Annotated in this window: 56 protein-coding genes and 4 tRNA genes (2 of these 60 cut by a window edge); 34 read left to right on the top strand and 26 right to left on the bottom strand. The window is 49.7% G+C overall.

The features are described from left to right. Nucleotides 1–949, bottom strand: the 5' portion of a protein-coding gene (gene hutI / locus LGV68_RS04890; RefSeq protein ID WP_047458915.1) for an imidazolonepropionase. It extends 254 nt beyond the left edge of the window; the window shows 949 of its 1,203 coding nt (coding positions 1–949); it begins with the start codon at nt 947–949; the stop codon falls past the left edge of the window. 156 nt (nt 950–1,105) lie between these two features. Beyond that, complete coding sequence (gene hutC / locus LGV68_RS04885; RefSeq protein ID WP_222751764.1) at nt 1,106–1,825, bottom strand: histidine utilization repressor; 720 nt, start codon at nt 1,823–1,825, stop codon at nt 1,106–1,108. 318 nt (nt 1,826–2,143) lie between these two features. Between hutC and yqfB the strand changes: the two genes are divergently transcribed. Beyond that, entirely contained in the window at nt 2,144–2,458 is a 315-nt protein-coding gene (gene yqfB / locus LGV68_RS04880) for a N(4)-acetylcytidine aminohydrolase (protein WP_024374212.1), read from the top strand. A gap of 66 nt (nt 2,459–2,524) precedes the next feature. Here yqfB and LGV68_RS04875 read toward each other — a convergent pair whose 3' ends face one another. Next, nucleotides 2,525–2,845: an HI1450 family dsDNA-mimic protein gene (locus LGV68_RS04875; protein WP_222763711.1), complete on the bottom strand. Its 321-nt coding sequence runs from the start codon at nt 2,843–2,845 to the stop codon at nt 2,525–2,527. A gap of 4 nt (nt 2,846–2,849) precedes the next feature. After that, nucleotides 2,850–3,416 (bottom strand): elongation factor P-like protein YeiP, encoded by a 567-nt coding sequence (gene yeiP / locus LGV68_RS04870; protein ID WP_020327612.1) that lies wholly within the window; start codon nt 3,414–3,416, stop codon nt 2,850–2,852. A 200-nt stretch (nt 3,417–3,616) separates the two neighbouring features. Here yeiP and LGV68_RS04865 point away from each other — a divergent pair, with 200 nt between their 5' ends. Both LGV68_RS04865 and LGV68_RS04860 read left to right on the top strand, forming a co-directional pair. Next, nucleotides 3,617–4,384, top strand: coding sequence for a nucleotidyltransferase domain-containing protein (locus tag LGV68_RS04865; RefSeq protein WP_024374213.1), 768 nt, complete (start codon nt 3,617–3,619; stop codon nt 4,382–4,384). A 106-nt stretch (nt 4,385–4,490) separates the two neighbouring features. Beyond that, nucleotides 4,491–6,587, top strand: a complete 2,097-nt coding sequence (locus LGV68_RS04860) for an EAL domain-containing protein (protein WP_252536348.1) — start codon at nt 4,491–4,493, stop codon at nt 6,585–6,587. On the opposite strand, the gene LGV68_RS04855 is transcribed toward LGV68_RS04860, so the two are convergent. Beyond that, nucleotides 6,569–8,932 (bottom strand): DNA polymerase II, encoded by a 2,364-nt coding sequence (locus tag LGV68_RS04855; RefSeq protein WP_252536347.1) that lies wholly within the window; start codon nt 8,930–8,932, stop codon nt 6,569–6,571. The genes LGV68_RS04860 and LGV68_RS04855 overlap by 19 nt on opposite strands. Before the next feature lie 445 nt (nt 8,933–9,377). On the opposite strand from LGV68_RS04855, the gene uvrY reads away from it, so the two are divergent. The 7 genes from uvrY to LGV68_RS04820 all read left to right on the top strand — a co-directional run bounded on the left by uvrY (nt 9,378) and on the right by LGV68_RS04820 (nt 13,163). Continuing rightward, nucleotides 9,378–10,022, top strand: a complete 645-nt coding sequence (uvrY, locus tag LGV68_RS04850; protein WP_024374216.1) for a UvrY/SirA/GacA family response regulator transcription factor — start codon at nt 9,378–9,380, stop codon at nt 10,020–10,022. Continuing rightward, nucleotides 10,019–11,851 carry an excinuclease ABC subunit UvrC gene (gene uvrC, locus LGV68_RS04845; RefSeq protein ID WP_252536739.1) on the top strand — a complete coding sequence of 611 codons (1,833 nt, stop codon included), beginning with the start codon at nt 10,019–10,021 and terminating at the stop codon, nt 11,849–11,851. Before uvrY ends, uvrC begins: the two co-directional genes overlap by 4 nt. A 46-nt stretch (nt 11,852–11,897) precedes the next feature. Next, a complete protein-coding gene (gene pgsA / locus LGV68_RS04840; protein ID WP_020327606.1) occupies nt 11,898–12,455 on the top strand; it encodes a CDP-diacylglycerol--glycerol-3-phosphate 3-phosphatidyltransferase in 558 nt (185 codons plus the stop codon). Between the two features lie 273 nt (nt 12,456–12,728). Further along, nucleotides 12,729–12,802, top strand: a tRNA-Cys gene (locus LGV68_RS04835). Nucleotides 12,803–12,805: 3 nt separating this feature from the next. Continuing rightward, nucleotides 12,806–12,881 (top strand) — tRNA-Gly (locus LGV68_RS04830). A gap of 96 nt (nt 12,882–12,977) precedes the next feature. Beyond that, nucleotides 12,978–13,064, top strand: a tRNA-Leu gene (locus tag LGV68_RS04825). Between the two features lie 23 nt (nt 13,065–13,087). Further along, nucleotides 13,088–13,163 (top strand) — tRNA-Gly (locus tag LGV68_RS04820). A 188-nt stretch (nt 13,164–13,351) separates the two neighbouring features. On the opposite strand, the gene LGV68_RS04815 is transcribed toward LGV68_RS04820, so the two are convergent. Then, nucleotides 13,352–14,416 (bottom strand): PQQ-dependent sugar dehydrogenase, encoded by a 1,065-nt coding sequence (locus LGV68_RS04815; protein ID WP_238855747.1) that lies wholly within the window; start codon nt 14,414–14,416, stop codon nt 13,352–13,354. A 352-nt stretch (nt 14,417–14,768) separates the two neighbouring features. Between LGV68_RS04815 and LGV68_RS04810 the strand changes: the two genes are divergently transcribed. After that, nucleotides 14,769–15,917 (top strand): GGDEF domain-containing protein, encoded by a 1,149-nt coding sequence (locus tag LGV68_RS04810; RefSeq protein WP_024374219.1) that lies wholly within the window; start codon nt 14,769–14,771, stop codon nt 15,915–15,917. Here the strand turns inward: LGV68_RS04810 and LGV68_RS04805 are convergent. Both LGV68_RS04805 and LGV68_RS04800 read right to left on the bottom strand, forming a co-directional pair. Further along, on the bottom strand, nt 15,869–16,804 hold the full coding sequence (locus LGV68_RS04805) for a LysR family transcriptional regulator (RefSeq protein ID WP_222803566.1): 936 nt from the start codon (nt 16,802–16,804) through the stop codon (nt 15,869–15,871). The genes LGV68_RS04810 and LGV68_RS04805 overlap by 49 nt on opposite strands. A 7-nt stretch (nt 16,805–16,811) precedes the next feature. Further along, complete coding sequence (locus tag LGV68_RS04800) at nt 16,812–17,294, bottom strand: GNAT family N-acetyltransferase (protein ID WP_024374221.1); 483 nt, start codon at nt 17,292–17,294, stop codon at nt 16,812–16,814. Between the two features lie 350 nt (nt 17,295–17,644). Here LGV68_RS04800 and pheS point away from each other — a divergent pair, with 350 nt between their 5' ends. The 3 genes from pheS (at nt 17,645) to ihfA (ending at nt 21,773) form a co-directional block, all read left to right on the top strand. Next, on the top strand, nt 17,645–18,628 hold the full coding sequence (gene pheS, locus LGV68_RS04795; protein ID WP_004726210.1) for a phenylalanine--tRNA ligase subunit alpha: 984 nt from the start codon (nt 17,645–17,647) through the stop codon (nt 18,626–18,628). Nucleotides 18,629–18,646: 18 nt separating this feature from the next. Beyond that, entirely contained in the window at nt 18,647–21,034 is a 2,388-nt protein-coding gene (gene pheT / locus LGV68_RS04790) for a phenylalanine--tRNA ligase subunit beta (RefSeq protein ID WP_061056594.1), read from the top strand. Nucleotides 21,035–21,479: 445 nt separating this feature from the next. After that, nucleotides 21,480–21,773, top strand: coding sequence for an integration host factor subunit alpha (gene ihfA / locus LGV68_RS04785; protein WP_004726208.1), 294 nt, complete (start codon nt 21,480–21,482; stop codon nt 21,771–21,773). A 49-nt stretch (nt 21,774–21,822) separates the two neighbouring features. On the opposite strand, the gene LGV68_RS04780 is transcribed toward ihfA, so the two are convergent. Then, nucleotides 21,823–22,599 (bottom strand): hypothetical protein, encoded by a 777-nt coding sequence (locus tag LGV68_RS04780; RefSeq protein ID WP_020327598.1) that lies wholly within the window; start codon nt 22,597–22,599, stop codon nt 21,823–21,825. Between the two features lie 322 nt (nt 22,600–22,921). Between LGV68_RS04780 and LGV68_RS04775 the strand changes: the two genes are divergently transcribed. Together LGV68_RS04775 and LGV68_RS04770 are read left to right on the top strand one after the other, a co-directional pair. Continuing rightward, nucleotides 22,922–23,569, top strand: a complete 648-nt coding sequence (locus LGV68_RS04775; RefSeq protein ID WP_154184508.1) for a thiopurine S-methyltransferase — start codon at nt 22,922–22,924, stop codon at nt 23,567–23,569. A gap of 235 nt (nt 23,570–23,804) precedes the next feature. Continuing rightward, on the top strand, nt 23,805–25,058 hold the full coding sequence (locus LGV68_RS04770; RefSeq protein ID WP_222763838.1) for a PAS domain-containing methyl-accepting chemotaxis protein: 1,254 nt from the start codon (nt 23,805–23,807) through the stop codon (nt 25,056–25,058). Between the two features lie 47 nt (nt 25,059–25,105). Here the strand turns inward: LGV68_RS04770 and purT are convergent, their stop codons facing one another. The 3 genes from purT to LGV68_RS04755 form a co-directional block, all read right to left on the bottom strand. Further along, the gene (gene purT / locus LGV68_RS04765) at nt 25,106–26,281 is read right to left on the bottom strand and encodes a formate-dependent phosphoribosylglycinamide formyltransferase (RefSeq protein WP_222763702.1); all 1,176 of its coding nucleotides are present in this window, start codon (nt 26,279–26,281) and stop codon (nt 25,106–25,108) included. Between the two features lie 139 nt (nt 26,282–26,420). Further along, nucleotides 26,421–27,734 carry a ferric reductase-like transmembrane domain-containing protein gene (locus LGV68_RS04760; RefSeq protein ID WP_252536346.1) on the bottom strand — a complete coding sequence of 438 codons (1,314 nt, stop codon included), beginning with the start codon at nt 27,732–27,734 and terminating at the stop codon, nt 26,421–26,423. 95 nt (nt 27,735–27,829) lie between these two features. Continuing rightward, entirely contained in the window at nt 27,830–28,720 is an 891-nt protein-coding gene (locus tag LGV68_RS04755) for an AEC family transporter (protein WP_020327593.1), read from the bottom strand. 225 nt (nt 28,721–28,945) lie between these two features. Between LGV68_RS04755 and LGV68_RS04750 the strand changes: the two genes are divergently transcribed. After that, nucleotides 28,946–29,470: an outer membrane beta-barrel protein gene (locus LGV68_RS04750; protein ID WP_047458869.1), complete on the top strand. Its 525-nt coding sequence runs from the start codon at nt 28,946–28,948 to the stop codon at nt 29,468–29,470. Nucleotides 29,471–29,664: 194 nt separating this feature from the next. Further along, complete coding sequence (locus LGV68_RS04745) at nt 29,665–32,373, top strand: EAL domain-containing protein (RefSeq protein WP_238853359.1); 2,709 nt, start codon at nt 29,665–29,667, stop codon at nt 32,371–32,373. Between the two features lie 46 nt (nt 32,374–32,419). On the opposite strand, the gene cdd is transcribed toward LGV68_RS04745, so the two are convergent. From cdd to sbcB, 4 genes are all read right to left on the bottom strand, one after another. Next, nucleotides 32,420–33,307 carry a cytidine deaminase gene (cdd, locus tag LGV68_RS04740; protein ID WP_020432570.1) on the bottom strand — a complete coding sequence of 296 codons (888 nt, stop codon included), beginning with the start codon at nt 33,305–33,307 and terminating at the stop codon, nt 32,420–32,422. A 201-nt stretch (nt 33,308–33,508) separates the two neighbouring features. After that, nucleotides 33,509–34,189, bottom strand: coding sequence for an LrgB family protein (locus LGV68_RS04735; protein WP_020327589.1), 681 nt, complete (start codon nt 34,187–34,189; stop codon nt 33,509–33,511). Then, entirely contained in the window at nt 34,180–34,554 is a 375-nt protein-coding gene (locus LGV68_RS04730; RefSeq protein WP_020327588.1) for a CidA/LrgA family protein, read from the bottom strand. The genes LGV68_RS04735 and LGV68_RS04730 overlap by 10 nt, the downstream gene beginning before the upstream one ends. Nucleotides 34,555–34,594: 40 nt before the next feature. Further along, nucleotides 34,595–36,019, bottom strand: coding sequence for an exodeoxyribonuclease I (sbcB, locus tag LGV68_RS04725; protein WP_024374162.1), 1,425 nt, complete (start codon nt 36,017–36,019; stop codon nt 34,595–34,597). A gap of 237 nt (nt 36,020–36,256) precedes the next feature. On the opposite strand from sbcB, the gene LGV68_RS04720 reads away from it, so the two are divergent. Next, a complete protein-coding gene (locus tag LGV68_RS04720) occupies nt 36,257–36,469 on the top strand; it encodes a hypothetical protein (RefSeq protein WP_172570435.1) in 213 nt (70 codons plus the stop codon). Between the two features lie 79 nt (nt 36,470–36,548). Here the strand turns inward: LGV68_RS04720 and LGV68_RS04715 are convergent, their stop codons facing one another. Further along, a complete protein-coding gene (locus tag LGV68_RS04715) occupies nt 36,549–37,928 on the bottom strand; it encodes an L-cystine transporter (RefSeq protein ID WP_020327525.1) in 1,380 nt (459 codons plus the stop codon). A 200-nt stretch (nt 37,929–38,128) separates the two neighbouring features. Then, a complete protein-coding gene (locus LGV68_RS04710; protein WP_222743036.1) occupies nt 38,129–38,812 on the bottom strand; it encodes an NAD(P)H-binding protein in 684 nt (227 codons plus the stop codon). Between the two features lie 384 nt (nt 38,813–39,196). Between LGV68_RS04710 and LGV68_RS04705 the strand changes: the two genes are divergently transcribed. The 8 genes from LGV68_RS04705 to btuD all read left to right on the top strand — a co-directional run bounded on the left by LGV68_RS04705 (nt 39,197) and on the right by btuD (nt 45,896). Then, the gene (locus LGV68_RS04705) at nt 39,197–39,808 is read left to right on the top strand and encodes a flavin reductase family protein (RefSeq protein WP_154184500.1); all 612 of its coding nucleotides are present in this window, start codon (nt 39,197–39,199) and stop codon (nt 39,806–39,808) included. 13 nt (nt 39,809–39,821) lie between these two features. Next, the gene (cobT, locus tag LGV68_RS04700) at nt 39,822–40,850 is read left to right on the top strand and encodes a nicotinate-nucleotide--dimethylbenzimidazole phosphoribosyltransferase (RefSeq protein ID WP_020327523.1); all 1,029 of its coding nucleotides are present in this window, start codon (nt 39,822–39,824) and stop codon (nt 40,848–40,850) included. Further along, nucleotides 40,850–41,650: an adenosylcobinamide-GDP ribazoletransferase gene (locus tag LGV68_RS04695; RefSeq protein ID WP_252536345.1), complete on the top strand. Its 801-nt coding sequence runs from the start codon at nt 40,850–40,852 to the stop codon at nt 41,648–41,650. Before cobT ends, LGV68_RS04695 begins: the two co-directional genes overlap by 1 nt. Then, entirely contained in the window at nt 41,647–42,189 is a 543-nt protein-coding gene (cobU, locus tag LGV68_RS04690; protein ID WP_020432556.1) for a bifunctional adenosylcobinamide kinase/adenosylcobinamide-phosphate guanylyltransferase, read from the top strand. Before LGV68_RS04695 ends, cobU begins: the two co-directional genes overlap by 4 nt. Beyond that, complete coding sequence (locus LGV68_RS04685; RefSeq protein WP_222737850.1) at nt 42,186–42,800, top strand: histidine phosphatase family protein; 615 nt, start codon at nt 42,186–42,188, stop codon at nt 42,798–42,800. The genes cobU and LGV68_RS04685 overlap by 4 nt, the downstream gene beginning before the upstream one ends. Nucleotides 42,801–43,018: 218 nt before the next feature. Then, the gene (locus tag LGV68_RS04680; RefSeq protein WP_047458842.1) at nt 43,019–44,047 is read left to right on the top strand and encodes a succinylglutamate desuccinylase; all 1,029 of its coding nucleotides are present in this window, start codon (nt 43,019–43,021) and stop codon (nt 44,045–44,047) included. 111 nt (nt 44,048–44,158) lie between these two features. Further along, on the top strand, nt 44,159–45,154 hold the full coding sequence (gene btuC, locus LGV68_RS04675) for a vitamin B12 ABC transporter permease BtuC (RefSeq protein ID WP_252536344.1): 996 nt from the start codon (nt 44,159–44,161) through the stop codon (nt 45,152–45,154). Further along, on the top strand, nt 45,141–45,896 hold the full coding sequence (gene btuD, locus LGV68_RS04670) for a vitamin B12 ABC transporter ATP-binding protein BtuD (RefSeq protein WP_233959592.1): 756 nt from the start codon (nt 45,141–45,143) through the stop codon (nt 45,894–45,896). Before btuC ends, btuD begins: the two co-directional genes overlap by 14 nt. A 345-nt stretch (nt 45,897–46,241) precedes the next feature. On the opposite strand, the gene LGV68_RS04665 is transcribed toward btuD, so the two are convergent. Then, nucleotides 46,242–46,472 (bottom strand): PAS factor family protein, encoded by a 231-nt coding sequence (locus LGV68_RS04665; RefSeq protein ID WP_020327515.1) that lies wholly within the window; start codon nt 46,470–46,472, stop codon nt 46,242–46,244. Between the two features lie 209 nt (nt 46,473–46,681). Between LGV68_RS04665 and LGV68_RS04660 the strand changes: the two genes are divergently transcribed. Beyond that, nucleotides 46,682–47,164 carry a GNAT family N-acetyltransferase gene (locus LGV68_RS04660; RefSeq protein ID WP_061056583.1) on the top strand — a complete coding sequence of 161 codons (483 nt, stop codon included), beginning with the start codon at nt 46,682–46,684 and terminating at the stop codon, nt 47,162–47,164. Between the two features lie 52 nt (nt 47,165–47,216). Here the strand turns inward: LGV68_RS04660 and LGV68_RS04655 are convergent, their stop codons facing one another. Beyond that, nucleotides 47,217–48,374: an MFS transporter gene (locus LGV68_RS04655; protein WP_222744733.1), complete on the bottom strand. Its 1,158-nt coding sequence runs from the start codon at nt 48,372–48,374 to the stop codon at nt 47,217–47,219. A 302-nt stretch (nt 48,375–48,676) separates the two neighbouring features. Here LGV68_RS04655 and LGV68_RS04650 point away from each other — a divergent pair, with 302 nt between their 5' ends. After that, complete coding sequence (locus LGV68_RS04650) at nt 48,677–49,129, top strand: GyrI-like domain-containing protein (protein WP_238848268.1); 453 nt, start codon at nt 48,677–48,679, stop codon at nt 49,127–49,129. Nucleotides 49,130–49,161: 32 nt separating this feature from the next. Further along, complete coding sequence (locus LGV68_RS04645) at nt 49,162–49,395, top strand: hypothetical protein (RefSeq protein WP_061057225.1); 234 nt, start codon at nt 49,162–49,164, stop codon at nt 49,393–49,395. Nucleotides 49,396–49,454: 59 nt separating this feature from the next. On the opposite strand, the gene LGV68_RS04640 is transcribed toward LGV68_RS04645, so the two are convergent. The 4 genes from LGV68_RS04640 to LGV68_RS04625 form a co-directional block, all read right to left on the bottom strand. Then, the gene (locus LGV68_RS04640; protein WP_020432543.1) at nt 49,455–50,030 is read right to left on the bottom strand and encodes a nucleoside triphosphate pyrophosphohydrolase family protein; all 576 of its coding nucleotides are present in this window, start codon (nt 50,028–50,030) and stop codon (nt 49,455–49,457) included. 126 nt (nt 50,031–50,156) lie between these two features. After that, on the bottom strand, nt 50,157–50,507 hold the full coding sequence (locus tag LGV68_RS04635) for a DUF2750 domain-containing protein (protein ID WP_020432542.1): 351 nt from the start codon (nt 50,505–50,507) through the stop codon (nt 50,157–50,159). Nucleotides 50,508–50,616: 109 nt separating this feature from the next. Next, complete coding sequence (locus LGV68_RS04630; protein ID WP_020432541.1) at nt 50,617–51,177, bottom strand: DUF1415 domain-containing protein; 561 nt, start codon at nt 51,175–51,177, stop codon at nt 50,617–50,619. A 46-nt stretch (nt 51,178–51,223) separates the two neighbouring features. Then, complete coding sequence (locus LGV68_RS04625) at nt 51,224–52,444, bottom strand: MFS transporter (protein ID WP_024374149.1); 1,221 nt, start codon at nt 52,442–52,444, stop codon at nt 51,224–51,226. A gap of 153 nt (nt 52,445–52,597) precedes the next feature. On the opposite strand from LGV68_RS04625, the gene LGV68_RS04620 reads away from it, so the two are divergent. Continuing rightward, a complete protein-coding gene (locus tag LGV68_RS04620) occupies nt 52,598–53,467 on the top strand; it encodes a LysR family transcriptional regulator (RefSeq protein WP_047458826.1) in 870 nt (289 codons plus the stop codon). Between the two features lie 3 nt (nt 53,468–53,470). Here LGV68_RS04620 and LGV68_RS04615 read toward each other — a convergent pair whose 3' ends face one another. Beyond that, nucleotides 53,471–53,701 (bottom strand): glutaredoxin family protein, encoded by a 231-nt coding sequence (locus tag LGV68_RS04615; protein ID WP_020432537.1) that lies wholly within the window; start codon nt 53,699–53,701, stop codon nt 53,471–53,473. 136 nt (nt 53,702–53,837) lie between these two features. Here LGV68_RS04615 and LGV68_RS04610 point away from each other — a divergent pair, with 136 nt between their 5' ends. The 3 genes from LGV68_RS04610 (at nt 53,838) to LGV68_RS04600 (ending at nt 55,710) form a co-directional block, all read left to right on the top strand. Beyond that, a complete protein-coding gene (locus LGV68_RS04610; protein WP_024374147.1) occupies nt 53,838–54,353 on the top strand; it encodes a M48 family metallopeptidase in 516 nt (171 codons plus the stop codon). An 88-nt stretch (nt 54,354–54,441) separates the two neighbouring features. Further along, complete coding sequence (gene rlmF, locus LGV68_RS04605; protein ID WP_233952850.1) at nt 54,442–55,443, top strand: 23S rRNA (adenine(1618)-N(6))-methyltransferase RlmF; 1,002 nt, start codon at nt 54,442–54,444, stop codon at nt 55,441–55,443. A 36-nt stretch (nt 55,444–55,479) separates the two neighbouring features. Further along, on the top strand, nt 55,480–55,710 hold the full coding sequence (locus LGV68_RS04600; protein ID WP_020327489.1) for a hypothetical protein: 231 nt from the start codon (nt 55,480–55,482) through the stop codon (nt 55,708–55,710). On the opposite strand, the gene pilW is transcribed toward LGV68_RS04600, so the two are convergent. Then, nucleotides 55,711–56,320 carry the 3' portion of a type IV pilus biogenesis/stability protein PilW gene (gene pilW / locus LGV68_RS04595; RefSeq protein WP_252536343.1) on the bottom strand. Its footprint extends 110 nt past the window's final position, so 610 of the gene's 720 nt are visible here — the last part of the coding sequence; its start codon lies beyond the right edge, outside the window; its stop codon occupies nt 55,711–55,713.

The raw sequence follows: 56,320 nt of genomic DNA, 5'->3' as shown, positions 1-56,320 counted from the left end.
GCGATGTGCCCGGGTTAATGTCGGTCGCCAGTGCCATCGGCACCTGATACTCGCGCAATGTCGCAACCGGTGGCTTTTGCGTTTCACGCAGGAAATAAAACGCACCCGGTAGCAGAGTGGCGACGGTTCCGGACTCCGCCAGCGCTTTGACGCCGTCTTCGTCGAGGTATTCAATATGATCCGCTGACAAGCCTTGATAACGGGCGGTTAAGGCCGTGCCACCCAGATTAGACAGTTGCTCGGTATGGCCTTTGATCTGCAAACCATGTTCTTTGGCGCACTGAAAGACACGCTCAGTTTGCGCGAGATTAAACCCAACCGATTCGCAGAATACGTCCACACTGGTGGCCAGTTTTTCTTCCGCAACTTGTGGAATGATGGTTTGACAGACATGCTCGATGTAGTCGTCCGCGCGGCCGATGTATTCCGGTGGCAGAGCATGGGCGGCCAGCAGCGTCGTGGTGATTTTTACCCGGCGGTGATTTTCCAGCGCTTTGGCTGCGCGCAGCATTTTCACTTCATCGTTGAGCGTCAGGCCGTAACCGGATTTAACTTCGACCGATGTCACGCCGCTTTTAAGCAGGCCATCGAGACGCGGCAAGGCCAATTCAACCAGTTCATCCAAGCTGGCACCACGCGTCGCTTTTACCGTAGAGATAATGCCGCCCCCTTGCGCCGCGATGGTTTGATACGGTACGCCTTGCAAGCGCATTTCAAACTCATTTGCACGGTTACCGGCATAAATCAGATGGGTGTGGCAATCAATCAGTCCAGGCGTGACCAGTTTGCCACTGCAATCAATGCGCTGAGCATCGGCGTCGATGACCTTTGCGCTGATGGCAGTAATTTGACCGTTTTGGATCAACACGTTCATCGGCTCGCTTGGCTGGTAGCCAGCGCTTCCGTTTTGCATGCTGACAATTCGTGCGTTGGTCAGAATCAGTTCCATGTTTCCCTCGGTAAGTCATGCGTCGGTCATGACCAAATGAGCACTTCGGAGTGAAGTTTATTTGTATGTTTAAATGTATATACAATTAATAGTGGAAACGAAGGAAGTCGGCAAGACTGATGTTGCAAAAATGTGATCAAGTTTCAGTCTTAAGGTTTAATTTTCAGTTAGCAACACTTTCGAGGTGAGCTTGTATTTGGACCCCGGGTGATAGAGCAGGGCAGAGCTGACCAGCTTGTCGCCGCTCCAGGTGCGGCGGTTGAGCAACAGGCAAGGCTCGCTTGGGTTGAGCGACAACGTGGTTTTGATGTGGCTATCCGGCACGATGGCTTCAACAGTGTGTTCAATCGCGCTCAGCGGGCAGTTTTCTGAGAGATATTGGTTGGGCGTAATGCGCGAGAAATCTTGCTGGAGATAGTTAGGCGCATAACGGGCATTGACCCAGCGTACTTCCAGTTGCAGCGGTGCGTCGTTGGCGTAATGAAGGATTTCGCTGTAAAACACCGGCGTGCCGAGCATTACCCCCAACTTGGTTGCGACGCTTTCATCGGCAATAATCTGTTGCTGCTGAATCACTTTGCTGTGGTAGCGCTTACCCCTGCTGACCACTTCATCGGCGATGTTACGAATATCGAGCAGCGGTGACTCGGCTTTCTCTTCCGGCGCGCAAACGAAAGTACCCAAACGAGGGCGGCGCTGCAGTTTGCCTTCAGTCACCAGATCGCGAATCGCTTTATTGACCGTCATTCGGCTGACATTGAACTGTTTCGTCAGCTCCATTTCCGTCGCGATGCGATGGCCGACAGGCCAGCGACCGGATTCGATGTTATCCAGAATGAAGTGTTTGATCTGTAAATAAAGGGGTGACTCTGACATAGCGCTACGAATAATTTAATTGAATATACAAATAATCTATAACTGCAAGACAAATTGCAATTGATGGCGGGGGTTTTTGCTTCAGGGTGTTAGCAAGGTCTGATTTTTGGGGGCGCAGTTCCGTCAAAGTGCGATGAAATGATCATGCCGACGGGATAAATCAGGCACGATCGTGAAATATCACCGTTTAATCTGGTGATTTTCCCCTTGCGATCTCGCATAATCGCCGCGGTATCCGATGCTTGCTCCTGCGCAAATTCAGGGGGCAACGCTGTGGCGGCCACAGTGTGTGATTGATTTGAATAAAAAAGGTTTGTTATGACAGCTCCTACTACCATGACGTTTTTCGCCCGATTTGAGAGCGACATTCTGGCGGGCAAGAAAGTGATCACGATTCGTGACGCCAGCGAAAAAGATTATCAGCCGGGTACGGTTGTGGATGTCAGTACGTTGGAAGAGGGGCGCTGGTTCTGCCGCCTGCATATTGAGAGTGTGGAACCGGTTCAGTTCTCGGCGTTGACGGAATATCACGCTGATCAAGAGAACATGACGCTGGATGAACTGAAACACGTGATCAGCGATATTTATCCGGGCATCGAAGAGTTGTATGTGATTACGTACCAGTTGGTGTAATAGCCTTGGTTCAGTGACCTACCGAAAATGAAAACGCCAGCGAAAGGCTGGCGTTTTTGAAGCTGATTAATCGCGCTTCCATATCATATGGCAAGCTTTCTGATCCGGATCGCGGCTGATGAGCATTCGTGCGAACACGTCATCCAGTACATCGTTCTCTTCATTGACAAGGCCGATACGTACTTCCGTGAACACTTCCTTATCGACTTCGAAACCAACCTGTTCATCCCAGTCATCACCAACTTCAACGATTTCTGCTGCGCCGCGGTCATCAAATTGCGCGGTGAACAGAATCACGTCTGCCGGCTCCAGGTTGTCGGGTGCCATTTCGAGGAAAATATCGTATGCGGCTTCGATTGCGTCGTCGTAAGAAATTAAATCAGACATGCAATTACGCTCGGCTCATGAATTTGCGTTCAGCCGTATTCACGATTACGCGTTCGCCAGTTGCGATGTATTCAGGAACCTGAACAACAAGGCCAGTTGCGAAACGAGCTGGTTTAGAACGCGCAGACGCTGAAGCGCCTTTAATTGATGGGTCAGTTTCTTCGATAACCATTTCAACTGAAGATGGTAGTTCGATAGCAACCGCTTTGCCGTCAACCAGAACGATCTGCATGCCCTGAATTTCTTCAGTGATGAACAGTAGTTCGTCTTCGATATCGTCTTTCTTGAATACGAATTGTGAGTAGTCTTCGTTATCCATGAAGATGTACTCATCACCGTCTACGTAAGAGAACGAGATGTTGCGTTTGTTCATGTCTACGGTATCTAGGAAATCGTCAGACTTGTAGCGCTCATCAACGCGTGCACCTGTTGTCAGGTCAGTACAACGCAGTTTGTAGATTTTTGAGCCGCCGCGGCCACCCGGAGTGGTCACTTCGATATCTTTGATCAGTAGCGTTTTGCCGTTAGAAACGATCGCAAAACCTTTTTTCAGTTCACTTGCCTTTGGCATGGAATAAGTTCCTTGGTTCTTAAATTCGGCGCATTATAACTAAAGCAGTGGGGGAAAAGGAATATCTGAGATGCGACTTAACCCGATGTTCGTGACTCCAATGTGTATTTCTTCAGCAACGGATTCGGCAAGGTATTGATTCAACGGTAGCCTTGGGCGAACATAACGCCAACCCATATCCACGGAAACTGCCTTCAACTATGACACTGCCGGTTATCGATCCTAAACAGCCTTTTCAGCCAGAATACCAGCCCGCCGTTGCGGATTTGGTGAAATTTCTGCGCGCCGGGCTTGGCGAGCGCCTGCACAGCATTTATCTGTACGGCAGTGTGGCGCGCAAAACCGCCAAACCGGGTGAGTCAAATCTGGATGTGGTGGTAGTAACCAAGCAGCCTTTTGAGGACACGAAGGCGACGTTGCTCAATACTATCCGCTGGCGCTTTCAAAAAAGTTTTCCGCTGATTACTGATGTCTCGGTCAAAACGGCATTGGTGAGTGACGTTGCGACGCTCGACAGCATTTTTTCATGGGGATTTATGCTGCGTCACTGCTGCGTGTGTGTGTATGGCGACGATCTGGCTGAGTGTTTTGGCCATTATGAACCGAGCTGGGAAATCGCCAAGCACTGGAATCAGGATGTTGGCGACTGGCTGACCTTCTATCGTGACAAAATTGCCAAAGCGGGCAGTGCCGCCGAGCAGAGCGCTGCGCAAAAGACCATTGCGAAAAAACTGCTGCGCGCCAGTTATTCGTTGATCATGTATCGCGATAAACAGTGGCTGGAAGACCCACTGGAATGTGGCACCCAATTTTTACGTTACCACCCTGAAAAACAGCTCGATATTGATCGGCTGGCTATCCTGCTCAGCGGGCGCGTGATTCCTAAACGGTCGGTGATTGGGCTGCTCGACAGCTTTGGCCCATGGCTGGTGAAACAGTACGAAAAAACTGAATTTCGTATTGGCTGATTGACGCTCGACTTTATCCACAAAATCACGAGAAAGTGTAGTTATTTAATAGACTTATCAATAGATGTGCTAAGGTTAGTAGTATCTCTGCAAACGGAATTGCGCCATGCCTGCATTGTCAAAGCACTTTACGATTCGGTGGGAGCGGGTGCTGGATACCAGCTCTCGTTACGTGCTCAGCTCAATGCATGCCATTCGGGAAAGCATGGTGTGGCTCATTCCGTGTTTAATGCTCTCTTCGTTTGCGCTTTTGCTCGCCAGTATGGGCGAGTTGTTGCTAGGTAATCGACCGACTTGGGTTCAAGTCCTCTATCAAACCAACCAAGTGGTCGCGGACTTTTTCCCTTACTTGATGACGGCGACGATTGCGTATGTGCTGGCGATGCAGTGGCGTTTGCCGCGTCCGCCGATGGCGTTGCTGGCGATCGTTTATCTGGTGATGGCGTCCGCTATGACCCATTCTGGCACCACCCTGATCACCTTCCATATTATTCTGGCTATTATTACTCCGCTCTATATCACCCCGTTGATGGCGAAACTGATGGCAATCAATGCCTTGAAAATGACTTCATCCGACAGCGCTGGTTCGATTGTCCGTGAATCACTGAATATGGTGATTCCTGCCATTGTGGTGGCATTCGTGGTCATGGCGTTTAACAGTCTGTTCCTTACGGCGGTATCGGATATCTCGTTGGACAAGCTGATGCTGATGGATTATGCCAATGATCCTTATGTCTTCGGGCTGACGTTCGCTTCGCTCAATTCTCTACTGTGGTTTTTCGGCATCCATGGTTATTACGCCTTGTTGCCGATGGTCGACATGTTGCAGGAAGCGAGCAATCTCAGCTACTCCACTATGATGGCAGGCGGGATTGCACCTTATCCGATGAACCTGTCGTTTATGGGGTCGTTTGTGTTTATTGGCGGTAGTGGTTCGACACTGTCACTAGTGTTGGCGTTGCTGCTGTTTGCTAAACAGCGCACCTTGCGTCTGATTGCAATGGCGAGCGTACCGATTGCTCTGATCAACGTGAATGAGATTCTGCTGTTTGGCCTGCCGATCATTTACAACCCGCGTCTGCTGCTGCCATTTGTCCTCACTCCATTGGTCAATGTATTGCTGGGACTCGGAGCCGTGCAGATGGGGTGGGTGACTGCGCCGAGTGTCTCCGTGCCGTTTAACAGTCCAATTTTGTTTAATGCCTGGGTTGCTACTGATGGTGACTGGAATGCGGTGCTGCTCCAGTTGTTCAATGTGCTGGTGGGCTGCTCAATTTATTTTCCGGCCGTGCGGCGCATGAACCAGATTTACAGCGCGAGCGAAATCAAAATCTCTTCACTCAACACCACGTATATGCGTCGTCAGGAAGAGGCGCAGGTTCTCAAAGACGATCCGATTCTGATGGCGCAGCAAAAGGAGCGTGAACTGGAAACCGTCGAACAGCAACTGCTGGGTATCAGTAGCCAAGAGTTTTGTCTGGAATACCAGCCGCAGGTCGAGCCGATATCCGGGCGAGTGACGGGCTGCGAAGCGCTGATTCGTGCGATGGATGAAAGTGGCCAGATGCAGTATCCCGGCGCCTTTTTACCCTGGCTAGAAAAGGCTGGGCTGATGAAAGAGATGGACCTGTGGGTGTTTCGCCGGGCAGCAAGAGACATAGAACGTTGGAATCGTTTAGGTGTGATGGTGCCAGTGAGCATCAATATTACGCCGGAAACCTTGATGGATGAGGCGTGTATGGAAACCATCGCTTCACTCATCGAGCCTCTGAGCGGTCAAATCGATATCGAGATCACCGAGGCGTCACTGCTGGCGGACGAGCAGTCGCTGATGATGGCGTTTAACCAACTGCATCAGCTCGGGGTGAAAATCCATATCGACGATTTCGGCACCGGCTATTCGTCATTGAGCTATCTTAACCGCTTCGACATTGACACCATCAAGATTGACCGTTCATTTGTGCTGGCTTTAGACAATCCCAAAGGGCGCAAGGTGTTTGCCAGTTTGCAGTCGGTCGCGCATGCACTCGATCTGGCGGTTATCGTTGAAGGGGTGGAAACCAGGCAGCAGTTGGATGCGATTAAGGCCAACGGCGCACTCTCTATTCAGGGGTGGTACTACGCCAAGTCATTGCCTGCCGAGCGTTTTATTGATTTCATCAACGTCAGTCCGGTGAAATCCAGTCAGAACAAGCCGAGCTGAGGGGCGCTGATCTGTTCAAACTGTCGGCCAATGAACGGCAAAATCGCATCGGCGACCGGTTTAAGCTGTTTATCGATATAGTGCTGATAATCGATCGGGCTTTTCATGTACTCTTTCGGCTCTGGGCCGTTGACGGTAATACAGTACTCAATTAGGCCGCGGTTCTGGTATTGCAGCGGACGGCCAAGACGGGCATTCATATCGTCCGCCATGCGTGCCGCGCGCACCTGTGGTGGTACATTTTTCTGGTATTCGTGGAGTTTGCGGCGCAGGCGCTTCTGATACACCAACTCGCTATCGTATTCCCCAGTCAGCGTGGCTTCCACCGTGGTACGAATGTAGTCGTCCGGATTCTCGCCGTGGAAAATCATCCAGTACAACTGATGTTGAAAACGTTGCGCGAGTGGTGTCCAGTCTGTCCGGGCGCTTTCCAATCCTTTGAACACCATGCGCTCTTTGTCGCCTTCTCCGATCAAACCTGCGTAGCGCTTTTTCGAACCGGTTTCCGCGCCGCGAATGGTCGGCATCAGAAACTTGCGATAGTGGGTCTCGTACTCGAGCTCCAGAATGGAGGTCAGCGCGTATTGCTGCTGGAGATGATCGGTCCACCACTGGTTGATATACTGAACCAGCGCGCGCCCTATCGTGTCAGCATCTTGCTGGGAATGTTCGCGTCCGAGCGAAACAAATGTCGAGTCGGTATCGCCGTATATGACTTGATAGCCCTGCGCTTCAATCAGTTGTTTGGTTTGTTTCATGATCTCATGCCCGCGCATGGTAATACTCGAAGCCAAACGGGTATCAAAGAAGCGACACCCCGATGAACCGAGCACACCATAAAACGAGTTCATGATGATTTTGATCGCTTGAGAAAAGGCTTTCTCATTGTTCTTTTTCGCTACATCGCGCGCCGCCCACAAGGTTTCGATCATCTGAGGCAGGAAATGTCTGCTGCGGTGGAACTGACCGCCGCGAAAACCCGGCACAGCTTGGTCGGGCGCGTTGCCAATCGGGATCTGCAAACCTTCAATCAACCCCATTGGGTCAATCAGAAATGAGCGGATAATCGATGGATACAGGCTTTTGAAATCGAGCACCAGTACGGAATCATATAAGCCGGGAACGGAATCCATCACATAGCCGCCGGGGCTGGCGAGCCAATCTTCCGAATGCAGATTCGGCGCGATGTAACCTGCGCGATGCAGCTGCGGCAGGTAAAGGTTCGTGAAAGCCGCCACCGAGCCTCCGACGCGATCCAGTTCAACGCCAGTCAGGCGCGAACGTTCAATGGCGAAATCCAACAGATGCGTGTGAGTGAAAATCTTATTCACCAGCACACAGTCCTGCAGGTTGTATTTCGCCAGTGACGGTTTATCGTGACGGTACATGCGGTTGATTTCGTCCATCCGGTCATGCGCGTTGTGAATCTCTTTGCCTTCACCCAATAGTTCACGAGATACAGACTCCAGCGACCAGGAGCGAAAATGGTAGGTCGCCGTTTTGAGCGTATCGATGCCATCGAGCACCACACGACCTGGAATGGTGATGAATCCCTGCTGAGTCTGACTGGCACTGCGGAAAAAACTTGGTTGTTTTCCTCGCCCGAGCATGAGCTTCATCTTGTGCCATTCAGCGCGTTTGTGCAGCAGGCGGAAGTCAAAATCGATGACGTTCCAACCGATAATTACATCGGGATCGAAACGTTCAAACCAGTCAACCATAGCATTGAGCAGCGCATACTCATCTTCCACCCATTGCATTGGGGTGTCGGCTTGCTGCGGATCGCCAATCATGATCACGCGGCTGTCCATCGGGCTGTCTAAGCCGATGGAGTAGAGAATGCCTTTTTCCGAACACTCGAGATCCAGCGATACCACTTTCAGTGACGGCAGATAATCCCCCTGACGGCATTTAGCCTGACGCACCTGGCGATAGTCCGTGTGAGTGGTGACCTGACCAGTAAATTCGACGCTGCCTTTGACAAAACGCTCCATCAGGTAGCGATCAGCGAGACGAATATCCGCTTCCAGCGTCAGCAGTTGCGCTTGTTCCAAATGGCCAGCCAATGCTTGTGCATGTTGAATCAGCGTGCAGTAACAGGCCGCCAGCGGTTCCTGATCGAAAGACTTTAGCTCTAGCGGGCGAATGTCAACGTTCAACTGATGTTGCTTGGCGATGGATTGCGCGGCTTCGATATCCTGCTGAAGAATAAAGAACACGGGGTGCTCGCCGCGAACGATCAGCTGCGCCGGGCCTTCATCCGTGGCTAACCAGAGTTCAATCTGTGTCTGCCCCTGGATATCCCGAGCTTGTCTGGTTAATAAAAAGCCTTGCTGAATACTCAAATCGCCGATCCGTTACTGATATTTAAAACACACTGTTGTGCTGAGCGCAGACTATATCAAAATTCTGAAACTCAGTTGATTAAAGCGGGGAATATCTGTTGTACATGCATGATTATTAGTCATGTTGCTCGCTTATTATTCACTGGTGAATTTTACCAATTCATTGAAATTAATATAATTTCTATTCAGTATCTGATCCCGTTCAAAATAATGGCAGCTTGAGATAAACCACTCGAAAAGGGTTTGATATAATTCTTAACCTGTTGATTTATTAATCGATTCTCAATGCGTGACAGCAAGCGAAAATAAGTGCTTGCTAAAGTTTCCGTTTGAGCACATATTCAGGATAAGAAATTATTCTGAATTTTAGTTAGACTAGGCAGCCATGCTGCTATCCACTACCTCGGTGGGTGCAGAGCCAATAAATAAGTGTGGAGATACAAGTTTGATAAGTGTTTTCCTTGTAGATGATCACGAGCTGGTTCGCACAGGGATACGACGTATTATTGAAGACGTCCGTGGAATGAACGTAGCAGGGGAAGCTGATAGCGGTGAAGAAGCAGTAAAATGGTGTCGCAACCATCATGCTGACGTCGTACTGATGGATATGAACATGCCGGGCATTGGTGGCCTGGAAGCAACGAAGAAGATTCTTCGTTTCAATCCTGACGTGAAAATCATCGTGTTAACCGTTCATACAGAGAACCCGTTCCCGACCAAAGTTATGCAGGCCGGAGCGGCAGGCTATTTGACCAAAGGTGCCGCGCCAGATGAAATGGTGAACGCCATTCGTGTCGTGCACAGTGGTCAACGCTATATTTCTCCGGAAATTGCCCAGCAAATGGCGTTAAGCCAATTTTCACCAGCCTCAGAAAATCCATTTGCTGACTTGTCCGAGCGTGAGCTTCAGATCATGCTGATGATCACCAAAGGACAGAAAGTAACCGATATTTCAGAGCAATTGAATTTGAGTCCTAAAACGGTCAACAGTTACCGTTATCGACTGTTTGCTAAGCTAGACATCAGTGGTGATGTGGAACTGACGCATCTGGCGATTCGACACGGGATGCTCGACACTGAGAAGTTATAGTGTCCTCGTTTGATTCAATCTCCTTTCTGAAAACAGTAACCAATCAGCCCGGTGTGTACCGCATGTACAATACCGAGGCTGAGGTTATTTATGTCGGTAAAGCCAAAGATCTCAAGAAGCGCCTCTCCAGTTATTTTCGTAAGAAGATAGATAGCGAGAAGACACGCGCTTTGGTCAGTCACATTGATAAGATCGATGTGACGGTCACGCACACCGAAACTGAAGCACTGATCCTTGAGCACAACTACATCAAGCAGTATTTGCCGAAATACAACGTGCTGCTGCGTGATGACAAATCCTATCCGTACATTTTCATCAGTGGACATCGCCATCCAAGATTGTCTATGCATCGAGGGGCGAAGAAACGCAAAGGCGAATATTTTGGCCCGTATCCGGACTCCGGGGCGGTGCGTGAAACGCTGCATCTGATTCAGAAAAGTTTTCCGGTTCGTCAATGTGAAGATACGGTATACAGTAACCGGACTCGTCCGTGCCTGATGTATCAGATTGGTCGCTGTGCAGGCCCTTGCGTCAGTACCATCATTTCCGATGACGATTACGCTGAGTTGGTGAATTATGTGCGCCTGTTCTTACAGGGCAAAGATAAGCAAGTGCTGGAAATTCTCATCGAAAAGATGGAAAAAGCCAGTATGACGCTGCGATTTGAAGATGCGGCGAAGTTCCGTGATCAGATTCAGGCCATTCGCCGCGTTCAGGAGCAGCAGTTCGTTTCTGAAGACAGCATGGACGACATGGATGTGTTAGGTTTCGCGCAGGAAAAGGGCATCGCTTGTATCCACATCCTGATGATTCGTCAGGGCAAAGTGCTCGGCAGTCGCAGCCATTTTCCTAAAATTCCGCAAAACACTTCTCAGGAGGAAGTGTTTGAGAGTTTCCTCAGCCAGTATTATCTCAGCCACAATGAAGCGCGCACGATTCCAAGCCGCATTATTTTGAATGAAGGTTTGCTGGTGGATGCGAAACCGATGCAGGATGCGCTGGCTCAGCTGACAGGCAGAAAAGTCACCTTCCATGTCAATCCGACGGGTACGCGCGGACGTTATCTCAAACTGTCGAATACCAACGCTTTGACTGCCATCACAACTAAGATTAATCATAAGATGACCATCAACCAACGTTTCAAAGCGTTGCAGGATGAGTTGAGTATTGAAAACATCCTGCGTATGGAGTGTTTCGATATTTCGCACACCATGGGTGAGAGTACGATCGCATCCTGTGTGGTGTTTAATCAAGAAGGCCCGGTCAAACAAGAATATCGCCGTTATAACATTACGGGGATTACTGGTGGTGATGACTATGCAGCGATGGGGCAGGTGTTGGAAAGACGTTACGGTAAACAGCTTGATGTCGACAAAATTCCGGACATTATCTTCATCGATGGCGGTAAAGGTCAGCTCAATCGTGCCCATGAAATCATGACACAATGTTGGCAGGATTGGCCAAAACGCCCACGATTAATTGGTATTGCCAAAGGGGTGACACGTAAGCCTGGTCTGGAAACACTGATCACCACTGACGGAGATGAGTTCCATTTGCCAAGTGATGCGCCTGCACTGCACCTGATTCAGCATATTCGTGATGAAAGTCATAACCATGCTATTGCTGGCCACCGAGCAAAACGCGGTAAAACGCGTCGTACCAGCGCGTTGGAAGGTATTGAAGGGGTCGGGCCAAAACGTCGTCAGGCGTTACTCAAATACATGGGTGGTTTGCAAGAACTCAAGCGGGCGACTGTAGAAGAAATCGCCAAAGTGCCGGGCATCAGTCATTCTTTGGCAGAAATCATTTATCAAACATTGAAACAATAAGAAAAATACCGCACCATAAACGCGCAGTCGATAAGAGCCTAAAAATATGCGTTTTAACATTCCCAATATTCTGTCTTTACTACGACTTTTCCTGATTCCGGTCTTTGTCGTATGTTTCTATCTACCATACAACTGGGCTCCGTTCGCAGCAGCGATGGTGTTCTGGGTAGCTGGCTTTACTGACTGGCTGGATGGGATGTTAGCTCGCAAGCTTGGTCAAACATCGCGTTTTGGTGCGTTTATCGATCCGGTTGCAGATAAAGTGCTGGTTGCCACCGCGCTGATTCTGATCACCGAGTACTACCACAACATCTGGATCACCATTCCGGCGGTGACCATGATTGCGCGCGAAATTATTATCTCAGCGCTGCGTGAGTGGATGGCCGAAATTGGTAAACGAGCCAGTGTAGCCGTGTCCTGGATTGGCAAAGTAAAAACGCTGACGCAGATGTTCGCTCTGTGGGTGCTGATTTGGCGCTACGATGATTGGATGATTTGGCTTGGCTACGCTTCGATTTATGTTGCGACGATCCTGACTTACTGGTCGATGGTGCAATATCTGGCGGCGGCGAAAGACGACTTACTCAGCGAAGAACATCAATGAAGAAACGGGCGACAGCCCGTTTTTTTATGTTGGTCGACAGAGTGATAAAGTGAGACGGAGCAGGAATGGTAAACTCGCTGTCTGACTTTAGTTATCTTGCGGAAAACATGAGCTTTTTTGCGACTAAATTGACCAAAGCAAAGCTTTTTGAATGTAAAATAGACAAACGATTTAAAATCAAAAAAATTGTGTTGACTCATTTTGCCGATTCCGTAGAATGCATCCCGTACTCAAGAGGAATGCGCAGTTAGTGCAGTCCAAATGAGTGTCAGAGGCGCGTTGGCAGAGTGGCCATGCAGCGGATTGCAAATCCGTGGACCTCGGTTCGACTCCGGGACGCGCCTCCATTTGCGACACTAGCTCAGTTGGTAGAGCGCAACCTTGCCAAGGTTGAGGTCACGAGTTCGAACCTCGTGTGTCGCTCCAAATTAAAGTGATGTGGCCAGAGTTGGTCGTGTTACTAAAAATTCAAGTATCCGATATCGATGCTTAGATGGTAAAACCATCGCAACAAATTAGCGTGCCCTGGTGGTGAAATCGGTAGACACAAGGGATTTAAAATCCCTCGACTTTCGAGTCGTGCCGGTTCAAGTCCGGCCCGGGGCACCATATATCTACTCTGTGTAGAACATGCGACACTAGCTCAGTTGGTAGAGCGCAACCTTGCCAAGGTTGAGGTCACGAGTTCGAACCTCGTGTGTCGCTCCAAATAAGAAAAACCCGATCAAATATGGTCGGGTTTTTTGCTATCTGGCACATGCGAAGAGGGCGAACCTCGTGCCCAAGCTGGTCGCGTCGCTCCAAATAAAAGAAGCCCGATCAGAAATGGTCGGGCTTTTTGCTACCAAAAATTTGTCATCTGACGTTTGTCATAGGGTTTTCTACTCACGGCAACCTTACGGCTTTAGGCGATAAATATTGCCGCTGTCGGTGGAGAAGTAGATCCAGTCATCGGGTGAACGGCGAATATCGCGAATGCGTTCTCCCAAGGACTCCAGTAAGCGGGTTTCATCACTGGCGCTCTGATTATCATCTAAGGTAATCACATTAATGTGCGTGAGTTTGAGTGCACCAGTCAGTAACTTACCGTTGAGCTCGGGATAACGCTTGCCTCGATAGAGCAACAACCCGCTTGGTGCAATTGAGGGAATGTAGACTTTCCTTGGCGATTCTATCCCATCCGCCTCTTCACTATCGCCAACGGACACGGGGCCCCAATACTCCTTGCCATAAGATGTATTTGGCCAGCCGTAGTTGGCCCCTTTTCGAATCAGGTTAATTTCATCTCCGCCTCGCGGGCCATGTTCGATTTCCCACAACGTTTTGGTTGGCGTGTCGTAGAACAACCCTTGTGGGTTACGGTGACCAAAACTCCAGATTTGCGCCTGTGCGTTGGCTCTTCCCGCAAACGGGTTATCGTCTGGAGTCGTGCCGTCGAGATTTAAACGTAACACGCTACCGGCGTGGGTTTGGAGACTCTGCCCGTTTGGTCGTATTCCGCGATCGCCGACAGTGAAATAAAGATGCGTCGCATCAAATGCTATTCGGCTGCCAAAGTGACGGGTGGTGTTGGAGTTCGACACGGTGACCAGCAGATCTTGCCATTTGGTGACGACTTTTCCATCCCAGTGAGCCATGGCAAGCGTGGTATCTGTTTCTGCGCCATTTCTCTTACTGTAGGTAAAGTAAAATACAGTGGGGTCGACAGGGGAGAGCGCGATATCGAGCAGACCGCCTTGCCCGTTGGCCGAAACAGAATCGACTTTCAATACGGACTGTTTAGACTGTGTGCTCAAGTCGACCAGCACGATATCACCGTTGCGCTCTGTGACGAGCAGTTGAGTGGTGGAAACAAAGGTCATTCCCCAGGGAACGAGTAAACCACTCATGACTTTTTCTGCCTCATATGAAGCGGCGTTAAAACTGAAAAGCCACAACAGGCAAAACAATAAGCGGGTCATGATGGCATCCTTACTTACTCACTGAATAATAAAGACAGTTTAGCAGTGTTTATAAAATCGTCAGTTTGAACGATGGGGTACTCGATACCTGTCCTTACACTTTGGTCTAGTTACTGTATTTTTTGGAATAAAGATCTCTAATTACGATGCTAATGTATCTTCATGTTTTGCAAGAAAAATTAGCTGATTTTATGTCTATTCTCACGATATCTGGCTGCCAATGCGTCAAGTTGAGCTTGATAAACTCTGCTTTGGTTCACAACCTATTGATCTTGTGTATGTCATAGTCCATGTATTTAGTGTGGTTTATGCACATAGAACATCAGAATATTCAGCGTGGACTTTTCTCGATATGAAATCATTCCTATGGGATCGCTATTTTGAAACGGGCATCGACGATGTTGATGAGCAGCACCAGTATTTGGTGGGGTTTATCAACAAGTACGGTGAGCTGCTGGCAGAAAACAGCATGTCATTGCAGGATGTGCGCTTGGCGCTGTTTGAATTGTCACGCTATGCGGAATTTCATTTCAAGGAAGAAGAGCAACTGATGCGCAATGCGGGTATCGCAGAAGCGCACTTGAGCGAACACATCAAAGTCCATCGTACATTCATGGCGGAAATTTTCAGCATGCAAGCTTTTCTCAGTGATACTGATGACAGACCGGCGGTGCAATTACTGGAATTCCTGATCCATTGGCTTGCATACCATATTCTCGGCATTGATCAGAATATGGCCCGTCAGGTCAAAGCGATTGAAAACGGTCTGTCTCCTCAGCAGGCCTATGAGCGCGAGGAGCGCGAACGCGACAGTGCTACAGAACCATTACTGAATGCGCTGAATGGATTGTTTGAACAAGTCTCTGAGCGTAACCGTGAACTGGTCAAGCTTAATCAGTCGCTGGAAGAGAAAGTCCATGAACGTACCCAACAGTTAATGAAGGCCAATCAGAAGCTGGAAGCATTATCGATGACCGATAGCCTGACCGCCTTACCAAACCGGCGTAAAGCTTTGTGTCAGCTTGAAGCATATTGGAAAGAGTCAATGCAGTTAGGGGCACCATTGGTATGTATCATGATCGATGCAGACTATTTCAAGCAAGTTAACGACAGTTGCGGGCATGATGCGGGCGATAGAGTGCTGGTGGAACTGGCGCATACGCTACAACATGCGTTTCGCAGCGACGATTTGGTGTGCCGCCTCGGCGGTGACGAATTTCTGGTGATTTGTCCCAATACAGATTTGGAAGGTGGGTTGCACATTGCAGAGCTCACCCGTCAGCAGGTCAATAATCTGTTAGTCCCGACAGGCATGGAACCTTGGCGCGGTAGCATCAGTGTGGGGGTCGCGGAATCTCACGGTTTTATGAATGACCACCATGAGCTGATCAAACTGGCCGACACTGCGGTTTATCGCGCCAAAAAAGCAGGCAAAAACCGCGTTTGTATCGCTCAGTTTGATGAGGAAATCAGCGCGGAACCTAACGCCAACTTAGCCTGAAAATCCCGTTGAAGATGAGTAAAGCAGAGTTCGCGAAACCAGCGATGCTCATCGTCATTCTGAAATTTGGCATGCCACAGCAGGTAGTAATTATGGGTTGCGAGCTCAAATGGCGCGCTTAGTACCGCTAGCGGGTAATGTTTGGCGTATTGTGCCGCGATATGCAGCGGTACCGTCACCAGACATTCCGTACCAATCACCGTTTCTAATGCCAGACGCAGCGACGGCAAGGTGGCGAAAACGCGCCTTTGTTTTTTGTGCTGGCGGAACAGATTATCCACCTGGCGGCTCTCTTCATGTAATCCGCTGACCAGAATGTGTCTGGCCGCAAAGTAATGCTCCAGTGAAACCCCCTTAATCGCGATATCGTTTTGCTCACAGCAGCAGATCACGTAGTGATCACTGGCGAGTTTTTTTCCATACAGGTTTTCCGGTACGTTCACGGCCAGTGTGCCCAGCAGATCGACGTCGGTTTCTCCCAATTCACTCAGGGATGCGTTCTGCCACAACGAGGTCTGAATACCTGCCTGAGGTGCCTTCTCATACAGTTCTGAGCAGAGCGCAGGCAGAATATCCATTGAGACAAAGCTATTGAAAGCAAGACGAAATGACCGTTCGCAGTGCTGAATGTTTACCTGCGGAGGTAGGTAGAGTTGGTCAAGTTGAAACAACAATGCTGGCAGACGTTCTTTCAACTGCTCGCCACGTTGTGTCAGGGTAAACTGCTGACCATCGCGGATCAAAATGGGATCCTGGAACTCTTCGCGTATCAGGCGCAGTGCTTTACTCATTGCGGGCTGAGTCACGTTCAGCCTGCGCGCGGCATCCGTCAGGTTACGGGTTTCGAGCAGCGCCATGAGCGCAGGCAGCAGTTTGTAATTGTTCATCGATTCCTCAGAGCTGTTTGAGCATCCACACATCACAGCCGTTGTGCTCGGTACCCGGCATGGGCGCAGGTAAATGTTCAAAGCCCAGGTTTTCATACAAGCGCACCGCAGTGCTCATGTTGGACAGCGTATCGAGGTAACACTGAGCAAAACCTTGTTGCTTGGCAAAGGCGAGACACTGTTGCGCCAGCGCTTTACCGAGGCCGTGTCCGCGACTTTCAGGCAGCAGAAACAGCTTCTTCAGTTCACACACTGAATCGCTGCCATTGAATGGTGCGATGCCACCGCCACCGACGACTTTGCCATTCAATGTCGCCAGCCAATAACCACTGCGATCTTGTGGTAGGTAATGCTCGCTCATCGCCAGTACTTCAGCGTCCGACGGGCCAAAGCCGTCACCAATTGCGCCAAATTCGGCGCCCACTTTTTTAATGATATCGCAGATGGTTTGGTCATATTCCGCGCTGATGGGCAGGATGTGGGGTTGCATGTCGACCTCGATAAATGGTTGAGAATGAGTCTTTACCATACGTGGTGATAAGTATAAACAGAAATCAAAATTATCACTAACAGGCATAACCAAAAGTGATGATCAATGAAAATAGTTCTCAGCAATAAATCTGGCTGTTTAACAATTAAACGAAAGCGCATTTTCCTCGTGCTGAAAGTGTGATTCAGACCGATTTCAATTTGGCTTTGACAGCAGCTTTAGTTACTATGTACAGCTATTTGAAAAACCCCAAGAATCCCTTACGGTCAGCCTTATCGGCCCCCAAAAGGGCACCAAGGTAACCCTTTCGGGCTCCTTAAGGAAACTGCTCATCAGCAGACGAGGAAACGATGCAACATCTACAAGAGATTATTGCTAACGCGACCGCAGCCATCAACGCTGCAGAGTCGTTAGTCGCACTGGATGAAGTGCGTGTTCAGTACCTGGGCAAAAAAGGTGAGCTGACCGCTCAACTACAAAGCCTGGGCAAGCTTCCACCAGAAGAGCGCCGTACCGCTGGTCAGGAAATTAACGTCGCAAAAGAAACGGTTCAAAAAGCCATTGCTGCGCGTAAGGACAGCCTACAACGTGCAGAGCTGGAAGCGAAGCTGGCGGCAGAAACTATCGACGTGACCCTACCTGGTCGTCGTATCGAGAACGGTGGTCTGCACCCAGTAACCCGCACAATCGAGCGTATTGAAAGCTTCTTTGGTGAACTGGGCTTTACCGTTGAGTCTGGTCCTGAAATCGAAGACGATTTCCATAACTTCGATGCTCTGAACATCGCAGATGATCACCCAGCGCGTACTGACCACGATACCTTCTTCTTTAATCCAAAGTTGATGCTGCGTACTCACACGTCTGGCGTACAGATTCGTACCATGGAAGAGAACCAGCCACCGCTGCGTTTCATCGCTCCTGGCCGTGTTTATCGTAACGACTACGACCAAACGCACACGCCAATGTTCCATCAGGTGGAAGGCATGCTGGTTGACGAAAACGTGAACTTTGCGCAGCTGAAAGGCATTCTGCACGACTTCCTGTGCAACTTCTTTGAAGAAGATCTGGAAGTGCGTTTCCGTCCGTCTTACTTCCCATTCACTGAGCCTTCAGCCGAAGTGGACGTGAAAGGTAAGAATGGTAAATGGCTGGAAGTACTGGGCTGCGGTATGGTGCATCCAAATGTGCTGCGCAGTGTTGGTATCGACCCTGAAAAATACTCTGGTTTCGCATTCGGTATGGGCGTAGAGCGTCTTACCATGCTTCGTTACGGTGTGAACGACCTGCGTGCGTTCTTCGAAAACGATCTTCGTTTCCTAAAACAGTTCAAGTAATCCAGAGGTTTAATCACAATGAAATTCAGCGAATCTTGGCTTCGTGAGTGGGTTAACCCAGCGGTTACCACTGGCGAGCTTACTCACCAAATTACTATGGCCGGCTTGGAAGTTGACGATGTCCTTCCTGTAGCGGGTACTTTTACTGGCGTTAAAGTTGGTCACGTTGTGGAATGTGGTCAGCACCCAGATGCAGACAAACTGCGTGTGACAAAAGTGGATGTGGGCGAAGAAGAACTGCTCGACATCGTGTGTGGCGCGCCAAACTGCCGTCAGGGCCTGAAAGTCGCGGTTGCGACGGTTGGCGCTGTTTTGCCAGGCGATTTCAAAATCAAGAAAGCGAAGCTACGTGGCCAGCCTTCTCACGGCATGCTGTGTTCATTCTCTGAACTGGGTATTGATGTCGAATCAAGCGGCATCATGGAGCTGGCGGAAGATGCCGTTATCGGTACGGATTTCCGTGAATTCCTGGCTCTGGATGACGTCACTATTGATGTAGACCTGACGTCAAACCGCGCGGACTGTTTCAGCCTGCGTGGTATGGCTCGTGAAGTGGGCGTACTTAACCGTGCCGATGTGGCTGAGCCTTCGGTTGCACCAGTTGCACCGGCAATCGATGCCACCCTTTCTATTGAAGTCAAAGCGCCAGCGGCGTGTCCTCGCTACTTGGGTCGTATTGTTAAGAACGTGAACGTTCAGGCACAAACTCCACTTTGGATGCAAGAGAAGCTGCGTCGCTGTGGTATTCGTTCTATCGACCCGGTTGTCGACATCACGAACTATGTGATGCTGGAACAAGGCCAACCAATGCACGCGTTTGATCTGGCGAAGATCGACGGTGGTATTGTGGTGCGCCTGGCAGAGCAGGGCGAGAAATTGACCCTGTTGGATGGCAGCGAAGCAGAACTGAACGCCGACACACTGATCATTGCAGACCACAACAAAGCGCTGGCGATTGCGGGTATCTTTGGTGGCGAGCACTCGGGCGTGAGCACTGAAACCAAAGATGTGCTGCTAGAATGTGCATTCTTCGCTCCGGATCATATCCGTGGCCGCGCACGCAGCTACGGTCTGCACACCGATTCTTCAATGCGTTTTGAACGTGGTGTGGACTACGCACTGCAATTTGCTGCGATGGAACGTGCAACTCAGCTTCTGATCGACATCTGTGGTGGTGAAGTTGCGCCAGTGGTTGCGGCTGAATCTGATGCCGATCTGCCAAAACCGAACACCGTGGCTTTGCGCCGCACTAAACTGGACAACCTGCTGGGTCACCACATCGCGGATGCGGACGTGGTTGAAATCCTGCAACGTCTGGGTATGACCGTTGAAACTACTGCGGAAGGCTGGACAGCGACAGCGCCAACCTGGCGTTTTGACATCGCAATCGAGCAGGATCTGGTGGAAGAAGTGGGCCGCATCTACGGTTACGACAACATTCCAAACCAGGCGCCAGCGGCTGCGCTGAATATGAACCTGCACAAAGAAGCGAACCTGCCTCTGAAACGCGTTCGTGATCTGCTGGTTGACCGTGGTTACCACGAAGCGATCACATACAGCTTCGTTGAGCCAGAGCAGCAAAAACTGATCGTGCCAGATGTTGAGCCTTTGATTCTGCCAAACCCAATCTCTGCAGATATGTCTGCTATGCGTTTGAGCCTGATTCAAGGTCTGCTGAACACGGTGGTTCATAACCAAAAACGTCAGCAACCACGTGTTCGTCTGTTCGAACAAGGTCTGCGTTTCATTCCGGATCAAGCGGCTGAAAACGGCATGCGTCAAGAGCCAATTCTGGCGGGTGTGATTTCGGGTACTCGCGGTGAAGAGCACTGGAACCTGGAAACAGCAACGGTGGATTTCTTCGACCTGAAAGGTGATGTCGAAGCGATTCTGGAACTGACGGCCAACGGCAAAGCGTACAGCTTCGCGGCGGCAAAACATCCAGCGCTACACCCTGGCCAGTCAGCAGCGATTGTTCTGGACGGCAAAGAGATCGGTGTGATCGGTACGGTTCACCCTGAGCTTGAACGTAAATTTGGTCTGAACGGTCGTACTATCGTGTTTGAAATCGAATGGTCGGCAATCAATACCAAAGTGATTCCTGAAGCGGTCGCACTGTCTAAGTTCCCTTCAAACCGTCGTGATATCGCGGTTGTGGTAGACGATGCAGTGGCGTCTGGTGACATCGTTAACGCGTGTCTGGAGCAGGGCGGCGAGTTCCTGAAAGACGCTAAACTGTTCGACGTTTACGTTGGCAAAGGCGTTGAAGATGGTAAGAAGAGCCTGGCAATTGCCCTGACTCTGCAATCCGCAGAACGCACGCTGGAAGATGCCGATATCGCCGGTGCGGTTGAAGCGATTGTTGCTCACGTATCAGCGAAATTTGGCGCAACACTGCGCGACTGATTGTTGTCATTGAGTGTGAAAAAGCAGGCTTGAGAGCCTGCTTTTTTTACGCCTGCAATTTTGCTATGAAGTGACAAGTTTGGCATGTATCCTGAGCAACCGCCTGATTTACAGATAAATTTAAAAAATTTTTTTGGCGTAACGAAAAATTTTTCCTACGCTGTAATTAGAGAGAACCTCTGAGTATTTTAAAGAAAGTGGTATAAGTAACTAAAATGTCAGTAGTTTTTCTTTTAATATGAAGACAAATTTTGCTTCTAAGCGCGGGATATGCGCCTCTTTTTACCGTTAGACTTTGTTTAGTCTCAATAAAAAAGTTGGCGAAAATCATAAGCTTGGCATACACTTTTCAGGTAAAGCCGATATGTCGTTGATTGGCTAAGCAAAAATTGCTTTGGTGCTGTCACTGCGCAGCAAGGTTTAACATAGCTTTGAGGGAAGTTTTATGGCGCTCACAAAGGCCGATTTGGCTGAGAACCTGTTTGAAAAACTAGGGTTTAGTAAACGGGATGCCAAGGAAACGGTTGAAGTGTTTTTTGAAGAAATTCGTAAAGCACTCGAAGGTGGCGAACAGGTAAAACTCTCCGGTTTTGGTAATTTTGATCTGCGAGACAAAAACGAGCGTCCGGGTCGAAATCCAAAAACGGGTGAAGATATTCCTATCACCGCTCGACGTGTCGTAACGTTCCGCCCAGGGCAAAAACTAAAAGCCCGAGTCGAGAACATTAAAAAGTCGTAAAAAGACCGAGCATTAGACCACGCTTTCGCGTGGTCTTTTCATATTTGGCTTATGCTGCCTGGATGTGTGTGGTGATGTAAGGCTGCCAAGCCTGCTGGTAAAGGTTTTGCGACTCGCGACGAATCTGCTTAATCTTCGCGACTTCCCAATCATTGAGTGCTCGCTGTTCGCGTCCTGCGTTGCGCTCAATCTTCTGAATTTGCTCATAAAGATCATGTTCCGGACCGCTTTTCACATCGGCAATCGCTTTAAGGTGAAACTGCACTTCTGCGATGATGCCTGTTTTAGGCAGTTGGACCAGTACGTTCAGATCACGATAGCCTGAGTCTGCGGGAGACTTGAAGCGGTTTTTCACCTTAAGAACGGTCGCTTCGCGGCTCAGCGCCTCATAGGCATCAACCAGACTCGGGACGTCGTTGGCAATGATGGTCGCGCGGGCCAGGTCGGTAATGCGCTCTGGCTGACCGTTAAGCTCCAGTTCAATTTTTTCTGCCGCGCGATGCTGTGATTTAACGCCGGCAAAGTAGGCTTGGGTGGACGTTAGCAGGGCCGTACTTTTACACAGTGTTTCCAGTTCGCACTGCGCTTGGTGGGCTTTACTGTAGAGTACGTCAAAATCCTGATAAGGCTGGAGAACGCTATTTTGCGTGGTTTGAATGCCGTAAAGGCCGCTGAGGCTGTGTTTGAAAAGCTTAGAACTGACTTGATTTTGTGACTCGCCCCGATCTTCTCTTGGTGACGTGTCTAATGGCAGAGCAGCCGCAAAAGCAGGCGCTCTGCTCAGAACCAGAAGCATCAGTGCCGTTGTTCGTAGGAATAGGCTCATTCACTCTCCTTAGCTTGCGTTGTTAGGTCAAAAGTGGCAATCAGAAGGCCCATAACAGAGTGCAAACAAAGAAATCTCTTCAATAAAGAGGTTGGGTTGAAATCGTAAAACTCAATCGCATCCCAACATCAAATGTGCAGAGTGTGTATTCCATCACATTACAATGCTCGACTATTCAGACTGTTAGCAGGATAAACAGTTCCTTTTGCGAGTGTAACCAAGTGTGTATTTCACAAAACTCTGACCGAGTGATAAAAACTGGCTACCGATTTTAAGCAGAATTCGGTACCCTAGCGCGCTCACATGACTTCAGAGATGAACAATGAAAGATCCAGAATTTTGGCACGCCAAATGGGCCTCCAACCAGATTGGTTTCCACCTGACCGATGTGAATACATTATTGACTGACCACTGGCACGCAACTCAGCCAAAACGCGAAGACAGAGTGTTTGTGCCGCTGTGTGGCAAAAGCGAAGATCTTGTTTGGTTAGCAGAGAAACACAATGATGTTCAGGGGGTTGAACTCAGCCCGATTGCCGTGCGCGCCTTTTTTGCTGAACACTTCTATACTCCAACAGTAACGCAGATTAGTAGTTTGCATGAGCTGTATCAGTTTGATGAGCTGTCAATTTACACCGGGGATTACTTTACCGCGCCACTGCAGACCGTAGATATTGTGTACGATCGTGCGGCACTGATTGCATTACCTGAAGAGATGCGGGCTGATTATGTGGAGCGCTTGAAGCAGTTGCTTAACCCAGGTGCCCGCATTCTTCTGGTGACACTTGATTACGATCAGCAAGAATTAAGTGGTCCTCCATTTAGTGTTGGAGAAGCGGAGATCCAGCGTCTATTTCACGGATTTTCGGTTCGCCGCTTGGTGCGCGACGAAGCGAATGCACAGCATCCCAAACGCGCTCAAAAAGGGCTCAGTCGCTTTGCAGAAGAAGTGTGGTTGATTGAGAGCTGATCCATTCTGTTGCCAATGGAGTAAATGGTCTAATCAGGGATTGCAAAGGTGCCGATTTGCTGTACGATACGGCACCTTTTCGCTAGGTTGAAAAATAAGCGGCACGCCAAGAATGCTGCGCATTATCTCAAACATTCCGATTTTATCGAGCCGGCCAGTAATACCATGAGGTCCTAGTATGTTTCTTTTTAGCCGCCGTAAACAAGAACAAGACAATAACACTCAACTCGAGGCTATGCGCTCTGCCAGCATGGTACTCAATGCCATCAAAAATAATGTGCCGTATATTGAATTTTCCAGTGATGGCCGAATTCTGACCGCAAATGAACAATTTCTCAGCGCGATGGGTTATACGCTCGAAGAAGTGCAGGGCCAGCATCATCGCATGTTTTGCGATAAACAGTTGACGTCATCCACCTCATATCAGAACTTTTGGCGCGATCTTGCACAGGGTAAACCACAACATGGGACGTTTCGTCGAGTGTGCAAAGATGGCCGTGACATTTGGATCGAAGCCACATACGTTCCGGTCGTCGATGAGCTGGGTAAAGTATCCAAAGTTGTGAAAGTGGCCAGCGATGTCACGGAAGAGAAGCTACAGCTCGACAGTCAAGCCGCCATTTTTGAAGCCCTGAAAACCTCACTGGCGTACATTGAGTTCACACCACAAGGGCAAATCATTAACGCCAATGACAATTTCTGTCGTTGCGTTGGCTATAAGCTGCGCGAGATTCAGGGGCAACATCACCGTATGTTTTGCAGCGAGGAGTTTTTACGGAGCCATGCTGATTTTTGGCCGTCATTGGCCCGCGGTGAATTCAAGTCGGGGTTATTTGAGCGCCGCAATCGTAATGGCGACGTTATCTGGCTGGAAGCAACCTATAATCCAATCCGAGATCAGAATGGCAAAGTTGTTCGCGTCGTGAAATTTGCCAGCGAGATTACCGCGCGAATTCACCATTTGCAGGCGATTCAACAAGCGTCCAAGGTGGCGCAGCGTACCTCGTTGGACACGCTGGATATCGCGAACGATGGAGCAAAAACACTCGATCTCGCAACTGATGTGGCAAATCAGATAGACAGCTCGGTGGAACAGGCGTCGTCTCTGATGGAGAAACTGACCGCGCAGTCGCAGCAAATCGCACAGATTGTGACTACGATTTCAACCATTGCCGACCAAACCAATCTGCTGGCGCTGAATGCGGCGATTGAAGCCGCGAGAGCCGGCGAATATGGGCGTGGTTTTGCGGTCGTGGCTGATGAAGTGCGTAAACTGGCGGCGAATACCTCTCACGCGACAGATGAAATTGGCAACATCGTTAAACGTAACAGCGAATTGACTCAGGTTTCTGAACAAACCATGACGGAAATTCAGCGCAAAGTGATTGAGTGCAATCAGCAATTGCAATCGACCCAGGCCCTGATTGACGAGATTCGTCATGGTGCACAAAACGTCGCCGATACGGTGAGCCAACTGGTTAACGATTAAAAAAAGCGCGCTCAACGGCGCGCTTTTTGTATCTTGGTAAGATTCAATCAGTAGTGAATCTTAACGGCCTTGGCGCATTCAATCGCGCGATCCGTTGCTTCTGTCGTGGTTTTTCCGCGCGACAGCGCGACACCAAGACGACGGCGACCGTTGATTTCAGGTTTACCGAACAGGCGGATTTGCGAGTGCGGAACGCTCAGTGCATCGTCTAAACCTGAGAATTGAATATCCGTTGACGTACCCTGGCCCAGAATTGCGGCGGAGGCAGAAGGACCATACTGCGTGATTTCGCCGATGGGTAAGCCAGTAAAGGCACGTACGTGCAGAGCAAATTCAGAGATGTCCTGAGAAATCAGCGTCACCATACCCGTGTCGTGTGGGCGAGGAGAGACTTCGTTGAAGATGACTTGATCGCCTTTAACAAACAACTCAACACCAAACAGACCATTGCCGCCGAGCGCGTTGACGATTTGTTCGGCCACGTATTCTGCAGCTTTAAGTGCATTTTCAGACATCACTTGTGGCTGCCATGATTCGCGGTAATCACCATCTTCCTGACGGTGACCGATTGGCGCGCAGAAGTGTACGCCATCCACTGCACGAACGGTAAGTAGCGTAATTTCGTAGTCAAAATCGATAAAGCCTTCGACAATCACACGACCAGCGCCAGTGCGGCCACCTTCTTGCGCGTACTGCCATGCTTTTTCAATATCCTGTTCGGTTTTAATGACGCTCTGACCTTTGCCCGAAGAGCTCATAACCGGTTTACATACGCAAGGAATGCCGACGAACTCGACCGCTGCGACAAAATCTTGGTAGTTATCAGCAAACCGATAAGGGGAAGTTGGGAGTGAGAGCTCTTCTGACGCGAGACGACGAATGCCTTCACGGTTCATGGTCAGACGGGTAGCGTTGGCGGTGGGTACCACATTTAGTCCCTGAGCTTCCAGTTCCACCAGTTTGCTGGTCGCAATCGCTTCAATTTCCGGCACGACATAGTGCGGTTTTTCTAGATCAATTACCTGTTGCAGTGCCTCGGCATCCAGCATATCGAATACATGGCTGCGATGCGCAACCTGCATGGCAGGTGCATTTGCGTAGCGGTCACAGGCAATAACTTCCAGACCGAGGCGCTGACATTCAATCGCCACTTCTTTACCGAGTTCACCAGAGCCAAGTAACAGTACACGTTTAGCACTGTCTCGAGTAGCAGTCCCCAACATAGAGCGAAAATCCTTATAGTTATGCATCGATTCCCAGCATCAGTGGAATACTGGGAATAACCTTAGTAAAAACAGCGGCAATCATACTGGAATTACCCAGAAAAGCAAACGTTTGCGCAAGGTTGGCTTACACTCGGATTTAGCGCATGGCAAAATGTTCGGAATGGAAGTTCTGTTGCGATAACCCCATGTTAATCAGATGATTTTTCAGGCTTGATCCAAATCCGACCGGACCACAGAAGCTGACACTGGCCTCCGCGAGATTGAGGCGTTCAGCCACCCGCTCTGCACACAAAAATTCGTTATGGCTGGCCGTGAAAACATGCAGATTGACATTAGGCAGTTTGCTGACGAACAGTTCCAGCAGCTTGACGAAATATTGCTGTTTGTCGTTATCACGGCAGTAAAACAGTTCAATATGACGACCAGATGAATGCGGCAGTTGTGTCAGGTGCTGTAACCAGGCGACAAAAGGCACAATCCCGATTCCGGCACCAATCCACACTTGCTGAGCGTCCGATGGAATTTGGAAACGGCCGTAACCACCTTCCAATGTCACCTGACGCCCCTCGTTCAATTGATTAAACAGTTGGTGGGTGTAATCACCGAGATCCTTGATCGCAAAGTCAGCTTGTTGAGTAAATGGGTCATACTTCAACACGGAAAACGGGTGAGGCGCTTCGCCATCATGAAAATCCAGATACGCAAACTGACCCGCTTTGTAATTGAGCGGTTCATCCAGTGTGATGCCGATGTGCAGCACGCGATAGTTGCTGCTTTCGTCCGTTACCTGTTTCACCATGGTCACTTGACCTGTGACTTTACGACGACGACCAATTTGTCCGCTGAGAGAGAGCACTGCGCACAGTGAACCGATCACAGCGCAAATCCAAACGATGATGTTCAGCGCTGACGCACTCAGTTGATAGTCCAGAACGGTTACGGAGTGGAATGCACCAGCAAGGAAAATCGCGCCAGCAAGCTTGTGCGTGAAACGGAATTTGCGGTAGCTGATCGCCTGAATCAGGCTGATGGCAACGAAAGCGACGAACACATAAAAGGTGTACTCACCGACCATTTTTCCCCAGTGCATCCAGTTGATGCCGTCGGCAGCCTGCCCCAAACGGGCACGGCGTTGAGGCGGGTCCAGTAATCCAAGGCTGACCAACCATTTAGGGGATTCAATGATCACCCAGTGTGACACCAGCGCAACTAACGCACCGATCCCCATCTGCTTGTGGATCGCGTAGCCCTTATCAAGCCCGTTTACGTACTCTTCTACTTTTGGTAAACGCATCGCCAGCACCATCGACACGGCCATGTAAGCAAACCCGATCGCGCCAGTCAGTAGTGTGAGCTGATGACGCCAGTAGAAGAAGTTCGCGTCCGGTTCCCAGGTAAACAAAACATTCGGCAACCATAACAAACTGACAATTAAGGCAATTTTTTTCATGTTCTAATTCCTTTCATTAACTATGGGTATAGCTTAGATCTGTCAATGAAAAGACGAAATCGACTTTATCTTGTTTTACCTGGGTTGACCTATCTTTACATTCCGCCCCCTTCCAGCGACAGGGCAAAAATCAGCAATAGCGGCAGGGTAAACAGGCAGAGAAAATTGCCGAACAGAACCATCGAAGCCACATTGGTGGGCTCAATGTGAAAACGCTCTGCAAACAGATAGTTCATCACTGCCGGAGGAAGCATAGTAAACAGCACCATCATTTGCAGCTGCATGGTGGGCAGTGGAATGAAGAAGTAGATGAGAGCAAAGGCCACGGCGCCAGTGGTGAGTGATTGGGCGGTGGAGATTAACCCAACCCGCAAGCCCGCAAGACGCATATTGGTCATTTGTGACCCTAACGACAGCAGCATGACAGGCACTGCGGCCTGACCGAGTAGTGCGGTCGCTTCATAGAGCGGTTTCCAGACAGGGGTTCCGGATAAGTTAAACAACATGGCAACGACAGTGGCGATAAAGACCGGCGCGGTGAAGATCTGACGAAACGAGCCGCCTTTGCTCAGCAGTGCCAATCCCAGGCTGATATGCAGACAAGCGGAGACCACAAACAGCAATACCGCCGAAGAGAGCGCGGTCTCACCAAATGTGTAGGTAAACAGCGGAATCGCCAGGTTACCGCTATTGCGAAACATATGCAGCGGTGCCCAGGCTTTAAAGTTCCAGCCGCCCAGTTTACAAATCGGGATCATCAGTATTCCGGGAATCAACACTGCGATCAAAGAGGCATAGATCAGCGGTAATTGCGCGGTGTCCAGTGGCATGGTTGCCAAAGATGAGAATACCAGTGCAGGCAAAAACGTATCCATGTTGATGCGATTGATTGGGCGGAAATCGGGTTTAAGCCAGCGGCCGATAGCATAACCTACGCACACCAGTGCCATGACCGGAAAGAGTATACTGACAACCTGTTCAAACATCGGTGTCCTTACCTGAGTTGACGGAACATAAGATGTTCAAATTAGCAGGGTTTTTAGTCAGCGTCACGGCTTCAAGTTGTGTTTCGTGCGGCAAGTGTTGTGCACAGATGCTGTCTTGAAGTACGGGATATCGCCAAAAAGTGCAATCAAAGACAGGGATAAAAATTCGATTAACGGTGTCGCTCAACTAAGCTTTTGATTACTACAACAATAAGGAGTCATCTTATGAAATCGTCCTTGCTGGGATTAGGATTAGGGCTTTTAGTAGTAAGCAGTGCGAGTGTGGCCAGCACCGATAATTTTGACCGTTTTTATATAGGCGTTGGCACGAGTTTTACCGAGCTAGACAGTGATAGTTACGCGATTGTTTCTGACAACAAATCGGACGTGACAGCGATGGGCATCGTGTTTGGTTATCAACCGATTAAGTATTTCGCGGTAGAAGGGCGAGAGCTGTTCCGGGTCTCCAGACATGACGAGGTCTACGACACTCAAGCGTCGTTGCTCGCGCGAGGCATCTTACCCATTCATGAATATTTTAATTTTTACGCTGTTGCAGGGCTAAGTCTGATCGCCAAAGATGGCTATGATGAGCATGGCACAGATTTCACTTACGGCATCGGTATGCGAATCAAAAACCGCACCCCCTTCATATTGGATGTTGAGTATCGTATGTTGTATGACGATTCTTTTGACGGCATCGACATGGAACTCCGTTCCATCAACCTTAACTTTTTGTACGGATTTTAATCTGTGTAGCCCGTCATTTACGGCGGGCTAGTTCGTCCAATTCCATATTTTCAGTGAATAATCTCGCCCATTCTAGGATGGGAACGATCTCAGGGCTTTTTTATGATCAACGAATAGAAAAGCGCAGTGTATTATTTTAATTCGACACATTAGCGTTTAAAATTTTAGCCATTACTAACATTCTGAGGGCTGAGATGTCTCGCTTTCGCTCCGTCAAACTGCACACTAAAACGGCCTTGTTGTTCTCACTGGGACTCATGGCAGTGATTTTTAGTTGCCTGTTTGTCACTCGCTACTTTTTTCTCTTCAGTATCAATGAACTCGAAGATATGGAGATCCACCGGGCCAGCAATCAGGCTCAGGCGGTGATTAAATCTCTGGTGAATCGTCAGGAAAAGAACTCTTTTGACTGGGCTTACTGGGATGAAACCTATAGCTTGCTTAATGATGAAAACCCAGACTACATCGAACGAAATTTAACGGAGGAGTCGCTTGACGCCTTAACGATCGATTTGATGGCGTTTTTGCGCCCCAATTACAACCTTGTCGCCAGTCTGGGCCGAAGCGAAGATGCACATATTGACGTGCAGAGCATACTCGCGACACCAAGCTTAAGCGCATTTTTGCACACGATGTCGAAACGTTTGGACAGCCAAAAAAGCAGTGACGCTGGTCTGGTCAAGATAGGAGACCAAGTGTGGATCATCAGTATGACGCCGGTCCGTGACAGCAGTGGTGAATCGGAAACCGTCGGTTGGATGCTGTGGGGGCAACAACTGACTAGAACTTTCCCATCGCTTTATCAGGATTTGCTGATGGCGCAGAGTCAGTTGCTGACTGATCCCAATGCGATGTCCGGCGTCCACGAAGCTTTTGGTGTTGACGACAACCCGCATTCGATTTTCAGAAGTAATCAAGAGCTGGTTCATTACGCCTCGATTCGGGATATGACTGGCAGTGAAGTCGCGATTCTCAAAACCTGGGAACCTCGTTTGTACTATCAAAAAGGCGAGCATGTCTTTTATTACCTGATCATCAGTATGCTGGTGGTCACGTCCTTCATCTCGATGGTGGTGTTCTGGTTGTTCCGGGACAAGGTCGGCAAACGTTTTATCAGTTTCGAACAGAATATTCAGGATTTGTTGGGCGGCATGCCGCAACATTCGGACAATAAACAAGATGAATTTGAACGTATTACTCAACTGGTTGAGTCATTAGCGCTGTCTTCCAACCAAGCGCAGGACCAACTGAAAGCGACCCTACAGAAATTTGAGGCGCTGTATCACGGCCAGTCGGTGGGCATGATTCTTCTCAGCGATAGAGTCATTGCCGATGTAAACCCGGCAACGTTGGAACTGCTCGGATATCAACGTGAAGAACTGATCGGCAAAACACTGGATGCGATTTGTGGTACCAGTAATGCGGAGTGTGCCGTTGATCAATTCTTTGTGATGTTGGCAAATGGCCAGAACAAGTTTGATACCTTTATGCAGCGCTCTGATTTGTCTGAGATCGCGTGTTCAGTGGAAGCGACGCTGCTCCAGGACAGCGACACGTCCTCAGTGATGTTGGCAGTGCAGGACATCAGCGAACAGAAACAACAGGCTGAACTGATTCAAACGTTAACTCAATACGATCCGATCTCTGGTTTGCTGAACCGTCCAACTTTAATTGAATCGGTTCGAAGCTTGTTCCGCAATCAGTCGGATGGTCACGAGTTTTCAATCATGTACTTCAATGCGACTCGCCTGAAAGAAATTGATGAAGTTTATGGCCATGAACTCTATGACGCTTGTGTGCGCCATATTGCTGACAGCCTTAAACGTTATTTCAGCCGTGAAGAAGTCGGGCGAATCAGTGAGAGTGAATTTGTCGTTTGTTGTACTGGTCCAATTGGCCGGGTTGAGCGAATGGGCAACCACATTCTGGCCGCCTATCGAGCGAAAATCAGCTTGGCTGATATGGAACTCGATCTCGGCTTGAAAGGCGCCTTACTGCCATCATCCATTGACTTCGAGAACTTCGAAAACATCGCTCACTGTGGATACTACACGGTCATGAACCGCAACCCATCGGTAGCGAACCAGTTAACGGTAGTTACACCTGAGCAGTTTGAACGAACGCAGGAGGCGCAAATCCTCAACCGGGATATCGTCGCGGCCTTGAAAAATCGCGAAATCATCGCGCATTATCAGCCGATTGTGAAAGCGGCGTCCGGTCAGTTGGTGGGCTTTGAAGCGTTAGCGCGCTGGAAACATCCTCAATTTGGTATGGTATCGCCTGCCGTGTTTGTGCCACTGGCAGAGCAACGAAAATTGATTGTTGAGCTCGGCGAGCAGATTCTCGATCAGGCGTGTGAATTTCTGCAAACCTTTCAGCAGGCGCAGGCTCACAACAAACAGATGGTGAGTATTCACGTTAATATTTCCAGCCCTCATTTCTACCACAGCAGTCTGGTCGACACGCTGCGTAAAGTGATCGAGCAGTATCAACTGGCAGCCGGCCAACTGGTGCTGGAACTGACGGAGAGTATTCTGATGGGGGTTGAAGAGGAGACGCTGCAACGCATGGATGCCATTAAAGCACTAGGAGTGCAACTGGCACTGGATGACTTCGGTACTGGTTACTCTTCGTTCAGCTCGCTGTGCAACTTCCCACTGGATATTGTGAAACTGGATAAATCGTACATTGATGGCCTGGATACCAACGAAAAGGCGAAATCGCTGATTCGAAATATTATCAGTATGTCACAGGAACTCGGCCTGACGACGGTAGCAGAAGGGGTTGAGAACGCCTCGCAACTCAGAAAACTCAATGTGTGGAATGTGGACGAAATCCAGGGTTATTACTTCTATAAACCGATGGATGCCGCTCTGGCGCTGGAAACGTTCCAGCGCGGATAAGGTTTCAGCAATAAAAAAGCCAGACGTTGTCTGGCTTTTTTGCTGGTTATAGCGAGAGATATGAGAGCGGAATATCCGGATTGATGGCTTCTAACGTCGCTTGCGTATCCGCCAGATGACTGATGCTGCCTTCGGCCATTTCTGCCAGCGCAGCGCTTTCAATGGTCTCGAACTCTTCACCCGCCATGCGTACCTGAATCAAAGCCACTTGCAGTGGCGGCAGGCTCGGGTTGAACGCCGCGTTTTCAGCGTAAGCACCGAGATACTGATTGCCGCCGCTGGTTTGCAGTGCCACACCGCTCAGATTAGCCGTATAAGGTGCGTAGCTGCGGTTCAATGCTTGCAGAGCTTGCTGCACTAGCGCTTCATCATCATCGCTGGTTTTGCCGTGATCGACTTTGGCCATCAGCGCAGACTCAATACCCAGATCCGATGGGCCAAATGACTCTGGCAGATAGTATTGCAGTGATTTTTCTTCACGTTGCGGCAACTGAATGGACAGCGTCTGTGATGTGTTCAGCTCATTCATGAACTGTCGGCAGTGACCGCAAGGACTGTAGTTGACGGTGATATCTGCCAGACCTTCTTCACCTTTCATCCAAGCATGGCTGATAGCCGCTTGCTCGGCATGAATGGTTTGACCCAACTGCACACCAGCAAACTCCATATTGCCGCCAAAGTACAAACGACCAGACAGGCCGCGTACGATGGCACCGACGTAAAATTTAGAGATTGGCACATAGGCGTAGGCCGCTGCCAAGGGAAGCAAAGCAACACGCAGGTCAGCATCACTCATTTCCGAAATGGAAAGCAGTTGGTTGAACTGGTCGGGAGAAAGGGTAGCGTCAAAGTCATCAGCCAGGGTAATCGGAGTCAGAAACTCTGCGATTGGCTTCGGCATGCCCGCTAGCGCCTGTTCAATACGGCTTTTCATAAAGAATCCTTATTAATGTATCGAACTCCATTTTAGGTCACTATCACATCTTTACTGAGATTTTTGTCACATAAATAAATGTAACAGTATTTCAGTTTTCATAATTAGAGTGATGTCACACATGTCATCGATTGCACAAAGACAAAGAGTGAACTCTGTCGACGATCGCGGTACGACCATCGACAGCAAGACGTTGTTAGTCTAGAGGGCAGAGAGCCAAACCGCGAAAGCGAATAAGCTAGGAGCAAGGATGGAGGTGATCACACCACAAACCACTAAGGCCAGAGAACTGAATGCCGCGTCGCGTGGGTCTTTCTCCGCACAGGTAGCGGTGCCAAGTGCGTGCGATACCGTCCCCATAGTCAGCCCTCGGGCGATAGGGTGGGTCACGTTCAGCAGCTTGTAGATTGGATAAGCGAGAATCGCGCCAAACAGCCCGACCATTAACACCAGAATGGCAGCGACAGCCGGTTCTCCACCGAGGTTGCTGGCGACTTCCATTGCAATCGGTGTGGTGACCGATTTACCCATCAGGGCCGCAATCAAGGTTATATCCGCTTTCATTCCCACCGCAATCAGGCTGGCTGTAAGCATCGACATCACACTGCCTACGCCGCAAGCGAGCATGATGATGCGCCAGTTGGCGCGGATTTGCGGTAACTGTTCATAGAGCGGGTAAGCCAGAGCAACGACTGCGGGCTGCAGTAAATCGCTCAGCCACTTGTTATCGGCATAGTAAGTTTCAAACGGTACTTTCAGATACATTAGCAGCGGAATAATGATGCCAATACAAATCAACAGTGGGTTCAGGAAGGGGGAATTACCTTTCTTCGCTACCCAGCGCGCAAAGAAAAACACCACAATGGTGACAATCAACCACATGATTTTTTACCTCGCTTCAGAAAGCGATCCAGACTCACGCCGAGTGTCACGATCACCAGTGTGGTGCCACCAATCGCGCTGGCAATAATCGTCCAGGCATTGGCAACCAGCATATCAAAATGCGCCATCAGTCCAACGCTGACCGGAACAAAAAGCAACACCATATAACGAATGAACAGGTTGGCACCGGGTTTTACCCACTCGACAGGAATCAGTCCTCCTGCCATCAGGGAGAACAGAATAAGCATGCCGATGATGCTGCCAGGAATGGAGACTTCCAGCCAGCTTTGCAGATTGATCCCGGCCAGCAGGCACAGAAAAATCAACCCCATTGAGACCACATATTGTGCGATAGTTTTTACCATGAGAATGTCAGCCGTAATTGCAATCAAATAAACTCAGAAACTAAGAGGCTAGCTTCTCTACGTATTGGTAAACGGATTTTAAAATGGCGATTTTCTTTTCGTCACTTTCATGTTCATGAACTAAGTTTTCCAGATTCAGCATGTAATCTGGCAGGTGTGTTTCGTAGTAGTCGCGGCAATGGTTCGCCCAGCGGCGCTGGTCATTTTCATCCAGCGTCCAAGGGAAGTTACGTGCGCGATAGCGAAACAGCAGCGGTTCGATGCGTTTATCGCTGAAGGTAATATCCAGCTCGCCAAGCAGCTCAGGTTTGGTTGAACGGATGATCTCCATCGCCGCTTTATCCGCAGGTGAGAAGAATCCATCATAGAGCTGTGTATCAACATCGTTCGATGCTTCAAATTCTCGTTCAATGCCAAAGAGGGCTGCCAGCTTCTCTCGAATTTCCGGATGCTGACGAATGCGAGCCAGATTCGCCAGACACAATTCGCGATCAATACCGATGGTAGCGGCATTTTCTGCGGTCAGCGTTTTCGCCGGTGCCAGAATCGGGCATTTATTGAGATGAACCAGTTTGACGGGCACAGGCAGTTCATCCGGTGCTAAATCATCGTGACGGGTATATAGACGTGCATGCAGAGCGTCCACATCTAAGTCGATCAGCGGCTGTGGATCTTTGGCCAAATCAGCCACAATCACGGCGTTCTGATTGGTAGGGTGCCAGGCTATCGGCACAATCCAACTGGTGTATTGACACTCGCGACCCAGCATGCCGGACACGTGCATCAGCGGCGTCATGTTGACGATATCAATCAGTTCATTCAGTTTGCGCTTATGGCGCATAGAGAAGAAATAATCGAACAGTTTGGGCTGTGCCGCTTTGACTTTCTTCGCCAGTTCAATGGTCGCAATCACATCGGCCATCGCATCGTGCGCATTTTCGTGTTCAATGCCGTTGGCTTTGGACAAATGCTCAAGTTTGAAGCTGGTAAAGCCTTCGTCGTTTTCCGGCCACACAATGCCTTCCGGGCGCAGCGCATGACACGCACGCATCACATCGAGCAGATCCCAACGTGAGTTGCCGTTTTGCCAGCTCCAGGCATACGGGTCGAGAAAGTTGCGATAGCAGGTATAACGTGTCACTTCATCGTCGAAACGAATGCTGTTGTAACCCAGGCTGGTGGTGTTGGGTGTCGACAGTTCTGCGTGAATTTTGGCAATAAACTCCGGCTCTGACAGCCCTTGTGCCATCGCTTTTTGTGGAATGATGCCAGTGATCAGCGCGGCTTCTGGCGCTGGCAGATAATCCGCTGGCAGTTGGCAATAGATCACCAAAGGCTCGCCAATGATGTTGAAATCCATGTCTGTGCGTACACCAGCAAACTGACTCGGACGATCTTTGGCCGGGCTGGTGCCCCACGTCTCGTAGTCAAAGAAGAAATAAGTTGGCTGGTGTTGCTGCTGCATGTCTCTTTACCAAGTCGCTGATTTAAAAATTGTTGAACGGTTATTAGAACATCCCGTATCGGACATGGCAATCTCGAAACCTCGCCGCAGGCCATGTTCGGTCAGTGATTCAGCAAATAATGCTTGAGCAGAAGCACCGTTTTGGTCTGCATGGATGTTAGCCATGGTCAGGAACAAATTTAAACCCGCCGCACTTTATGCTATTTCATGGTTTATGAGCCCGACAGGATGACTTATATGAAAACATTTGAAATTAGTCGAATACATACGCCAGCCGGAATATTCAGGCTTTCTGGTTATGTGTGCATCTCGGGTGACAGGGTGACGCTGGAATATCGCACTGCTGAGTTTATGGGGACCGACGGTTGGTGTGAGCTCGATATTGAATCCGAACATGCGCGCTCAATACTGGCGGCCATTCAGCCGGAACTGATCGAACATTTAACCTGAAGCATAGTGGGAATGCGGAGCCGAAGATCAAAAAAAGCCGACATCTGAGCGTCGGCTTTTTGTGACTAAGTATTGGTACTTACGCAGTCGCTTCCTGAGCAGCTTCAGCAGTGTTGTCTGCTGTTTCATTGAGCAGACGGCTGGTGATCGTGCCCGCGGTCATCGCGCCGGATACATTCAGCGCGGTACGCGCCATATCGATCAATGGCTCGATAGAGATCAGCAGCGCCGCGATGGTCACTGGCAGGCCCATGGCAGGCAGAACAATCAGTGCTGCGAAGGTTGCACCGCCACCCACACCGGCAATGCCGAATGAGCTGATGGTGATGATCGCAATCAGCGACAGAATGAACTGAATATCCAGCGGGTTAATGCCCATGGTTGGGGCCACCATCACTGCCAACATGGCAGGATAGATACCTGCACAACCGTTCTGACCAATCGTTGCACCAAAGGATGCGGACAGGTTCGCGATCGCTGGTGACACGTTCAGTTTGGTAATTTGCGCTTCCACGTTCAGTGGAATAGTGGCCGCAGAGCTGCGTGAAGTGAATGCGAATGTCAGCACTGGCCATACTTTCTGGAAGTAAGTTTTTGGATTCACACCCACAAATGACACCAGTACGCCGTGTACGACAAACATCAGTGCAATCGCGATGTAGGAAGCAACGATGAAGCCCAGCAAGTTCAGAATATCAGCGGCGCTTGATGTTGCGACAACTTTTGCCATCAGTGCTGCGATACCGTAAGGAGTCAGCGCCATGATCATTTTAACCAGGCGCATCACGATAGATTGAATTGCTTCCACGAAAGTGCGGATTGGCGCTTCCAGTTGTTCCTTTTCGATCATCACTTTACGAGCCGCAATACCGACCAACACACCGAAGATAACCACGGCGATGATTGACGTTGAACGTGCGCCAGTCAGATCAGCAAACGGGTTGGTTGGAATAAAGCTCAGCAACATTTGTGGAATAGTCAGGTCTGCTACGGTTGAAGCACGGCTCTCAAGTACAGCAATACGTGCCGTTTCACGAGCGCCTTCGGTCAGGCCAGCAGCCGTAAGGCCAAATGCCTGCGTGATCAGAATACCGATCAGTGCGGCAATCGCGGTAGTAAACAGCAGAATGAAAATTGTCAGACCAGAGATTTTGCCCAGTGAACCGTTTTTATCCAGTTTCACCACTGCAGAAATCATAGATACCAGCACCAGTGGCATGATGACCATTTTCAACAGGCCAACGTAACCGTTACCTACAATGGCAACCCATGACAGCGTTTCTTTGATCACATTGCTGCCTTCACCAAAGATCAGTTGAAGGGCCAGACCAAACGCGCTACCCAGCACCAGGCCAAGCAGAACAAGACGAGAAAGGGTGTAGGCTTTTTTCTGTTGTCCAAACAGGAAGAACAGAATGCCGACAAATACCGCGATCGACGCGATAGCTGCAACTGACATAATTTAGAATCCTTAAAACGGGTGTATACCGACCTGAAGAGAAATCCTCAGCGATATTGAAAAGTAGGAACGTATCTAGCGCGCACCATAACGTTTCATATGCGGAATAGAAAATATAAAAACAGCATTATTTAGAACGAAACGTTATGAATGTAGGGGGTTGTACAAATAATTAGCGATCAGACGGTGAAATATTCGTTTCAGTGATATTTCTGCAGCATTCGCTTCATATCGGTGGTGTACAGAACGGAAACCGTTGGAGCGTTGTGGTCAAACAAACTGTAAAGCAGGGCCTGGGCGACCACTTCGGCGCGAATCGGAATTAGGTTTTTCAGCTTGCCCCACAACAGGTATTGTCCCACCTTCATGATGCGTTGCAGCCAGATTTCATCAGGCCTTACCGTGTTGCGATTGCCGACTAACGGGCCGGGGCGCACAAAAGTGACGTGCTCGAATCCCATTTGGCGAATCGCTTCCTCCATTTTGCCTTTGCAGCGCAGGTAATGAGATCGTGAGCGCGGATGCGCGCCGTAACTCGACACCACGGCCAGACGTTGCACACCGATCGCTTTCATCGTCCGTGCGACCTGACAGACTAAATGATAATCCACCGCTTCCAACCCTTGCTGAGAACCCGCCTGTTTGCGTGTGGTGCCCAGGGCTATGACGCCAAATTCAGGAACTACGTGGTGGTTGTCCCAGTTTTTGACTGTAAGTTCGGCACTCAGCAACTCGGTTAATTTTGTATGGGCTTTAAGCGGTTTGCGGGTGAGAGCATACACGCCGTCAATGACTGGTTCCGCGAGCAGTTGTTTTAATACACAGGAGCCGACAAGGCCAGTTGCGCCAGCGATGATCACCTGAGTGGTGGAAGAGGTAGCCATAAGATTAATCGCTTAAAGTCATAAAAAGACCCCGCGAGGCGAGGTCTTATCGGGTGAATGATACGTCAGGTCAGTGACAGTGGGACTTGATTGTGCTTTTTGTTGCCCGACGATTTTGCCGGTTTCTGTTTCTGCGATCGTTGATTAGCAAACATAACATCTCCTTGCTGTGAGTTATCGCTGACGACAGTGCATACCTGCATCATCTGTACCAAGAGTATAGTGTATAAATTGATCAATGGCTTATAGGCGGTGGTTTACAAATCGATCACCCTTTCGGCAAACAAACTGAAGAGAGCGGCAAAGTTTGGTATCCGTCATCGATTGCGGGTAGACTGCAAAACGATGTCATTTTCCTCTCTTTGTCAGCTTACGGATTAGCTCATGTATATTGATTTCAGCCAGTGGGACCCTTCCGCTATCTACCATTTGATGACGCAAACTGTCGTGCCACGTCCGATCGCCTGGGTGCTGACGGAATCGACGGACGAAAACTTCAATCTGGCACCATTTTCCTATTTTACTGCAGTGTCGAGTCAGCCTCCTTTGCTGATGATTTCGATTGGCAAAAAGCCTTCCGGTGAAATCAAAGACACCGCCCGCAATGCCAAAGAGAAAGGCAAATTGGTGATCCATATTGCCGATGTGGGATTGGCTGAAGCGGTTACCAAGACGGCCGCAACACTTGAACACGGCGAATCAGAAGTGGCTGCCAACGATATTGAGCTGAGTGAATTTGAAGGCTTTGCATTGCCTCGCGTAAAAGCATGCCCGGTGGCGTTTGGCTGCACGCTTTACGAAATGCAGGAGATTGGCGCTACACCGCAAACGCTTTTGTTTGCCAAAGTCGAACAGGTTTATCTTGATGAGCGCATCATCAAGATGCAGGGTGAGCGCCTGAATGTCGACGCACTGACGCTCGACCCGCTGTCACGTCTTGGCGGTGGCGAATACGCCACGCTCGAAAAAACATTCACTATTCAACGCCCACAATAATCAGGAATTACACATGTTAGATCTTTCATTCCACGCCGCCATTACCCAGCGCATTGACCAAAAAACGAAGCCGCTGGGCGCACTAGGGCAACTGGAGCAGGTGGCATATCAGTTGGCGTTGATTCAAAGCCAAGGGCAAAGCAGTGCTGCGACGCAAATCTGTATTGAGCAACCAACCGTGTTGGTGTTTGCCGGCGATCATGGGATTGCTGATGAAGGCGTGAGCATTGCGCCGAGCGCGGTAACACAACAAATGGTGTTGAATTTTCTCGCGGGCGGAGCCGCGATCAACTGCTTCTGCCGTGCCAACCAAGTGGCGATGAAAGTGGTGGATACGGGTATTTTGTTGCCAGTGGAATCTCAGCATCCGGACTTTATTGTGCAGCGTTTGGGCGATAGAACTGAAAACTTTGCCCATCATGCGGCAATGAGCCACGAACAAGTAGAGAAAGGTCTGGCACTTGGTCAGGCGTTGACCGAACAAGTCATTGATGGCGGATCCAATCTGGTGATGTTTGGTGAGATGGGGATTGCCAATACCAGCAGTGCAGCTGCGCTGCTTTCTGCACTGAGTGGTTTGTCGGCGGAGCAGTGTGTGGGCATGGGCACTGGCATCTCCGAGCAGCAGTATCAGAAAAAGCGTCAGTTGGTAGGGCAGGCTGTCGCTCGCTGCCAAGGCTTGGATGTGAAAGCTGTCTTGGCTGAAGTGGGTGGCTTTGAAATCGTGCAAATGGTCGGCGCGTTTTTGGGCGCATCACGCCGCAACACGCCAGTGGTGGTCGATGGCTTCATCGTGACTGTGGCCGCTTATGTTGCCACGCTGCTTGATCCGAATGCGCGTGATGTGATGATTTTTGCTCATCGCTCACATGAGTCCGGCCATCGCGCGGTGCTGGAGTTGTTGGATGCGCAGCCGCTATTGGATTTGGGCCTACGCCTTGGTGAAGGGACTGGCGCTGTATTGGCAGTTCCGTTGCTGCGCGCGGCGGCGGAGTTTTACAACACCATGGCCAGCTTCGCTGAAGCGGGAGTGACGGTGTAATGCCAACGGTGATCAAGTATCAATGGGAGCTGTTTTTGCTGGCCGTGAGCTTTTTTTCCCGCTTGCCGGTTCCTGCGTCTTTGCCTTATAGCAGTGAACGTATGAATCAGGCCGGGCGCTATTTTGCACTGGTCGGATTGTTATTGGGCACGTTGTGCGCGGGAGTTTTTACGCTATTCAGCCATCTGTTTTCGCCTGCCATCAGCGTGTTTCTGACCATGGTGGTCAGTTTACTTCTGACTGGCGCATTCCATGAAGATGGCCTGACTGATATGGCCGATGGCATTGGCGGTGGCATGACCGTGGAGCGCCGTCTGACCATTATGAAAGACAGCCGCATCGGCACTTATGGCGCTTCGGCGTTGGTGATGGCGCTACTGGGTAAATTCTTGTTTTTAAGTTCGCTGGCTGAACAGATGTCGCTCTTTAGCGTGTGGCTGTTGGGCTACACCTTAAGCCGCGCGGTGGCAGCTTCGCTCATCTACGACATGCAGTATGTGTCCGACCCTGACAGCAGCAAATCCAAACCTTTGGCGAACCGACAGAGCCGCAAAGAGCTGGCATTGCTGCTGGTTAGCGGGCTCATTCCTTGTATGTGGTTCAGCCCGCAAGTTTTTGGCGGAGCGGCGGTACTGAGTGTGGCGATTCGCTGTGCGCTCAAACATTGGCTGATGAAACGCCTTGGCGGCTTTACCGGAGATTGTCTCGGTGGTACCCAACAGATTGTGGAACTGAGCCTCTACTTATTGCTGCTGGCCTATTTGCACGTTGGCATCGCGGTGAGCGGAGGCCTGTTATGAGTGTCCATCTGATTCTTGGTGGCGCGCGCAGCGGCAAGTCGAGTTTTGCGGAACAAAAAGCGAAACAGATAGCGGCGCTCGGCGCCGGGCAGCTTAATTACGTCGCGACGGCGATTGCTTTTGACAGTGAAATGCAGCAGCGTATTTTGCATCATCAGGCGCAGCGCGGCGATGAATGGTGTGAACATGAAGCGCCAACGGCGTTAGCCGAGACATTGTCTCAATTTACCCGCCGCGATGTGGTGCTGGTGGATTGTCTCACGCTGTGGCTGAACAACGTGATTTACAATCAGGGCGAAACGCTGAGCGCTGAGGCCATTTCACTGCGAGTCACTGAGCTTACCGAAACGCTCGGCCGGATCGAGGCAACGGTGATTTTGGTGTCAAACGAAGTGGGTCTTGGTGTGGTGCCGCTGGGTGAGGTGTCGCGTCTATTTGTCGATCATGCAGGCTGGATGAATCAGGCGATTGCCCGACAAGCCGACAGTGTGACGTTGATTGCTGCGGGCTTGCCGCTGGCGCTGAAGGGAACGCTATGAACCGTGTTTTCTTGTTGCGTCATGCTAAAACACTCGGCCCACCTGCACTTAACGGCTCTACCGATGTCGCCGTGGCAGACGCGGTGCAGAATGAACTTGCCCTATTGCTCAGCAAACACGGTTTTACCCACATCATTACCTCACCTCTGCGTCGTTGCGCTGATTTAGCGTACAAGCTCAAAGCGCTCAATCCATCGATAACACTGAGCGTCGAAGCAGATTTCCAGGAAATGCACTTTGGCAAGTATGATGGTCAGAGCTTTGATGACTTAGCGCCTTATTGGCCGGAATTAGAGGCGTTCTGGCAATCACCGGCAGACAACCCGCTACCCGGAGCAGAAACACTTCAGGCTTGTCATCAACGAGTGAGTACTGCTTGGCAACGCTGGCTTCCCACCTTACAAGACAACACCTTGGTGATTGCTCATGGCGGAACCATTCGTTTATTGCTGGCGCATGTACTGCAAACCGATTGGCGCAATCCGGTGTGGTATTCATCGCTGGCAATAGGCAATCAGACCCTGACTCAGCTGGATGTTTTCTCTACACAGCCACCGATAGTGACTGTGAGGAACATCGGAATTGAACTCAAAGATAAGCCACTGAACTAATTGAATATAGAGTATCTCAAGTGGTTAGTGGTAGAATCCGCCGTTAGTAATCGATTCATCCGTCAGTTATTGATACATGATGGCTGGGCGCGTGTGTTAAAAAGTGTGCAGTACGGCATTCAGTCCCCTTGGGCCCGGTCTTGATAAGTGAGATCGCTCCAACATAATTCGACTGTACAATTCTTTAACATAACCGCTGTGCAATAAAGGAGTAGCGCATGACGAAGTCCCTCTTTCGCCAATCTTTTCTTTTTGACAGTTTAGATCTAGAGCAGTCTGTCGCCAGCGGAGAAATGCAAACCGCAGTTGGTGTGACGCTGAAACTGCATGAGCGCGGTGTATTAGAAGTGCTGCCAGCAGAGCAGGACGAATCCACCCGACACATTGTGATTTCCAGTGGTATTCACGGTGATGAAACCGCACCGATGGAGCTGATGGATAAACTGGTCGATGACATTATTTCTGGCTTTCAACCGGTTAAAGAGCGACTGCTGCTGATCATTGCGCATCCGAAAGCGACCAACCAGCACACACGCTTCATCGAGGTGAATCTGAATCGCCTGTTTGACGATAAGCCGCATGATTCCAGTGAAGAGCTGGTGATCGCCGACAATCTGAAAATTCATCTGCAAGATTTCTTCGCCGGAACCGAGATGTCCTCTCGCTGGCACCTTGATCTGCATTGTGCGATCCGCCAATCCAAACATTACTCTTTTGCCGTCAGTCCGAAAGCACGCCATGCGGTACGCAGCCACGCCTTGATGGATTTTGTTGAGTCTGCCCATGTGGAAGCGGTAATGCTGTCGAACGCGCCAGCCAGTACATTCAGTTGGTACAGCGCGGAACATTTTGGTGCTCAGGCTCTGACGATGGAACTGGGGCAGGTAGCGCGCATTGGTGAAAACGATCTGCGACGTCTGGTCGCGTTTGATTTGGCGCTGCGTGATCTGGTCGCGCGGGAGAAATCAGAGCATCTGCCGAAAAAGACCATTATGTATCGGGTCAGTCGCACGATTGTTCGCCTACATGACGACTTTGATTTTCGTTTTGACGACAACGTTGAAAATTTCACCTCTTTTATGCATGGAGAAGTGTTTGGCCATGATGGCGACAAACCGCTAATGGCTAAAAACGAAGGGGAAGCGATTGTTTTCCCGAACCGATATGTTGACATCGGCCAGCGTGCGGCGTTGATGGTATGCAAAGTGGATACCCGCTACGAAGAAGATCAACTGGTCTACGATTAAGGGCTGAGCAACCCCGTTGAGGGTGGACAACTAACACTTTCTATTTGATTGGCTTAACGTTATGGTTAAGCCAATCTTCTTTCTGGCGCCGACCATTTACCTGAGTACTGCATGGATTTTAGTCAGCTTCTACAACAAAAACAGCGTCGCTGGCAGCGCGCTGCGCTCATCATGCTGGTCTTGCTTCTGGTTGCCAGTGCCGCCTATGTGATGGTCGGCGAAATCTTCATTTCTCCTTTTTCTGCGATGTCGCCGTTGGAGCAACAGCTGGTGGTTGAACTGCGTCTGCCACGTCTGGTTGCAGCGATGGTGATCGGTGCCGCCCTAGCCGTTTCCGGGGCAACGCTTCAGGTCTTGCTGGGCAATGTCCTCGCTGAGCCGGGGATTATTGGTATCTCAGGTGGTGCCAGTGTGGCTATGGTGATTTTGCTGTTTTTCTTTCCCGCAGCGGCCACTCCTATCGGCTTTATGCTCTCGGCGATTGCCGGTTCGCTGCTGTTTACTCTGTTGCTGGTCTCGATTGCGAAGGCGATGCGCCTGACAACCACTCGGTTGTTGCTGGTTGGGGTCGCGCTGGGGATCTTATCGGGTGCGGTGGTCACCTGGGCTTTTTATTTCAGTGATGATTTGAGCCTGCGCCAACTGATGTACTGGCTGATGGGCAGTATCGGTGGTGCCAGTTGGTACCAACACACGTTATCCTTAGTCGCTGTGCCAGTCATCGTCTGGTTGGTTTTACAGGGTAAAATGCTCGATAAACTGATGCTTGGCGAAACCCACGCCAAGCAACTCGGGGTGGATGTGATAACGCTGCGCTGGAAACTGATCCTCGCGGTGTCGGTACTTGTTGGTGCGGCAGTCGCACTTGGTGGCGTGATCGGTTTTGTCGGATTGGTGGTGCCACATTTGTTGCGCTTGGCACTCGGTACCGAAAATCGCATGCTGCTGCCACTCTCCGCTATCTGTGGTGCTCTGTTGCTGGTTTTTGCTGACACCATCGCCCGTTTGGCCTTGGATTCGGCAGAGCTACCGCTCGGCGTTGTGACAACCACACTCGGCGCGCCTGTTTTCATCTGGATGTTGGTGAAAAGTCATGATTCGCATTAAGAGCTTACACGTGGAATCACGCCTGCTGCCGTTGTCGTTTGACTGTCAGCCGGGCGAAATTCTGCATGTTGTCGGCCCGAACGGCAGCGGAAAAAGTACTTTGCTGGCTGCGCTGTCCGGCGTGTTGGACAGTGTTGGTGACATTCATATCGCGGATATGGATGTGCGCGCGGCATCCCTGAGTGAACTGGCGCTGCATCGCGCTTATCTCTCCCAGAGTGAAAAGCCTGCGTTCAATCTCGACGTATTTCAATATCTGGCTTTGTCACTGCCAGCGTGCGCTGTTGAGAAAGGGGATGATGTCAATCAGGTCATTACTTTCATCACTGGGCTGCTGAACATCAACGATAAGCTGCATCGCTCGATCCACCGTTTATCCGGGGGAGAATGGCAACGAGTGCGTCTTGCAGGTAGCTGTCTGCAAATTTGGCCGTCACTGAACCCTTACGCTAAGTTGCTCATTCTGGATGAGCCGGCGGCACCGCTGGACATCGCTCAGGAAGGATTGCTGTATTCACTGATTCAGCAGGTTGCCGCTAAAGGCATCACGGTAATCATGGCTAACCACGACCTCAATCGTTCGCTACGCCATGCTGACAAGGTGTTGCTCCTCAGTCAGGGGGTTGTGCACTGTGTTGACACTCCACAAAACGTTCTCACGGAGCAAAATCTGGCTCAAGTGTTTGAAACTTCTGTGAAGCGCGTCGAAGTGGAAGGGAAACCTTACTTAGTTTTCGACTAATTTTGGTGCACAGAGCACAATTTTGGGTCGGCTACCACTTTGGAGTAATCACTCATTTTTACGACATATTCTTATTTTTATTTAAAATCAATGGTTTAATAAGTTTTAAAAAGTTGGCACGCAAATGGCATTAATAAGATCGATACATTCTCGTTCTTGTTAGGCTTTTTATAGTCTCCTTAGCCACCTTGCTCCCAAGGTGGCCTTTTTTTGTTCTTTTTTTAAGCAAAAACAAAGCATAGTACCAATGTGTATGCACTGATATCTGGGGAATTCGGGATACAAGGGAAGTGAGAAACAAAAACGGCCCTGGGGGATTGGGCCGTGAGTGAGAGGTGGACTTGATTAATGCTCTGGGGTTTCCAGTAGTTTAACCGCGCAATCCACAGCATTATGAATGCCTTCAGAACTCTCAAGTTTTCCGGAGCTGGCAGGACCAAGCGCACAAGAATACAACGCCAGTTGCTTATCGAACGGCAAATCTAACTGCTCGTAAAGATTTTGTCGGATCTGGGCGTGTTGTTCAGGTTCTTGGCTAGCAAGGCTAATCAAAGTTTCATAGATAAGCGTTTTCATGTAACTCCCTTTTTATTCTATTGCACGGAGTGCATATGAATTCTATCCGCTTAGCCAAGAAAAATCGCACGTCACAGTCACACAACAAAACATTCAAAAACGATTCACAAGATATGGTACTGTGAAACGCGGCTTATTTGAGGGTTGAGTTAAAAAACAACGCTGAAAGTAACCCAACTCACCAAACTATGTCATTAGGGAGACGTTAAGTGTTAAGGGAAATCAACCGAGCGGATTTTGCATCCTTCTGGCCAACATTTTCACGCATCATTCAGGCTCAGGAAACGTATGCCTATGATCCGCACATGACCCAAGACCAAGCGTATCAATTGTGGTGTGAAGCGCCGCTGAAGACTTACGTCTATGTTGACGGTGATGCAGTTCTGGGAACGTATTACATCAAACCCAACGCGATGGGGCCGAGCAATCACATTTGTAATTGCGGCTATATGGTCGCAGATGAGGCCCGGGGAAAAGGGATCGCGCGTCAAATGTGTGAAGATTCACAGCAACAAGCCTTGGCACTTGGCTTTGAAGCGATGCAGTTCAACAGTGTGGTCTCGACTAACGAAATCGCAGTGAGCTTATGGCAGAAACTGGGGTTTACGATTATCGGCAGATTGCCTAAAGCCTACCGGCATGGCCGTTTAGGTTATGTGGATAGCCTGGTGATGTATAAATGGTTGAAGTAAAAGCACTGCTTAGTACCAAGACTAAGCAGTGCTGAGCCTCACGAAAGGAGCGTTATCGCTTCAGCCAATAAGCTAGGCACCCTGTGGTCACTGTCATACTCAAGGTGATGATCAGGACGATTCCATCCAAAGCGTCTATGACGCCATACTGCTTGGCCATCACCCCGACAGCCGCAGGCGCGAGACCGCCAAGCAAATATCCTAAGCTTTGAACGATGCCGGACAGACGAATAGCGTCGGTTGGTGTATGCGTTACTGCCAACGGCAGTTGCAGTACCAACGGGAAGAAAATACCAATGCTCATGCTGAGTAATCCTATCAACAACCAAACAGGACCGTTGGCTACATAGCAGATTGGAGCGAGGGTCAACAGCGCCGTGGCCAACAAAACGGTTCTGCTTTCGCTATGACGCAGTGAAGCAACAAACAGCGGATAGCTAAGGCTGGTAAGTGTACCGATGATGATAAACACAAAGGTGTACTGATTGGCAGCAGTTGCGCTTTCGCCCTGAGCGATCAACCATTGCGGCAACCACGCCGCGATGGCGTAATTCAATCCTGATTGAAGGCCAAACAATAGCGTTAACGCGATGATCAGCGATCGTTTAACCACCAGTACAACGTTGACCACAGAGTGAGAATCTTGTTCACGGGATGGCATGCCTGTTGAAAAGGCAATCAGACTCAGCAGCGTTGGCAGGGCCCAAATCGCAAGGCCAAACTCAAAACCGCCCAAAGCGGAGCCAACAGGCGTGGTCAGAATCGCCGCACAGCCAGAACCGATGCCCATGGATGCAGCATACCAACCAATTGCAAGTGGCGTATATCGCCCTGAGTGCTGCTTGATAAAGCCAGACAGCACTGGCCTAATCAGCGCATCACCAATCCCCACCAACAGAGATGTGAACAGCAGAACGCTGAACCAGTATGTCTGCACACGAAGCGTTTCACCAACGGCTACCAACATAAAACCGATCAACAACGTCATCTTTATTCCTGCGCGTTGTGCCACCCAATGGGCAAGGGGAGAGAGCAGCCCCATACACATGACCGGAATAGCGGTCAGTAATCCCAATAAACTCTCAGGCACTTGAAAATGCGTTTGAATCTCGGATAGAGCCGGAGCGATGGAGGTGATGCCGGGTCGCAGGGAAAACCCCGCAATAAAGATCAGCGACAGGATGACAAGAAAGGAGGGTTTGTGATTCATAAACAGATCTCCGCACTGCGTACTTTGCAGACACATCAACACACAGCGCTCATATACATGAGAACGAGTGCGTTGATTGACGTTAACGCGTACGGATATGTCGTTGGGTATGATAGTGAAGCTCACTGACAAGTCAAATTTTCATAGTGTGACCCAGCTAAATCAATAGGTTTCATATGATTGTTAGAGTGAATGGCTTAAGATGCGCGTAGAGTGATTTATCATGAAAAACAGCGAGTTCACCCAAGCAGGTAAACGGAGTTATCGCGCAGGACAACAACATTCAAAATCAGGAGCAGGGTTTGGAACAGGTTAAGGTGGCACAAAAAGAGATTCGGGGACTGACGCTGCGAACGTGTAATGCGGATGAAATGAATCCTCAACGGGCGAAAATACCCGCTCATGTCGCGTACGTCGACGCCAATGTCCATATTGACTATGCGGCTGGCGCCCGTGCATACAGTGTGTACTTCAACTATGCATCGGACGTTAACGGCGAGTTCGATGTGCTGATGGGATCAGATCAGGTAGCAGAAGCAAAAGCCCCCCTGCAGTCTGTCACTATCGAACCGGGAAGTTATCTGAAATTTACTGCCCAAGGTGATTTCCCTGCCGCGGTAATTGAAGTGTGGCAGTCAGTATGGCGTTATTTCAGTGCCGAAGAGTGCGAACACACTCGTGCATACACTACCGATTTTGAGCATTATGAAAATGCGAATACCGTGAGCGTGTATATTGCTTTGCGGGAAGCTTAATGGCTGGTAGGTGGAGTAAAGGACAGCAGATGATGTTGAGACAGACGGAAGTTCACTTGTGTCATCCGTGTGGCGTGGAAACGCATCACATCGTGATTCTGGTGAGGAAGCCGAGTCCTTATCAGGATGATCCCCATAGAAAATGGAAAGAGTTTATTGCGGGTGCCGTTAAAGGTTGGGCGCTCGGAAGCTTTGTTGCGTCAATGGACGAATTTTCTCGCCACCTTATCTGTGAAAACTGCGGTCATAAAACGATCGAAGACTAGTTCCACCTGATCAAAAAAAGCCAGAGAGTACTCTGGCTTTTTTTATTCGCATGCTGAGCTTATTGAGTCAGCTTCGCCAGATCAGCAGGGCGGTAGTAAACCGATTTCAGTACTTTGCCCTGACGAATGGTTTTACCTTCAGAGACAAAATCCTGCGCACATTTTGCGATGATGTAATCGCCTTTCTGCACGGCCATCAGTTGGATGCCTTGTTCTGCGTAGAAAGCTTCAGTTTCTGAGTATTCTTGTTCGTTGCGGCACACTTTACTCATGTTTGAGCTGTGAACTTCGTCCCAGCAAGGAAGGAAGTCGATACCACGGTTCGCAGCAACGTTCAGCAGCAGGTCAATCAGGTAGCTGATCGCCAGATTATCGCTGACTTTTGCGTCACCCAGGTGCACCAGACGTCCCATCAGTACATAAACGCTATCGACGATCGCATCCGCTTGCTCAGTTTTGTTGTCCGCTTCGGCAAGTTCGGTCAGTTCTTCAATCGCCAGAGAGGTGTGCAGCGTATCTGCTTTGTCATCCAGGCTGGCTGGAGTGGCGACTGGCAGGTCAAACGTGCTACGAAACTCAGTGATGTCGCGGTAAAGGTGATCGTAAATGTCTTGCGTCAGCTTAGATAAATGCATGCTTTCAGTCCGATTGCTTGAAATAAAGCGCCAATGGTAGCAGAGCTTGCCATTAGCGGCTATGTAGAGAAAACGTGTTGTTCAGAAATAATTAAGGCGCTGCAGTGAGCGCCTTAACAGAAGAGATTACAGATACATCTTGGCGAGTTCTGAAGGCTCAACTTCTTTGCCATCCAGATTCGCGTTCCAGTTGGTACCAACCAGCACGCCATCTTCGCCCAGAGTGATCAGCCAATCTTCAACGAAGATATCCAGCGGGATTTCCAGTACTTCGAAATCGGCCCACTCTTCGACGTTATGAAGTTGCGCGTCTTCTTTTGATGACCAGAAGGGCATCACTTCGCTGTCTTCAAACTCGGTCGATTCACAAGACAACCAGCCTTCTTCATTACGCAGACCCCAAACAAGGTTGTTCTCTTGGGATTCTTTGATGAACAATTCAAGGTTGGCTTGAATATCTGTCGTTAATTTGCTCATTTTATTCTCTCACTAAGAATGATGGCGTAAGAGTAGCATTTTCAACGGTTAAATCCCATTAAGATTTGGTGGATGTCCCACTTTTCTACCGTCGAATCCGTTCATTTCACTAGCGGAACAGATAAGGGAACAAGGCCTTACGTTCTGCTTCGGTGAGGTTCGATACACGTTCAATATTGGTATCGGGAATGGCTTCCGGATTCGGATAATGTTTGAGTACTTTTTCCATACTCTCTTCGCGGATCAGATGAAAGATCGGATACGGTGCGCGGTTGGTGAGGTTCTCCGCATCTTCCGGCTCAGTACCGGCAAAGTAGTAATTCGGATGGAATGTGGCGACCTGAAAAACGCCTTCCCAATCTTGCTGGCGAATCAGAGCTTCGACCCAGTCGATAAAGAAGTTGTAGTCGGTGAAATCTTGCAGCATATCTGGCACGACGACCAGAGTGGTTTCCAGCTCTTGCGGTTCTTTGGTGTCCAGTTCCAACAGTTGATCAAGAATGTCCTGCAGCAGATCCTCTTCGCGGGTTGCGTTGCTGACACAAATCTTAATTTGTTGGTTGCGCTGAGGTTTGGCCGCAAACGGGCACAGGTTCAGGCCAATCACCACATCGTCTAACCATTGGTTTACGCTGGCGGCGACGGCCTGATTATCGGTAGTTGAGCTCATATTCTTGTCGTCGTTGTTTTAAATTTCGCGGCAAGAATAACACAACTTAGTGAGAAGATTTCAACACTGTGGTTGCGCTGGTCGCTGCATTGCTTTTGTGACGCAGGCTCAGACGCCAACACAGGGTAAACAACACGGCATACAACACCATGCCGCCAGCGGTCACCATCTCCCAGCCGCCATGTTGCCAGCAATACAGCAGATAGAACCCGCCCAGACTGCCGCCCACATAATAGTGCACCAAGTAGAGCGCGGTTGCGGTCGCTTTGGCTTCGGTCGCCTTCTGGCTGACCCAGGCGTAAGCCAATGTATGGGTGAAAAATGCACCAAAGCTAATCAGCATGAGGCCCAGCATCATGAATGGAATCGATTCGACCAGCGCAATCAACATACCGGACATACTCAGCGCGGCGCCCACCACCATACCTGTGATTGGCGGGTAACGTTTGGTCCAGTTGGCGGTGAGTTTTGAACTCAGCGTACCCGCCAGATAGCAGAGGAAAATCAGAGAAGCCAGACCAATTGGCATTGAGTAAGGTTCGGCTACCAAGCGAAAACCCATGACCGAATAAAGGTTAACAAACAGCGCAAAATTGGTGCCGCCAATCAGCATCGCCAGCCAAATAGTGCGGTTGGAAAGGTGTTTGACCAGTGCGCGATTGTGATGGAAAAACATGCCGCGCTGTGGTTTGAAGTTCACTTGAACGGGTAGGCAGGCTAGTACAATCAGCGCGCCGATAAAGGTGAAGCCAGCCATTGCGATCACCGCTTGTTGCCAGCCCAGTGCGTCGGTAAGCAGGCCACCAAAAATACGTCCGCTGATGCCGCCCAATGAGTTCGCAGCGATATAGCCGCCAATGGCTTTGCTGAACGCTTGTGGTGACAGCTCTTCGACCATGTACGCAACCGCAACAGACGCAAACGCCGCCAGCGCCACGCCCATTAGTGCGCGCGCCAAAACTAAAACCCAGAAGTCGCTGCTGATTAGCATCACGGCTCCGATCATTGGCATCGCAAACAGGCCAAGCAGCATCACACGGCGGCGACCAATGGCCTCAGAGCTGATTGCCCAGGGCACTAAACTGACAGAAAGAGCTAAAGTAGACGCTGCGAACAGCCAGTTGATCTGCGTTTCAGAAACAGCGAAATGTTTGGCCATATAAGGCAGCATCGGTTGAAACAGGTAAAGGTTACAGAAAACCAAAAATGACCCAAAGGCGAGGGCGAAGGTTACTTTTCGATACTGGGGGCTGCTCAATTCAATCATGGCGACAACTCAAACTAGGCTCATACGACGATGTGATCAAAGTATCAGTGCAATGCGAATTAATAAAATATATTAAAATTATTGTTGTCATATATTTTGTATATGGAGAAGCCAGACTCAAATGTTTTGGTTATCACCACAGCTTGGAGCCTTATGGAAACCCGTCATCTCAAACATTTTGCTACGGTAGCGCGTAATGAAAGCTTTACCCAAGCCGCACAGGAACTGCACATTGCGCAGCCTGCGTTGAGTATCTCGATTAAGAAGTTTGAGCAACAACTCGGGGTGGTATTGTTTAAACGCGATGAACGCAAAGTGACGCTCACTCATGAGGGTTCGGTGTTGCTGGAACATGCCACGCGCATTCTGCAGCAAATTGAAGATGCACAACTGGCGATGGATGAACTCAAAGGGCTGGTAAAAGGGGAAGTGCGTCTTGGCGCGCCGAGCATGATGGGATCGTATTTTTTCCCGGAAATCGTGATGGCGTTTAAGAGTCATTTTCCCAATCTTAAAATGACTGTGATTGAAGCGGGTACTCAATCGATTCGGAAAATGTTGTTGTCGGGTGAGCTGGATATCGGCGTAATTCTCAATCACGATCTACCACCCGATCTGGAGGTCGATCCGTTGTTGTCGTCACAAATGGTGGCCGTGGTGGGCAAAGAGCACGAACTGGCGCAGCGTAAGCAGATAGAGTTTAAAGAGTTTTTTGAACATGAACTGGTGATGTTCAAGCCCGGTTACTTTCACCGCGAATTTATCGATAAGGTGTGTAAAGAACACAAACTCAGCGCCAATTTTTCTTTTGAAACCAATTTGTTGCCAATGATTTTGAGTATCGTTAAACATGAATACGCGATCACGGCGCTGCTGGAATTGGTCACGGATAACGAACCGGAGGTGAAAGCGATTCCGTTTCACCCGCCAGTCTGGCTCGATTTAGCGCTGGCCTGGCGTAAAGATGGCTACTTGTCTAATGCCGACCGAACTTTTATCGAGTTCGTGAAGCAGTATGTTTAGGGTTTATTTGCTGTTGTAAATACGATCGAAGTTGGTCGGATTCCAGCCAATCATCACGCGGTCACCGATTTTCAGCACCGGTACACTGCGCACACCCATCGCATCGAGTTCTTTGCGGCCGCGTTCCATTTTGGCGTTACACAGACGGTACTTCACCCCTTTAGAATCGAGATAGCGCTGGGCATCTTTGCAGTGTGGGCATTTATCTTTAATGTAAAGGACAACTCGTTTCATGGTGGTGCTCGCAAAGTGGAAAGGCGCAGAGTTTAACGGCGAACGCCAGTTGATGCAAATTGGCGGGATGATTCACAGCCGGGTTTCGGTTACACTTTGCGACCCTAAATTTTTGGACTGTTAAAGCGTTCCCGTTATGCATCCTGTGCTGAAATACATTCAGGGTTACCCTGCCCACATTCTCGAACCGGTTCAGCGAATGGTTGAATCTGGAAAGTTGGTGTCTTGGTTTGAGCAGCGTTATCCGCAGCGTCACGATATTCAGAGTGAAAAAGCGCTGTTTAACTACACGATGGATATCAAAAATCAGTACATGAAAAAGACCACGCCGCTGAGCAAAGTGGTGTATGACGGCAAGATTCACCTCATTAACAATGCGCTCGGATTACACACTTATGTGTCCCGAGTGCACGGCAACAAAATTAAAGCCAAGAACGAAATCCGTATTGCCAGCGCATTCAAAAACGCACCGGAACCCTTGCTGCGTATGCTGGTGGTGCACGAACTGGCGCATCTACGCGAAAAAGAACACAACAAAGCCTTCTATCAACTGTGCTGTCATATGGAGCCGGACTATCATCAGCTAGAACTGGATGCACGGTTATATATGATGGTGCTTGAACTGAAGGCGGGAAAGAAAATCGATGTCTAAACCAACACGTCCGTTCACGCGCAAATCGGAGCGCAGCGCTAAGCCGATGGCTAAAGTTCAATCAAGTAGCAAGCTGGCGGGCAAGCCGATGACGAATAAAAATACTCAGGCTCCTCTAAAAGGTAAAGCGGGCTTGCATCCGCGTAACCAGCACAAAGGCAATTACGATTTCCCTGCGCTGTGCAAAACTCTGCCAGAGCTTGAACGTTTTCTGATTAAGAATCCGAAAGGGGAATGGAGTATTCCGTTTTCTGACCCAGTGGCGGTGAAGCTGCTCAACAAAGCATTGCTGGCTCATCATTACGGTGTCACGTTCTGGGATATCCCTGCCGGCTATCTTTGCCCGCCAATTCCGGGGCGCGCGGATTACATTCACCGTGTAGCGGATTTGCTCACTGAAGAGTGCCCCGCACTTAAGCAAAATAGGGTGAAAGCGTTGGATATTGGCGTGGGTGCGAACTGCATTTACCCGATAGTTGGTGTAACGGAATATGGCTGGAATTACACGGGCAGCGATGTGGATCCGGCGTCGGTCAAACAGGCAAATTTGATTGCGCAAGGCAACCCAGTGCTGAAAGGGCGCATTGAATGCCGATTGCAGAAAAACAGCAAAGCGATGTTCAGTGGCATCATTGGCAAAGATGAGCGTTATGATGTCACCACCTGCAATCCTCCGTTTCATGCTTCTCTGGCTGAGGCTCAGCAGGGCACTGAGCGTAAAATCCGCAATCTGCGCGACAACCAGCGTAAGAAAGGGGTCGCTCAGACTCAGCAGGCCAAAACGGCGCCTGTGTCTCCGACACTGAACTTCGGTGGGCAGAAAGCTGAACTGTGGTGCCCGGGGGGCGAAGCGGCGTTTGTGAAAGACATGGCGTTGGAAAGTCAGAAGTTCGCAGAACAAGTGCTGTGGTTCACGACACTGATTTCTAAGAGCGACAACGTCCGTTGGTTGAAAAAACAACTGGAGAAAGTTGGCGTGCAGTCGATAAAGGTAGTAGAGATGCAGCAAGGACAGAAAGTGAGTCGCTTTGTGGCATGGAGTTTTCAAAATGCTGAGCAGCGCAAGCTGTGGTTGAGCAGAAAATGCTAAGGTAAATAACAGGATAAACAGCAGAGGAGGTTGGTCATGGACTTTGAAATCTATACCCCCTGTCAGCCTGATTGGTTATGTGTACCGTTCCTTTCCGTGTTCTCGGTCATTTTGTTGATTGGTCTCGTGCTGTTTATTCGTATCTTGTATCGTGAATACCAAAAAATTCAACGCTCTACTAAAGTTCGCCGTTTGCGCCGCACTCACTATCGCGATCGCAAAGGCGGTAAAGATGGCCGCCCAACCAACATTGGCAAGCGGCGCTAATCAAGACGGAGAAAGAGCATCCAGCGCTTGCTGATACTTTTTCTCCAGTGCTTTATTGCCCGCCTTTTCTTCCAGTTCAATCAAGAGTTGTAACGACGCCTTTTGGTAACCGTAACGCTGATGAAAGGCCAGCAGTTTGATTCTCGCTTCCGTGTAATCTCCCCGTTCTATTTCCAGCTTCGCCAGTTGCAGTAAAGACCGAACCCGTGTCGGATCGTGGTCGACAGCACGTTTGAAGTAGTAGGCGGCTTTTTCTTGGTCGCCGGATTTGAGTGAACAAAACGCGGCGTTCTCATAGCTGGCGGAAATCAGGTAGTAGTAAGGCTGTTCGACAGCGCGGTTGAAGTACTTATCGGCCTGCTGATATTCGCCGTGTTTGCATAGAAAGGTGCCGTAATTGTTGAGCACATTGCCGTTTTTGGGATGATTGCGCAGTGCCGCGCGGTAGGTGTCTCGGGCTGAGTCGGTTTCGCCAACGGTTTCAAAGTAATGCGCCATCGACAGTTGTGAGCGGTAATAGTGCGGCGCGTGCTGCATCGCTTTTTCTAGATTTTCACGCGCTTTGATCATGCTGCCGTTTTCTAAGTAACCCAGCCCGAGTGCGATACGT

The sequence above is a fragment of the Vibrio sp. LQ2 genome (genome assembly GCF_023920125.1).
GTDB classification, from domain to species: Bacteria; Pseudomonadota; Gammaproteobacteria; order Enterobacterales; family Vibrionaceae; genus Vibrio; species Vibrio fluvialis.
The sequence above is the reverse complement of the archived record's forward strand: the minus strand, read 5'-3'. Positions and strand labels throughout refer to the sequence as shown.

What these genes read in the sequence shown, in the direction of transcription:
- hutC (WP_222751764.1), bottom strand. Translation starts at nt 1,825, where the DNA reads ATGTCAGAGTCACCCCTTTATTTACAGATCAAACACTTCATTCTGGAT.
- yqfB (WP_024374212.1), top strand. Translation starts at nt 2,144, where the DNA reads ATGACAGCTCCTACTACCATGACGTTTTTCGCCCGATTTGAGAGCGAC.
- LGV68_RS04875 (WP_222763711.1), bottom strand. Translation starts at nt 2,845, where the DNA reads ATGTCTGATTTAATTTCTTACGACGACGCAATCGAAGCCGCATACGAT.
- yeiP (WP_020327612.1), bottom strand. Translation starts at nt 3,416, where the DNA reads ATGCCAAAGGCAAGTGAACTGAAAAAAGGTTTTGCGATCGTTTCTAAC.
- LGV68_RS04865 (WP_024374213.1), top strand. Translation starts at nt 3,617, where the DNA reads ATGACACTGCCGGTTATCGATCCTAAACAGCCTTTTCAGCCAGAATAC.
- LGV68_RS04860 (WP_252536348.1), top strand. Translation starts at nt 4,491, where the DNA reads ATGCCTGCATTGTCAAAGCACTTTACGATTCGGTGGGAGCGGGTGCTG.
- pgsA (WP_020327606.1), top strand. Translation starts at nt 11,898, where the DNA reads ATGCGTTTTAACATTCCCAATATTCTGTCTTTACTACGACTTTTCCTG.
- LGV68_RS04815 (WP_238855747.1), bottom strand. Translation starts at nt 14,416, where the DNA reads ATGACCCGCTTATTGTTTTGCCTGTTGTGGCTTTTCAGTTTTAACGCC.
- LGV68_RS04810 (WP_024374219.1), top strand. Translation starts at nt 14,769, where the DNA reads ATGAAATCATTCCTATGGGATCGCTATTTTGAAACGGGCATCGACGAT.
- LGV68_RS04805 (WP_222803566.1), bottom strand. Translation starts at nt 16,804, where the DNA reads ATGAACAATTACAAACTGCTGCCTGCGCTCATGGCGCTGCTCGAAACC.
- LGV68_RS04800 (WP_024374221.1), bottom strand. Translation starts at nt 17,294, where the DNA reads ATGCAACCCCACATCCTGCCCATCAGCGCGGAATATGACCAAACCATC.
- pheS (WP_004726210.1), top strand. Translation starts at nt 17,645, where the DNA reads ATGCAACATCTACAAGAGATTATTGCTAACGCGACCGCAGCCATCAAC.
- pheT (WP_061056594.1), top strand. Translation starts at nt 18,647, where the DNA reads ATGAAATTCAGCGAATCTTGGCTTCGTGAGTGGGTTAACCCAGCGGTT.
- ihfA (WP_004726208.1), top strand. Translation starts at nt 21,480, where the DNA reads ATGGCGCTCACAAAGGCCGATTTGGCTGAGAACCTGTTTGAAAAACTA.
- LGV68_RS04780 (WP_020327598.1), bottom strand. Translation starts at nt 22,599, where the DNA reads ATGAGCCTATTCCTACGAACAACGGCACTGATGCTTCTGGTTCTGAGC.
- LGV68_RS04775 (WP_154184508.1), top strand. Translation starts at nt 22,922, where the DNA reads ATGAAAGATCCAGAATTTTGGCACGCCAAATGGGCCTCCAACCAGATT.
- LGV68_RS04770 (WP_222763838.1), top strand. Translation starts at nt 23,805, where the DNA reads ATGCGCTCTGCCAGCATGGTACTCAATGCCATCAAAAATAATGTGCCG.
- purT (WP_222763702.1), bottom strand. Translation starts at nt 26,281, where the DNA reads ATGTTGGGGACTGCTACTCGAGACAGTGCTAAACGTGTACTGTTACTT.
- LGV68_RS04760 (WP_252536346.1), bottom strand. Translation starts at nt 27,734, where the DNA reads ATGAAAAAAATTGCCTTAATTGTCAGTTTGTTATGGTTGCCGAATGTT.
- LGV68_RS04755 (WP_020327593.1), bottom strand. Translation starts at nt 28,720, where the DNA reads ATGTTTGAACAGGTTGTCAGTATACTCTTTCCGGTCATGGCACTGGTG.
- LGV68_RS04750 (WP_047458869.1), top strand. Translation starts at nt 28,946, where the DNA reads ATGAAATCGTCCTTGCTGGGATTAGGATTAGGGCTTTTAGTAGTAAGC.
- LGV68_RS04745 (WP_238853359.1), top strand. Translation starts at nt 29,665, where the DNA reads ATGTCTCGCTTTCGCTCCGTCAAACTGCACACTAAAACGGCCTTGTTG.
- cdd (WP_020432570.1), bottom strand. Translation starts at nt 33,307, where the DNA reads ATGAAAAGCCGTATTGAACAGGCGCTAGCGGGCATGCCGAAGCCAATC.
- LGV68_RS04735 (WP_020327589.1), bottom strand. Translation starts at nt 34,189, where the DNA reads ATGTGGTTGATTGTCACCATTGTGGTGTTTTTCTTTGCGCGCTGGGTA.
- LGV68_RS04730 (WP_020327588.1), bottom strand. Translation starts at nt 34,554, where the DNA reads ATGGTAAAAACTATCGCACAATATGTGGTCTCAATGGGGTTGATTTTT.
- sbcB (WP_024374162.1), bottom strand. Translation starts at nt 36,019, where the DNA reads ATGCAGCAGCAACACCAGCCAACTTATTTCTTCTTTGACTACGAGACG.
- LGV68_RS04720 (WP_172570435.1), top strand. Translation starts at nt 36,257, where the DNA reads ATGAAAACATTTGAAATTAGTCGAATACATACGCCAGCCGGAATATTC.
- LGV68_RS04715 (WP_020327525.1), bottom strand. Translation starts at nt 37,928, where the DNA reads ATGTCAGTTGCAGCTATCGCGTCGATCGCGGTATTTGTCGGCATTCTG.
- LGV68_RS04710 (WP_222743036.1), bottom strand. Translation starts at nt 38,812, where the DNA reads ATGGCTACCTCTTCCACCACTCAGGTGATCATCGCTGGCGCAACTGGC.
- LGV68_RS04705 (WP_154184500.1), top strand. Translation starts at nt 39,197, where the DNA reads ATGTATATTGATTTCAGCCAGTGGGACCCTTCCGCTATCTACCATTTG.
- cobT (WP_020327523.1), top strand. Translation starts at nt 39,822, where the DNA reads ATGTTAGATCTTTCATTCCACGCCGCCATTACCCAGCGCATTGACCAA.
- LGV68_RS04695 (WP_252536345.1), top strand. Translation starts at nt 40,850, where the DNA reads ATGCCAACGGTGATCAAGTATCAATGGGAGCTGTTTTTGCTGGCCGTG.
- cobU (WP_020432556.1), top strand. Translation starts at nt 41,647, where the DNA reads ATGAGTGTCCATCTGATTCTTGGTGGCGCGCGCAGCGGCAAGTCGAGT.
- LGV68_RS04685 (WP_222737850.1), top strand. Translation starts at nt 42,186, where the DNA reads ATGAACCGTGTTTTCTTGTTGCGTCATGCTAAAACACTCGGCCCACCT.
- LGV68_RS04680 (WP_047458842.1), top strand. Translation starts at nt 43,019, where the DNA reads ATGACGAAGTCCCTCTTTCGCCAATCTTTTCTTTTTGACAGTTTAGAT.
- btuC (WP_252536344.1), top strand. Translation starts at nt 44,159, where the DNA reads ATGGATTTTAGTCAGCTTCTACAACAAAAACAGCGTCGCTGGCAGCGC.
- btuD (WP_233959592.1), top strand. Translation starts at nt 45,141, where the DNA reads ATGATTCGCATTAAGAGCTTACACGTGGAATCACGCCTGCTGCCGTTG.
- LGV68_RS04665 (WP_020327515.1), bottom strand. Translation starts at nt 46,472, where the DNA reads ATGAAAACGCTTATCTATGAAACTTTGATTAGCCTTGCTAGCCAAGAA.
- LGV68_RS04655 (WP_222744733.1), bottom strand. Translation starts at nt 48,374, where the DNA reads ATGAATCACAAACCCTCCTTTCTTGTCATCCTGTCGCTGATCTTTATT.
- LGV68_RS04645 (WP_061057225.1), top strand. Translation starts at nt 49,162, where the DNA reads ATGTTGAGACAGACGGAAGTTCACTTGTGTCATCCGTGTGGCGTGGAA.
- LGV68_RS04640 (WP_020432543.1), bottom strand. Translation starts at nt 50,030, where the DNA reads ATGCATTTATCTAAGCTGACGCAAGACATTTACGATCACCTTTACCGC.
- LGV68_RS04635 (WP_020432542.1), bottom strand. Translation starts at nt 50,507, where the DNA reads ATGAGCAAATTAACGACAGATATTCAAGCCAACCTTGAATTGTTCATC.
- LGV68_RS04630 (WP_020432541.1), bottom strand. Translation starts at nt 51,177, where the DNA reads ATGAGCTCAACTACCGATAATCAGGCCGTCGCCGCCAGCGTAAACCAA.
- LGV68_RS04625 (WP_024374149.1), bottom strand. Translation starts at nt 52,444, where the DNA reads ATGATTGAATTGAGCAGCCCCCAGTATCGAAAAGTAACCTTCGCCCTC.
- LGV68_RS04620 (WP_047458826.1), top strand. Translation starts at nt 52,598, where the DNA reads ATGGAAACCCGTCATCTCAAACATTTTGCTACGGTAGCGCGTAATGAA.
- LGV68_RS04615 (WP_020432537.1), bottom strand. Translation starts at nt 53,701, where the DNA reads ATGAAACGAGTTGTCCTTTACATTAAAGATAAATGCCCACACTGCAAA.
- LGV68_RS04610 (WP_024374147.1), top strand. Translation starts at nt 53,838, where the DNA reads ATGCATCCTGTGCTGAAATACATTCAGGGTTACCCTGCCCACATTCTC.
- rlmF (WP_233952850.1), top strand. Translation starts at nt 54,442, where the DNA reads ATGACGAATAAAAATACTCAGGCTCCTCTAAAAGGTAAAGCGGGCTTG.
- LGV68_RS04600 (WP_020327489.1), top strand. Translation starts at nt 55,480, where the DNA reads ATGGACTTTGAAATCTATACCCCCTGTCAGCCTGATTGGTTATGTGTA.